The sequence below is a fragment of the Butyricicoccus sp. AM27-36 genome (genome assembly GCF_003480945.1).
In the GTDB taxonomy this organism is placed as follows: Bacteria; Bacillota; Clostridia; order Oscillospirales; family Butyricicoccaceae; genus Agathobaculum; species Agathobaculum butyriciproducens.
This window is the reverse complement of record NZ_QUJR01000002.1, coordinates 1-57,671: the sequence shown is the minus strand read 5'-3', so window position 1 is coordinate 57,671 and position 57,671 is coordinate 1. Positions and strand designations below refer to the sequence as shown.

46 protein-coding genes and 1 pseudogene (1 of these 47 running past the window's edge) are annotated in these 57,671 nt (G+C 55.0%); 23 read left to right on the top strand and 24 right to left on the bottom strand.

Annotated features, from left to right (window positions below):
- Positions 1–156, top strand: the final stretch of a protein-coding gene (locus tag DW724_RS03910) for a heavy metal translocating P-type ATPase (protein WP_118760748.1). The gene continues 2,835 nt to the left of window position 1, outside the view; 156 of the gene's 2,991 nt are visible here — the last part of the coding sequence; its start codon lies off the left edge, out of view; it ends in the stop codon at positions 154–156.
- Between the two features lie 145 nt (positions 157–301).
- Here DW724_RS03910 and DW724_RS03905 read toward each other — a convergent pair whose 3' ends face one another.
- From DW724_RS03905 to DW724_RS15945, 5 genes are all read right to left on the bottom strand, one after another.
- On the bottom strand, positions 302–1,153 hold the full coding sequence (locus tag DW724_RS03905; protein WP_117491843.1) for a helix-turn-helix transcriptional regulator: 852 nt from the start codon (positions 1,151–1,153) through the stop codon (positions 302–304).
- Positions 1,150–1,332 (bottom strand): hypothetical protein, encoded by a 183-nt coding sequence (locus DW724_RS03900; RefSeq protein ID WP_118760747.1) that lies wholly within the window; start codon positions 1,330–1,332, stop codon positions 1,150–1,152. The genes DW724_RS03905 and DW724_RS03900 overlap by 4 nt, the downstream gene beginning before the upstream one ends.
- Before the next feature lie 142 nt (positions 1,333–1,474).
- Positions 1,475–2,494, bottom strand: a complete 1,020-nt coding sequence (locus DW724_RS03895) for a Gfo/Idh/MocA family oxidoreductase (RefSeq protein ID WP_118760746.1) — start codon at positions 2,492–2,494, stop codon at positions 1,475–1,477.
- Between the two features lie 227 nt (positions 2,495–2,721).
- Entirely contained in the window at positions 2,722–2,910 is a 189-nt protein-coding gene (locus tag DW724_RS03890; protein ID WP_118753457.1) for a ferredoxin, read from the bottom strand.
- A 47-nt stretch (positions 2,911–2,957) separates the two neighbouring features.
- Positions 2,958–3,116 carry a hypothetical protein gene (locus tag DW724_RS15945; protein WP_243105687.1) on the bottom strand — a complete coding sequence of 53 codons (159 nt, stop codon included), beginning with the start codon at positions 3,114–3,116 and terminating at the stop codon, positions 2,958–2,960.
- A gap of 172 nt (positions 3,117–3,288) precedes the next feature.
- Between DW724_RS15945 and DW724_RS03880 the strand changes: the two genes are divergently transcribed.
- A complete protein-coding gene (locus tag DW724_RS03880) occupies positions 3,289–5,121 on the top strand; it encodes an NAD(P)-binding protein (protein WP_118760745.1) in 1,833 nt (610 codons plus the stop codon).
- A complete protein-coding gene (locus tag DW724_RS03875; protein WP_118760744.1) occupies positions 5,115–6,878 on the top strand; it encodes a [FeFe] hydrogenase, group A in 1,764 nt (587 codons plus the stop codon). The genes DW724_RS03880 and DW724_RS03875 overlap by 7 nt, the downstream gene beginning before the upstream one ends.
- 137 nt (positions 6,879–7,015) lie before the next feature.
- Here the strand turns inward: DW724_RS03875 and DW724_RS03870 are convergent, their stop codons facing one another.
- The gene (locus DW724_RS03870; RefSeq protein ID WP_118760743.1) at positions 7,016–8,062 is read right to left on the bottom strand and encodes a LacI family DNA-binding transcriptional regulator; all 1,047 of its coding nucleotides are present in this window, start codon (positions 8,060–8,062) and stop codon (positions 7,016–7,018) included.
- Positions 8,063–8,589: 527 nt separating this feature from the next.
- Between DW724_RS03870 and DW724_RS03865 the strand changes: the two genes are divergently transcribed.
- The 5 genes from DW724_RS03865 (at position 8,590) to DW724_RS03845 (ending at position 14,220) form a co-directional block, all read left to right on the top strand.
- Positions 8,590–9,600, top strand: coding sequence for a sugar ABC transporter substrate-binding protein (locus DW724_RS03865; RefSeq protein ID WP_118753454.1), 1,011 nt, complete (start codon positions 8,590–8,592; stop codon positions 9,598–9,600).
- Between the two features lie 268 nt (positions 9,601–9,868).
- A complete protein-coding gene (iolG, locus tag DW724_RS03860) occupies positions 9,869–10,879 on the top strand; it encodes an inositol 2-dehydrogenase (protein ID WP_118360080.1) in 1,011 nt (336 codons plus the stop codon).
- 112 nt (positions 10,880–10,991) lie between these two features.
- Positions 10,992–12,653 (top strand): solute:sodium symporter family transporter, encoded by a 1,662-nt coding sequence (locus DW724_RS03855; RefSeq protein WP_158580208.1) that lies wholly within the window; start codon positions 10,992–10,994, stop codon positions 12,651–12,653.
- Between the two features lie 97 nt (positions 12,654–12,750).
- Entirely contained in the window at positions 12,751–13,539 is a 789-nt protein-coding gene (locus tag DW724_RS03850) for a TIM barrel protein (RefSeq protein ID WP_118760741.1), read from the top strand.
- Positions 13,540–13,803: 264 nt separating this feature from the next.
- On the top strand, positions 13,804–14,220 hold the full coding sequence (locus tag DW724_RS03845) for a YjdF family protein (protein WP_118760740.1): 417 nt from the start codon (positions 13,804–13,806) through the stop codon (positions 14,218–14,220).
- Positions 14,221–14,497: 277 nt separating this feature from the next.
- Here DW724_RS03845 and DW724_RS03840 read toward each other — a convergent pair whose 3' ends face one another.
- Both DW724_RS03840 and DW724_RS03835 read right to left on the bottom strand, forming a co-directional pair.
- On the bottom strand, positions 14,498–15,523 hold the full coding sequence (locus DW724_RS03840) for a YeiH family protein (RefSeq protein ID WP_118645786.1): 1,026 nt from the start codon (positions 15,521–15,523) through the stop codon (positions 14,498–14,500).
- Positions 15,524–15,647: 124 nt separating this feature from the next.
- Complete coding sequence (locus DW724_RS03835) at positions 15,648–16,043, bottom strand: pyridoxamine 5'-phosphate oxidase family protein (RefSeq protein WP_118760739.1); 396 nt, start codon at positions 16,041–16,043, stop codon at positions 15,648–15,650.
- 174 nt (positions 16,044–16,217) lie between these two features.
- On the opposite strand from DW724_RS03835, the gene DW724_RS03830 reads away from it, so the two are divergent.
- Both DW724_RS03830 and DW724_RS03825 read left to right on the top strand, forming a co-directional pair.
- Complete coding sequence (locus DW724_RS03830) at positions 16,218–16,559, top strand: winged helix-turn-helix transcriptional regulator (protein WP_110435506.1); 342 nt, start codon at positions 16,218–16,220, stop codon at positions 16,557–16,559.
- A gap of 42 nt (positions 16,560–16,601) precedes the next feature.
- A complete protein-coding gene (locus DW724_RS03825; RefSeq protein ID WP_118760738.1) occupies positions 16,602–17,510 on the top strand; it encodes an asparaginase in 909 nt (302 codons plus the stop codon).
- Positions 17,511–17,604: 94 nt separating this feature from the next.
- Here DW724_RS03825 and DW724_RS03820 read toward each other — a convergent pair whose 3' ends face one another.
- Genes DW724_RS03820 through DW724_RS03810 form a run of 3 tightly spaced genes read right to left on the bottom strand, consistent with a single transcriptional unit; the run spans position 17,605 to position 22,947 of the window.
- Positions 17,605–20,952, bottom strand: coding sequence for an ATP-binding protein (locus DW724_RS03820; RefSeq protein ID WP_118760737.1), 3,348 nt, complete (start codon positions 20,950–20,952; stop codon positions 17,605–17,607).
- Positions 20,921–21,553, bottom strand: coding sequence for a DUF4194 domain-containing protein (locus tag DW724_RS03815; protein WP_118760736.1), 633 nt, complete (start codon positions 21,551–21,553; stop codon positions 20,921–20,923). The genes DW724_RS03820 and DW724_RS03815 overlap by 32 nt, the downstream gene beginning before the upstream one ends.
- Entirely contained in the window at positions 21,550–22,947 is a 1,398-nt protein-coding gene (locus DW724_RS03810; RefSeq protein WP_118760735.1) for a Wadjet anti-phage system protein JetA family protein, read from the bottom strand. The genes DW724_RS03815 and DW724_RS03810 overlap by 4 nt, the downstream gene beginning before the upstream one ends.
- Positions 22,948–23,133: 186 nt before the next feature.
- Between DW724_RS03810 and DW724_RS03805 the strand changes: the two genes are divergently transcribed.
- A complete protein-coding gene (locus DW724_RS03805) occupies positions 23,134–23,349 on the top strand; it encodes a hypothetical protein (protein WP_147358635.1) in 216 nt (71 codons plus the stop codon).
- A 299-nt stretch (positions 23,350–23,648) separates the two neighbouring features.
- Here the strand turns inward: DW724_RS03805 and DW724_RS03800 are convergent, their stop codons facing one another.
- A complete protein-coding gene (locus DW724_RS03800; RefSeq protein WP_118760733.1) occupies positions 23,649–24,599 on the bottom strand; it encodes a calcium/sodium antiporter in 951 nt (316 codons plus the stop codon).
- 583 nt (positions 24,600–25,182) lie between these two features.
- Between DW724_RS03800 and prfB the strand changes: the two genes are divergently transcribed.
- From prfB to DW724_RS03780, 4 genes and pseudogenes are all read left to right on the top strand, one after another.
- Positions 25,183–26,322 (top strand): peptide chain release factor 2, encoded by a 1,140-nt coding sequence (prfB, locus tag DW724_RS03795; RefSeq protein ID WP_110435513.1) that lies wholly within the window; start codon positions 25,183–25,185, stop codon positions 26,320–26,322.
- Between the two features lie 966 nt (positions 26,323–27,288).
- Positions 27,289–27,699: a hypothetical protein gene (locus DW724_RS03790; protein ID WP_147358634.1), complete on the top strand. Its 411-nt coding sequence runs from the start codon at positions 27,289–27,291 to the stop codon at positions 27,697–27,699.
- A 120-nt stretch (positions 27,700–27,819) separates the two neighbouring features.
- The gene (gene secA, locus DW724_RS03785; RefSeq protein WP_118760732.1) at positions 27,820–30,636 is read left to right on the top strand and encodes a preprotein translocase subunit SecA; all 2,817 of its coding nucleotides are present in this window, start codon (positions 27,820–27,822) and stop codon (positions 30,634–30,636) included.
- A gap of 160 nt (positions 30,637–30,796) precedes the next feature.
- Positions 30,797–31,045, top strand: a pseudogene (locus DW724_RS03780) (IS3 family transposase); the annotation flags it as partial.
- Between the two features lie 200 nt (positions 31,046–31,245).
- Here DW724_RS03780 and DW724_RS03775 read toward each other — a convergent pair.
- The 5 genes from DW724_RS03775 to DW724_RS03755 form a co-directional block, all read right to left on the bottom strand.
- Positions 31,246–32,283 carry a sugar ABC transporter substrate-binding protein gene (locus DW724_RS03775; protein WP_118760731.1) on the bottom strand — a complete coding sequence of 346 codons (1,038 nt, stop codon included), beginning with the start codon at positions 32,281–32,283 and terminating at the stop codon, positions 31,246–31,248.
- Positions 32,284–32,346: 63 nt separating this feature from the next.
- Positions 32,347–33,333 carry an ABC transporter permease gene (locus tag DW724_RS03770; protein ID WP_118760730.1) on the bottom strand — a complete coding sequence of 329 codons (987 nt, stop codon included), beginning with the start codon at positions 33,331–33,333 and terminating at the stop codon, positions 32,347–32,349.
- Positions 33,330–34,805, bottom strand: coding sequence for a sugar ABC transporter ATP-binding protein (locus DW724_RS03765; RefSeq protein WP_116705233.1), 1,476 nt, complete (start codon positions 34,803–34,805; stop codon positions 33,330–33,332). Before DW724_RS03765 ends, DW724_RS03770 begins: the two co-directional genes overlap by 4 nt.
- 52 nt (positions 34,806–34,857) lie before the next feature.
- Positions 34,858–36,603 carry a PHB depolymerase family esterase gene (locus tag DW724_RS03760; RefSeq protein ID WP_158580207.1) on the bottom strand — a complete coding sequence of 582 codons (1,746 nt, stop codon included), beginning with the start codon at positions 36,601–36,603 and terminating at the stop codon, positions 34,858–34,860.
- A 217-nt stretch (positions 36,604–36,820) separates the two neighbouring features.
- Positions 36,821–37,978, bottom strand: coding sequence for an MBL fold metallo-hydrolase (locus DW724_RS03755; protein ID WP_118760728.1), 1,158 nt, complete (start codon positions 37,976–37,978; stop codon positions 36,821–36,823).
- A gap of 223 nt (positions 37,979–38,201) precedes the next feature.
- Between DW724_RS03755 and DW724_RS03750 the strand changes: the two genes are divergently transcribed.
- From DW724_RS03750 to DW724_RS16360, 5 genes are all read left to right on the top strand, one after another.
- Positions 38,202–39,815, top strand: a complete 1,614-nt coding sequence (locus DW724_RS03750; protein WP_158580206.1) for a response regulator — start codon at positions 38,202–38,204, stop codon at positions 39,813–39,815.
- A 13-nt stretch (positions 39,816–39,828) separates the two neighbouring features.
- Positions 39,829–40,833: a sensor histidine kinase gene (locus tag DW724_RS03745; RefSeq protein ID WP_118760726.1), complete on the top strand. Its 1,005-nt coding sequence runs from the start codon at positions 39,829–39,831 to the stop codon at positions 40,831–40,833.
- 3 nt (positions 40,834–40,836) lie between these two features.
- On the top strand, positions 40,837–42,246 hold the full coding sequence (locus DW724_RS03740; protein WP_118760725.1) for an ATP-binding cassette domain-containing protein: 1,410 nt from the start codon (positions 40,837–40,839) through the stop codon (positions 42,244–42,246).
- A gap of 389 nt (positions 42,247–42,635) precedes the next feature.
- Positions 42,636–42,977: a DDE-type integrase/transposase/recombinase gene (locus tag DW724_RS03735; RefSeq protein ID WP_118760724.1), complete on the top strand. Its 342-nt coding sequence runs from the start codon at positions 42,636–42,638 to the stop codon at positions 42,975–42,977.
- A gap of 18 nt (positions 42,978–42,995) precedes the next feature.
- The gene (locus tag DW724_RS16360) at positions 42,996–43,364 is read left to right on the top strand and encodes an IS3 family transposase (RefSeq protein ID WP_118760723.1); all 369 of its coding nucleotides are present in this window, start codon (positions 42,996–42,998) and stop codon (positions 43,362–43,364) included.
- Between the two features lie 749 nt (positions 43,365–44,113).
- Here the strand turns inward: DW724_RS16360 and recG are convergent.
- Together recG and lexA are read right to left on the bottom strand one after the other, a co-directional pair.
- On the bottom strand, positions 44,114–46,171 hold the full coding sequence (gene recG, locus DW724_RS03725) for an ATP-dependent DNA helicase RecG (RefSeq protein ID WP_256372139.1): 2,058 nt from the start codon (positions 46,169–46,171) through the stop codon (positions 44,114–44,116).
- A gap of 1,068 nt (positions 46,172–47,239) precedes the next feature.
- Entirely contained in the window at positions 47,240–47,830 is a 591-nt protein-coding gene (gene lexA, locus DW724_RS03720) for a transcriptional repressor LexA (protein WP_118760721.1), read from the bottom strand.
- 297 nt (positions 47,831–48,127) lie between these two features.
- Here lexA and DW724_RS03715 point away from each other — a divergent pair, with 297 nt between their 5' ends.
- Both DW724_RS03715 and DW724_RS03710 read left to right on the top strand, forming a co-directional pair.
- Positions 48,128–48,478, top strand: coding sequence for an Asp23/Gls24 family envelope stress response protein (locus DW724_RS03715; protein WP_118360094.1), 351 nt, complete (start codon positions 48,128–48,130; stop codon positions 48,476–48,478).
- Positions 48,479–48,788: 310 nt separating this feature from the next.
- Positions 48,789–50,438 (top strand): DAK2 domain-containing protein, encoded by a 1,650-nt coding sequence (locus DW724_RS03710; RefSeq protein WP_118760720.1) that lies wholly within the window; start codon positions 48,789–48,791, stop codon positions 50,436–50,438.
- A 76-nt stretch (positions 50,439–50,514) separates the two neighbouring features.
- Here the strand turns inward: DW724_RS03710 and DW724_RS03705 are convergent, their stop codons facing one another.
- Complete coding sequence (locus DW724_RS03705; RefSeq protein WP_118760719.1) at positions 50,515–51,282, bottom strand: hypothetical protein; 768 nt, start codon at positions 51,280–51,282, stop codon at positions 50,515–50,517.
- Positions 51,275–51,829 carry an RNA polymerase sigma factor gene (locus DW724_RS03700; RefSeq protein ID WP_110435521.1) on the bottom strand — a complete coding sequence of 185 codons (555 nt, stop codon included), beginning with the start codon at positions 51,827–51,829 and terminating at the stop codon, positions 51,275–51,277. Before DW724_RS03700 ends, DW724_RS03705 begins: the two co-directional genes overlap by 8 nt.
- Before the next feature lie 957 nt (positions 51,830–52,786).
- On the opposite strand from DW724_RS03700, the gene glgB reads away from it, so the two are divergent.
- Entirely contained in the window at positions 52,787–54,541 is a 1,755-nt protein-coding gene (gene glgB / locus DW724_RS03695) for a 1,4-alpha-glucan branching protein GlgB (protein ID WP_118760718.1), read from the top strand.
- A gap of 114 nt (positions 54,542–54,655) precedes the next feature.
- On the opposite strand, the gene DW724_RS03690 is transcribed toward glgB, so the two are convergent.
- From DW724_RS03690 to DW724_RS03680, 3 genes are read right to left on the bottom strand one after another with little or no spacing between them, the layout of a single operon-like run.
- Complete coding sequence (locus DW724_RS03690; protein ID WP_118760717.1) at positions 54,656–55,819, bottom strand: bifunctional histidine phosphatase family protein/GNAT family N-acetyltransferase; 1,164 nt, start codon at positions 55,817–55,819, stop codon at positions 54,656–54,658.
- Entirely contained in the window at positions 55,819–56,730 is a 912-nt protein-coding gene (locus tag DW724_RS03685; protein WP_110435524.1) for a dihydroorotate dehydrogenase, read from the bottom strand. Before DW724_RS03685 ends, DW724_RS03690 begins: the two co-directional genes overlap by 1 nt.
- Positions 56,730–57,497: a dihydroorotate dehydrogenase electron transfer subunit gene (locus DW724_RS03680; RefSeq protein WP_118284560.1), complete on the bottom strand. Its 768-nt coding sequence runs from the start codon at positions 57,495–57,497 to the stop codon at positions 56,730–56,732. Before DW724_RS03680 ends, DW724_RS03685 begins: the two co-directional genes overlap by 1 nt.
- Positions 57,498–57,671: the final 174 nt, after the last annotated feature.

Below are 57,671 nucleotides of genomic sequence, written 5' to 3'. Positions count from 1 at the left end.
GAGAACATCGTGTTTGCACTCGCGATCAAGATTCTTATTATGCTCCTCGGCCTGTTCGGCATCGCATCCATGTGGCTGGCCGTATTCGCTGATACCGGCGTGGCTATGCTGTGCGTGCTCAATTCGATCCGCATGCTGTATATGAAGACCGAATAATGCATACTCTTTGCACATTTTATATAGAAAGACTCCCGTCCGATTGGAACGGGAGTCTTTTGTATACCATATCGTCTGTGCTGATACGCAGGGTTTTCGCCTGAGAGGCGAACGGAAAACCACCGTTTACACCCGGCAAGCAAACTCATTTGTGGAAAACATACTCTTTTCTGAAAGTCCTCGGCGCCATACCCACCGCCTTGGAAAACTGCGCATTGAAATGGCTCGGGTTGTCATACCCCACCTGCGATGCAATCCGTGTTACCGGCAAATCAGTTGTGATGAGCAGCGTCTGCGCTTCGCCAATCCTGCGGCGCAGAACATACTGCAGCGGCGAATATCCGGTCACTTCCTTGCAGATATGCGCCAGATAGTACGGACTGACATGCAGCGCATCCGCCATCTGCTGCAGAGAAAATTCGTCCGCAAAATGCTTGTCGATGTAATCCTTGATGCGCTGTGCAAAGGCGTTGCCGCTGTGCGTACTGCCTTCGGCTGCGGTTGCGCGGAACTGCTGCACAAGCGTCAGGATCGCAAGCAGAAGATGATGTGCACCGTCGTCGTTGCCCTCGGTCAGCTCATCGTAAAGCACGTCGTACAGATGCTCCAGCCGCACGGTCTGCGGCTCGGTCAGGCGGCACACCGGACACGAATCCTCCGCGATCAGCGTATTTTCGCGCAGTCCGGGCACAGCCAGTCCGCCAAGCGCCAGACTCGAGGTTGCCACCGGACGATCCGGTCCGGACGGCTCATCGTGCACGACGCGGCTGTTGAAGATGAACAGATCGCCGCGGCGTGCCTCATACGGCGTGCCGCCGACAAAATAGCGGCTCTCGCCGCCTCGCACGAGTACAATTTCCACTAAATCGTCATGCGCGTGCATAACACGCGGATGCGCCGACGCCTTCTCATCTGTGCGGCTGACCGAAAACAGACGCGGCATCTGCGTCAGGCCGAATGGCGCTTCATATTCCTTTTTCACAAAGCATTGAATCATAAAAACGCTCCTTTTCCCTCAATTTCGCGGTAAAAGCGCCTTTCTGCGGCAGAGATAGTATCCGCGAAAAACCAGCCGGTCGGGATAGCAATCCGGATACCGACCTCACCGACCGGCCCCGCCAGCGCAAACCAGATCAAGCCTTTGGCGATACTGCCTTTTGTCAGATCGCGGTACATAGAATCACCTGCATACTAAGATAAATTCATTATAGCGCTCCTGCGATGAAAACTCAATGCAGCGCTTCGCCCGCTGCGGTCCGGCAGGGCTGCATAACAGAAAGCCTGCCACCTATGGTGACAGGCTTTCTCTATGCTGATTTTATCGAATCGGCAGCATCTTGCCGGTCTCGAAGGATTCCTTGCAGCGGTAAGCAGCCTCGGAAACGGCGGTGCCGTCATAAACGGTGAGGTCAGCCGGCTTGGTGTTGTCGCGGACATGGCCGGTGAAGGCAACCATCTCGGCTACGAAAGCCTCGTGCCAACGGCTCATGAAGTCCGGATAATACTCCTCGCGGGAGCCGTGCTCATCCACGATATTCAGCAGGTTCTTTGCGCCGACGTTTGCAATGCGCAGCGTGCCGTGGGTGCCGATGATCTCGGTCTCGACATTGCAGCCTGCGGCATGGGTGCGGTTGGTGAACATAAAGCCCATTGCGCCGTTCTCCATCTGGATGGTAGCAGCTGCGTTGTCCGCATCGTTCAGCTCCTTGTACAGATCGAACTCAAATACGCCGCCGATTGCCCATACATTCTTGACATCCGAGCCGGTGAACCAGCGGATGAGGTCGATATCATGTACGCACATATCGAGGTACTGACCGCCGGAGTGCGGTGCAAACTTGAGGGTAGACTCGATGGTGGAACGCGGGTCCTGCGTGTAGGAACGAACCAGAACTACCTTGCCGATATCGCCGTTGTCGATCTTGCGCTTTGCCTCGGCGTAGGACTTGTCAAAGCGGCGCATGAAACCAAGCTGGAAGATCAGGTCGGGATGTGCTTCGATGACCTTCTCGGCAGCCTTGCACTGTGCAACATCCGTGCCGAGCGGCTTCTCGCAGAACACATGCTTGCCGTGGTTCATGGCAATTTCAATCTGCTGGCAGTGCAGGAAGGACGGGGAAACGATAACGATCGCGTCCAGCTCCGGATTCTTGCACATTTCCTCAAAATCGGTGTAAGTATTCGGCACGCCGAGCTCTGCCGCAACTTCCTCTACGCGGTTTGCATCTACGTCGCAGATGGCAGCCAGTTCGCAGCCCGGAACCTGCGTTGCAAGGTTCTTCGCGTGCTCATAACCCAGACGACCCAGACCTACCGAACCAACCTTAACAGTTTTCATGGTATATTCTCTCCTTTTATATGTAACTCTCACTCTTACGCGGCGGTTTTGCCGCTCTCCATTTGATGATTCTATTGTAGCGTTTCGGGGGCTGAAAAAACAGAGCATTCTTGCGAAAAGAACGCCCCTATTCGCGGGATATGAGCGGGGCTCTCGGGCAAACTTTCAAATTCTTGCGGTCGATGCAAAAAGGCAGACCCGACGGTCTGCCTTTACGCTTACGTTGTTCAGCTGACATGAATGACGGCCACCGGACAGCCGCCTGCAGCCTCCTGCGCGCCCGCCTGCTCCTCTGCGGTTTCCGGCTGATGATGGACTTCGGCAAGGCTGTCCTCCGCAATGCGGAACACGGAAGGACAGGTTCCTTCACACAGGCCGCAGGAAATACAGCCGCCTCGTTCGATTGTAACGTGCATACCGATACACTCCTTTCGGAGATTCAGTTTGCCCCGTTTCCGATGATTTATGCGTTCCTGCGCGCGAGACAGCGATGGCGGATGCCGCCGAAGCCGCCCGCAGCCACGGCATAGTCCTTCGCGGTGATGGTCTGTCCCGGCCGTACAAACTGCTCCACCTGATATACCTTATCTATATTCAGCGAACCGAAATTGATGATGCGCATAGCTTCGCTCTCCTTCTCTTTTTCTGTCAGTATAGCATATCCGTCCTCCAGCCGCCACTACAAGCAGCTTTTTATTGGTATTTTCTCCAAAATCGCTGAGTTGCAATTGACTTATCCGCCCAAAAGTTCTATTATTTTTTATATGTTTTTACAAGAAAGGGAGGGGACTTTTTTGAGTCGTTTATCCATTGAAACGCCGGGCAAGGCTGAGACCGTCATTGCCGGCTTGTACCGCGATATCGAGCGGCGCATCAGCGCCAGTCCTCCGGGTCTGTGCCCGGTGGATATGTCGCTGTCGTTCCTGCGTCTGTGCCATGCACAGACCTGCGGCAAATGTGTTCCGTGCCGCATCGGTCTGGGGCAGCTGACCACTCTGCTCGAGCAGGTGCTGGATTCCACCGCAACACCGGAGACCATTGACCTGATCGAGAAAACCGCCCGTGTTATTCAGGATACGGCGGACTGCGCCATCGGCTATGAGGCTGCCCGCATGGTTCTGCAGGGCGTGCAGGGCTTCCGCGATGACTACCTCTCCCATGTGGAAAGCGGCCGCTGTCTGTTCGGCTGGGATCATCCGGTACCGTGTGTAGCACTGTGCCCTGCCGGTGTGGATATTCCGGGTTATATCGCACTCGTGCGTGCCGGCCGCTACAACGACGCCGTGCGCCTGATCCGCAAGGACAACCCCTTCCCGACCGTATGCGGCTATGTCTGCGAGCACCCGTGCGAGGCACACTGCCGCCGCAGCATGGTGGACGATGCGGTCAACATCTGCGGCATCAAGCGCTTCGCGTGCGACCACGCAGACAACACCACGCCGCCGGATTCCGCACCCTCGACCGGCAAGCGCATCGGCATCATCGGCGGCGGACCGGGTGGTCTGTCGGCGGCGTATTTCCTGTCGCTGATGGGTCATCAGGTCGTAGTCTATGACCAGCGTCCCAAGCTCGGCGGCATGCTGCGCTACGGCATTCCGGATTATCGTCTGCCGCAGGACAAGCTGGATGCGGATATCGACTTCATCCTGTCCACCGGCATTGAGGTGCACACCGGCGTTTCCATCGGCCGCGACATTTCGTTCGCTGAGATTGAGAACCAGTACGACGCGGTTTACATCTCCATCGGTGCGCATAACGACAAGAAGATCGGCATTCCCGGCGAGGACGCAATCGGCGTACACTCCGCGGTGCAGCTGCTCCGCGACATCGGCGAGGGCCGCGTGCCGGACTTCAAGGGAAAGCGCGTCTGCGTCATCGGCGGCGGCAACGTGTCGATGGATGCAACCCGAACCGCAATCCGTCTCGGTGCCTCCGCAGTAACGTGCGTCTACCGCCGACGCGTAACCGATATGACCGCGCTCGCTGAGGAGATCGAGGAAGCACAGAGCGAAGGCTGCCAGATTCTCTCGCTGCAGGCACCCGATCACATTGAGACCGATGAAACGGGCCGCGTTACCGCTCTGTGGACGCGTCCGCAGGTCATCGGTGCCTACGGCAAGGACGGTCGTCCGCGTCCCTACGATGCCGATCAGCCGCTGCTCCGCACACCGTGCGATGTCGTTATCGTAGCCATCGGCCAGTCCATCGACGCAAAGCCGTTCGAGCAGATCGCTCCGGTCGTGCGCGGCAAGATTCAGGCCGAGTCCGACGCCTTCGTGCCGAACACCCCGCATGTATTCGCGGGCGGCGATGCCGTTACCGGTCCGGCGACCGTTATCCGCGCGGTAGCCGCCGGCAAGGTGGCTGCAGCCAACATTGACGCGCACCTCGGCTTCCGTCACGTTATCAAGAGCGATGTTGAGATTCCGGCACCGCATCTGACCAATATGCCGGCCTGCGGCCGCATCGAACTGCGCAGCAGACCCGCCGAGGAGTGCGTCGGCAACTTTGATCTGGTAAAGTGCGGCATGACCGAGCAGGAGGTTCATCAGGAGACCTCCCGCTGTCTGCGCTGCGACCACTTCGGCTACGGTATTTTCAAGGGAGGGCGTTCTTCTAAATGGTAAATCTGACGATCAATTCTATCCCGGTGACTGTACCGGAAGGCACCACCATTCTGGATGCCGCCGCCTCTGTCGATATCGAAATCCCCAGCCTGTGCTACCTAAAAGAGCTGAACGAAATCTCCGCCTGCCGCGTCTGCTGTGTCGAGGTAGAGGGCGAAGGCAAGCTGGTTCCCTCGTGCAACAACGTTGTGCGTGAAGGCATGGTCATCCGCACCAATTCTCCGCGTGCACTCGAGGCGCGCCGTGTCAATATGGAGCTTATCCTCTCGCAGCACGACAACAAGTGCGCGACCTGTATCCGCTCGGGCACCTGCCAGCTGCAGAAGATCGCAAACGATATGGGCATTCTGGGTGTTTCCTACCCCACCGACCTTGCACGCGGCAAAAAGGCCGACTGGACGACCACGTTCCCGCTCTACCGTGATGTAAACAAGTGCATCAAGTGCATGCGCTGCATTCAGGTATGCGACAAGGTGCAGTCGCTGTCCGTCTGGGATATCAGCGGCTCGGGTGCGCGCACCACCATTGATGTTTCGGAAAACCGCGTGATCAAGCAGGCGGACTGCTCGCTGTGCGGTCAGTGCATCACGCACTGCCCGACCGGCGCTCTGCGCGAACGCGATGACACGCAGAAGGCATATGCTGCGCTCGGTGATCCGGACCGCGTGACCATTGTGCAGATTGCTCCGGCCGTGCGTGCTGCATGGGGCGAAGCCTTCGGCATGCCGACCGGCAAGGCAACCGTCGGTCAGCTGGTGTCCGTTCTGCGCAAATTAGGCGCGGATTATGTGTTCGACACCACGTTTTCCGCCGATCTGACCATCATGGAGGAAGGCACCGAGCTGCTCCAGCGCCTGCAGGCGGGTGATCTGGACAACCAGCCGATGTTTACCTCGTGCTGCCCGGGCTGGGTGCGCTTTTTGAAGTCGCAGTTCCCGGAAATGACCGGCCGCCTGTCCACCGCCAAGTCGCCGCAGCAGATGTTCGGCGCGGTCGGCAAAACCTGGTTGGCGCACAATCTCGGCGTGGACGCGGACAAAATTTACAGCATCTCCATCATGCCGTGCATCGCCAAAAAGGCCGAGCGTGAGCTGCCGAGCATGGATTCAGCCGGTCACGGCAGCGATGTCGATCTGGTCATCACCACCCGAGAGCTGGCGCGCATGGCGCGTGCCGAGCACCTCGATGTGGAATACATCGCGGAATCCGCGTTTGATTCTCCGCTGGGCGACGGCACCGGCGCAGGCGTTATTTTCGGCGCGACCGGCGGCGTTATGGAGGCTGCGCTGCGTTCGGCGTACTTCCTCACCACCGGCGAAAATCCGTCTCCGGATGCGTTCCGAGAGGTACGTGACGACGGCACGATCTCTCCGCTGCCGTGGCGCGAAGCGACGTTCGAGCTGGCAGGCCGGACTGTGCGCTGCGCGGTAGCGAGCGGACTGGGCAACGCGCGTCAGCTTCTGCGCTCGCTGCAGCGCCGTGAGGTACACTATGAGTTTGTGGAGATCATGGCATGCCCGGGCGGCTGTGCCGGCGGCGGCGGTCAGCCAGTGGACGGCACCGACCGCGAAAAGGCCGCCGACCGCGGCAAGGTTCTGTTCCGACTCGATCAGAATGCACCGCTGCGTTTTTCGCATGAAAATCCGGCGGTTCAGGCACTGTACCGCGAGTATCTGGATGAGCCGTGCTCGCACAGAGCGGAGGAGCTGCTGCATTGCGACCATTTCGCCTGGCAGATGCCGCAGAATCCGCGATAAAATCCGGTTCTGCAATCCCGTAGGGCGGGCTGCTCTCAGCCCGCCTCATTTGGCGGAGTTCTTATCGCATAACGGCAAAAACACCCCGAACAAGCAAAAAAGACGCTGTATCAGCTTGATACAGCGTCTTTTTTGCGTTATTCGATATTCTGTGCGCAGATAATGGAAATTTCCGACCCCTTATTACTGTTTTCCGGCTGAATATTCTTCTGCAGCAGGTCTGCGAGCAGGCGCAGCGGCTGGCTGCCCTGCCGGAACATATCCTGAGTAATGGTCAGATCAAGCGAGCCGTCGAGCAGCATTTGCTTGCGGCGCAACGACATATCATGTGCGATCACACGCACCTGCTGATCCATGCCTGCAGCTTTAAGCGCGTCCACGCAGCCAGTAACGCTGCGGTTTGCCATATAGATGGCCGCCGGCGGATTGTCCGACTGCAGCGCCGCCGTGACGCGGTTATAGGTCAAACGGTAGTCGTTATAGGTCTCCTCAATCTCGATCTGCGAGGAAGAGAAGCCCTTTTTCTTTAGATGCTCGCAGAAGCCGTCTAAACGGGTTCGGTGGCCGTCGTACTCCAGATTGCCCGCCATCGCTAGCACACGTGCGTTTTTCGACACGCACTTGCTGAGCAGCTCGGCGGCGATACGGCCGCTTTGCGCGTAATTTTGACCCACAAAGCACAAGCGGCGGCTGTTCGGCAGATCCGAGTTGAACGTGATGCACGGAATACCCTGTTCGGCCAATTCTCCGATGCGTGCTTCGATCGAAATATCATTTAATGCACACAGTGCGATGCCCTGCGCGCCCCAGTTTACCAGCTCGTCCAGCAGCTCGATGGTCTCGCGCGGAATATCTGTATCACAAGTGCACACACGCACCTCGACATCGCGCTTTTCCAGCTCAGAACGCGCAGCCTGAATGCCTCTCGGGACGTCCTCGTGGAACGGGCCGCTCCAGTTTGGCAAAAGCACACCCAAACGCACAGGTTTGAGCGGCAGCTTTGCCTCTGCGGCCTGCCGATGCGCCTCCTTCGGAGAAAGATAACCGGTCTCCTGAATGGCGTTCAGCACGCGCGCACGCACATCCGCGCGCACATACGAACGATTATTTAATACACGGTCTACCGTGCCGCGGGAGACGCCCGCAAGCTCGGCAACCGTTTGAATGGTTGGTCTTTTGTTCATAATCCTTCACCTTTTTCGTAATTGCTCTTTATACTATCCTGCATCTCTCTGCAATGTTTCTTTTCTCTGTGCTTATTATACCATATTTCTGTGCTTTGTGAAGACACAATCTGTGCTTTCCTTCTTTCTGTGCATTTGCACACACAGCTTTTGGTGCAGATTTTCCGATATATTCGGTATTTTATGCTCTATTTTTTCATTTTTCCAAAACCATGTGCGATATTCTGTGTTTTTCACAGAATGTGTGCTTTGTGCGACATATACAATTGCACACACCAAACCTTGTGACCATCCTCATTTTTCGCACATTTGTTTTGCATTTCTCAATTTATACGCATTTTTCACGCATTTTATTCACTAATTTTGATGTTATTCCCATTTTAACGATTTTTACACAGGCAAATTGCCTGTTGACATTCCCATACCCGCTCGCTATAATAAGCACATAAACAGCACAGAGCACACAAACGCACAGTGCTGAAAGAGAGACACGAGAAGAAAAACGAGAAAAGAAAGGGAGACTCACTATGAAAAAGAGACTGTTAGCAGCCCTGCTCACCAGCGCCCTCGCACTCAGCCTGACCGCTTGCGGCGGCAGCACCGATTCTTCTGCAGCAAACGACGGCGGCGACACCGCCTCCACCCATGACGGCCCGTACAAGATCAGCATGGTGCTCAAGACCAATGCTGCCGAGTTCTGGAACATCGTTCAGGCAGGCGCAGAGGCTTATGAGGATGAGCATCCGGATCAGGTCAGCCTGGACATCAAGGGTCCTCCGGCTGAGACCTACTACGAGGAGCAGCTCAACACCATCCAGACCGACCTTGCGGTTGAGTCCTACGATGGCTACCTGATCGCTCCGCTGCAGTCCGAGGCTGTTGCAACCGCTATCGCAAACACCGACAAGCCGGTCGTAGCATACGATACCCGCATTGATTCCGACAAGTGCCTCGCATTCGTCGGCACCGGCAACAAGGAAGCAGCCAAGGAAGGCGGCAAGGCCGCTGTTGAAGCTGCAAAGGCAGCCGGCTGGACCGACATCAAGTGCATCGAGATTGCAGGCGTTCAGGGTGACGCAACCAACACCGCCCGCATGGAAGGCTACCGCGAAGGCGTAAACGAAGCCGGCGGCGAGTTCCTTGATGCAGAGACCCAGTACGCTAACGCAACCGCTGACCTCGCTGTAACCGCGATGGAAGGCATCATGAGCAAGTATCCGGAAGGCGTTGCCATCATCTGCTCCAACAACGACGATATGGCGCTGGCAGCTGCCCGTACCGCAAAGGACAATCCGAACTACGCAAAAACCATCTTCCTCGGCTTTGACGGCCAGAAGTCCGCAGTAGAAGCCGTTCTGAACGGCGAGCTGACCATGACCGCTGCACAGAACAACTTCGACATCGGCTACAAGGCAGTTGAGACCATCGTGAAGATCCTGAACGGCGAGGAGTACGGCGACGTAGACACCGGCACCGAGATCATCACCAAGGACAACGCACAGGCTCGTCTGGACAACTTCGCAAACTGGCTGAAATAATTCCTTGAAATGCACGCATTTCAAGGAGATGGGAAACACCGCGGCTTTGCCGCGGATGATTCCCGGGCGAAAATCAGCGCGTCGCACAGCGGCACACCGATTTTCTTACTTGTAAAAAAACGCAGATACATGCTCCGCGTTTTTTTGTGAAGGCAACGCCTTCACGATTTAATACCGCCTGCGGCGGAAACTATGTATGGAAACGCGCTCCAACGCTTCATACAAACCTCTCTTTTTATTCCAAATGTTCATTTAAGGAGGAACACCCATGAAAGTAGGTATTATCGGTGCGGGTCGTATCGGTAAGGTACACGCAAAGAACATTTCCATGTTCGTACCGGAGATGGAGATCAAGACCATCGCTGACCCGTTTATGAATGAGCAGACCGAGGCATTTGCCAAGTCCTGCGGCATTCCGAACACCACCAAGGACGCAAATGACATTCTGAACGATCCCGAGATCGAGGCAGTGCTCATCTGCTCCTCTACCGACACCCATTCCAAGTACATCATCGAGGCTGCTCACGCAGGCAAGAACATCTTCTGCGAGAAGCCGATCGATTATGATCTGGAGAAGGTTCACGCTGCCATCAACGCAGCCAAGGAAGCTGGCGTAAAGCTGCAGATCGGTTTCTGCCGCCGCTTCGACCACAACCACCGCGCAGTTTACGACATGGTTCGTGACGGCAAGGTCGGCAAGGTCAACATCATCAAGATCTCCTCCCGCGACCCGGAGCCGCCTCCGGTATCCTATGTCAAGGTTTCCGGCGGTATCTTCTATGATATGATGATCCATGACTTCGATATGGCCCGCTTCCTCGCAGGCAGCGAAGTTACCGAGGTAAATGCAGTTGGTTCCGTTCTGGTCGATCCGGGCATCGGTGAGGCTGGCGACGTTGACACTGCGCTCGTTACCCTCAAGTTCGCAAACGGCGCGATCGGCGTGATCGACAACAGCCGCAAGGCAGTTTACGGTTACGACCAGCGCGTTGAGGTATTCGGCTCCGAAGGCTGTGCCGAGGACCAGAACGACACCCCGAACACCGCTGTTCTGTCCACCGCAGACGGCGCGGTACACGGCGTAGCCTACAAGGTAATGTGGGACCGCTACACCGGCGCATTCGTTGCAGAAATGCAGGCATTCGCAGATGCCGTTATCAACGACAAGGAGACTCCGGTTACCGGCGAGGATGGTCTGTATCCGGTACTGATGGCAGCAGCTGCTACCAAGTCGCTGCATGAGGGCCGCCCGGTCAAGATCTCCGAGATCGAGGCTTAATCACAGCTTCATTTTCACACCACGCACACAGTCTAAGCAATGTGCTAAAACCGTTGGTGCGCTATGCACCAACGGTTTTTTTCTACAAATTGAGGGAGTTAGAACAGAGAAAATGATATTCACTTGCGTAACCTTTGTATTTTTTACGATTTTAGTTGCGGTCATCTCCTATGTTAAGACCAAGGGCGATGACCAGACCACCGCTGACGGCTACTTTCTGGCAGGCCGCGGTCTGCCGGGTGTCGTTATCGCAGGCTCGCTGCTGCTGACCAACCTTTCTGCAGAGCAGCTTGTCGGCACAAACGGCCAGACCTGGGCGATTGGCATGAGTCCGATGGCGTTCGAAGTAATGGCGGCGACCGCACTCATCGTGCTGGCGTTGTTTGCCGCGCCGCGCTATCTGAAAAGCGGCATCACCACCATTCCGCAGCTGCTCGGCGAGCGCTACGACCGACCCACCAAGCTGTGGTTCTCCATCGCGTACATTATTCTGTACCTGTTCGTGCAGATCCCGGTCATTCTGTACTCCGGTTCGCTGGTATTTGAAAACATTTTCAATCTGTCCGGCACGCTCGGCATTACCAAGTTCCAGTCTATCGTTATTCTCTGCATTCTGATCACCATCATCGGTTCGATCTACGCCATCTTCGGCGGTCTGAAAGCGGTTGCGGTATCGGATACCATCAACGGCATCGGTCTGCTGATCGGCGGACTGATGATCCCGTTCCTCGCGCTCAACGTGCTCGGCCATGCCTCCGGCAGCGACAGCGGCGTTGCCATCATGGACGGCGTGCGCTACCTGATCCACAACCACGCCGATATGCTCAACTCCATCGCACCCGCGCAGAGCGAAGCACCGGCGGTTCCGTGGCCGACCGTATTCCTCGGTCTGGTATTCCTCGGCTTCCAGTCCTGGTGTACGCATCAGTCGTTCATCCAGCGCGTGCTCGCTGCTGAAAACCTCAAGGAAGCACAGAAGGGTGCACTCTACTGCGCGTTCCTGAAAATCCTCGGCTTTATGTTCCTTGCGTTGCCGGGCGTTATCGCTTACGCGATCTTCAACATCGAGGGCACGCAGGTATCCATGATGGATGACGCATATCCGGCACTCATCACCCGCGTTGTACCGCAGCCGGTCATGGGCTTCTTTGCCGCGGTTATGTTCGGCGCGATCCTGTCCTCGTTCAACTCGGTGCTCAACTCGGTAAACACCATGTTCACGATGGACATCTACAAGGAATTCATCAACAAGAACGCCAGCGATAAAAAGCTGGTCTCGGTCGGCAAGAATATCGGCATTGTGTTCGCGATCTTCTCGATGATTGTCGGTCCGATGGTCTACTTCTTCCCTGCCGGACTCAAGACCTTCCTCGATTCGTTCGTTATGCTGGTCGGTCTGCCGGTCCTGTCCGGTGTATTCGGCGGCTTCTTCTTCAACTGCCTGCCCAAGTACAGCGCCCGCTTCATCATGGTGTTCCACATCATCTGCTACGGCGGTTTCATGCTCCTGTCCCCGAGCTACTCGCTGTTCGGCGGCAATGAGGGCAGCATCCACTACCTGTACGCGGTTTCCATCCTGTGGCCGCTCGAAATGCTCATCATGTACCTCATGCACCGCCGCAACAAGAGCAAGGGCGCTGAGGTTTGGGTGCAGCAGGATGTCGGCGCGGTAGACCTGACGCCGTGGAAGTACCGCAATATCGTCAGCGTGATCGTTATCGTATGCGTTGTGCTGGTTTATCTGGCATTCTCGCCGCTCGGCATCGGAGCATAATTTTTGGAAAACAGCGTTGCATATCCGCTGCGCTTGATGTATCATCAATTTAAAAGAGTAAGACAACCGAAACAAGAAAATTTGGAGGTAATTTATTATGGCACTGAGAAAATGCGCTTGCATTGATACCCTTTACACCGAGCTGGACTGGCTCGACCGTTTCCAGGCTGCAAAGAACGACGGCTTTGAGGCCGTAGAGTTCTGGGACTGGCGTATCCGCGATCTGGATGCGACCCGCGAGGCTGCTGAGAAGGCCGGCATTGCCATTTCCGGCTTCAACGGCGATGCGGACTACTCGCTCGTAGACCCGACCCACAAGCAGAAGTATCTGGACTACCTGAAGGAGTCCATCGCGGCGGCTAAGAAGGTTGGCGCAGCCAGCGTTACCATCCACTCCAACGCATTGGGTGACGGCGGCATTGTAGTAAACCACTACGACAACCTGTCCCACACCGTAAAGCTGTGCTCGATGTACGACACGCTGCTCGCCTGCGCTGAACTGGCCGAGAAGGAAGAGATCAACCTCAACCTCGAGGCGCTGAACATCACCACCGACCACGTCGGCAACTTCCTCGCTACCACCCAGATGGGCGCTGAAATCGTTCGTCTGATCGGCTCCCCGCGTCTCAAGCTGCTGTATGATGTATACCACATGCAGATCAACGAAGGCTGCATCTGCGATACCATCTCCAACTACGGCGACACCTTCGGCCACATTCACGTTGCCGATGCTCCGGGCCGTCATGAGCCGGGCACCGGTGAGATCAACTATAAGAAGGTTATCCGTCACCTCGAGGAGTGCGGCTACACCGGCCGTGTCGGCTATGAGCTGTTCCCGCTGACCGATACCGCATCTGCTGTTAAGGCCATCATGGAAAACGCCTAAATCTCTCTTTCTTTCAAGTCCCTGTGCTGTATGGTACAGGGACTTCTGTTATGCTATGAGGCAGGCATTCGAATTCGCAAATCAAAATCTTCAACCGCATCCTGCATTTCCATGCTATAATAAAACTGCAAAGATAAAAACGCAACGTGCACTCCGTGCACCAGAGCCGGTAGGTAGCCCGGCCGTCCTGCTTTTGCAGGGTAAGTAACCTGCCCCTCCGGGTTGTCCATTCTTTGTTCATTTATTTTTCAGGAGGGAAAAACAATGGACAAAGTAATTGGCAGACTGACCGTATTTTTTGAGGACCCGTTCTGGGTCGGTGTATTCGAGCGGATCGAAAACGGAAGGTTATCCGTGGCAAAGGTAACCTTCGGCGCAGAGCCGAAGGAGCCGGAGCTGCTGATTTACCTGCTGTGGCACTACTACCGATTGCCATTCAGTCCGGCTGTTGAGACTGCCGTAAAGCCTGCACACCGCAATCCCAAACGGGCACAGCGGGAAGCCGGACGGCAGACCGCGCCAATCGGCATCGGCACCAAATCGCAGCAGGCACTGCAGCTCCAGCAGGAGCAGAACAAGCAGGCGCGCAAGCGCCGAAGCCGTGCGCGCAAACAAGCCGAGGCCAAACGGCTTTATGCCCTCAAACAGCAGCAAAAACGCGAAAAGCACAAAGGACATTAGTCCTTTGTGCTTCATCCTGTCGAAAAAGCTGCATTTCGACTCTTTTGCTTCGTGCGGCAGCACGCATAAAATAGAATTTGCGGAGCAAATTCATAAATTCCGAGAGCATGTATCTCGGAATTTATACAAGGGAAGAAAAAATGTGCCTGTAAGGCGCGTTTTTTCTTCGGAATTCGATCGAAAGCGTGGTTTCGATCGAGAGGCTGCTCGGAAAACGTTAGTTTTTCGACAGCCTCAAGCACAAAGGACATTAGTCCTTTGTGCTTTTTCATTCCGCTTAGAGAAAACCAAGCAAATGCTGCATTGCAATGCTGACGCACGCAATAGCGACCCAACAGCAAAAGCCCATGAAAATCGGCTTGCCCCCGGTCTTGACCAGCTTTACGATATTGGTATTCATGCCGATAGCCGCCATCGCCATAACGATGAAGAACTTGGACAGCGTCTTGAGCGGCGTAAACACGCCTGCCGGTACGCCGACCGTGGTGCACACCGTGGTGATGATGGACGCGAGCACAAAGTACAAAATAAACATCGGGAACGCGCGCTTGAGCGAGAAGGCTTCGCCGCCCTGGCTCTGCTCGGTCTTGGCCTTGTGGGTGCGCCACAGCGCTAGCACGAGCGTAATCGGGATGATCGCCAGCGTGCGCGTCAGCTTGACGATGGTGGCGATTTCCAGCGTATTGCTGCCGTGGATACCGTCCCACGCGGAAGCGGCTGCCGTTACGGACGAGGTATCGTTGACCGCCGTGCCCGCAAACAGGCCGAAGCCGTGGTCGGTCATGCCAAGCATGCCGCCGAGCGTCGGGAAGGTCAGCGCCGCGATGACGTTGAACAGGAAAATGACCGAGATGGCCTGTGCGATCTCCTCATCGTCCGCACCGATGACCGGAGCGGTTGCCGCGATTGCCGAGCCGCCGCAGATGGACGAGCCGACACCGACCAGCGTCGAGATATTGGACGGCACCTTCATTGCCTTGCACAGCACGAACGACACGATCAGCGAGGTGCCGATGGTTGAAACGATGATGGGCAGCGACTGTGCGCCGACCTTGGCAATCTCGGACAGGTTAAGACCGAAGCCGAGCAGGATAACCGCGTACTGCAGCACCTTTTTCGATGTAAAGCCGATGCCCGGCTGCACCTTGGTCTTGTTCTTCCAGAACAGTGTGAGCACCATGCCGATCAGGATGGAGAATACCGGTCCGCCGACAACCGGCACCGCCTGTCCCAGCAGCCATGCCGGAATCGCAATGCACAGACACAGCAGCAGTCCGGCGCCGTTTTTCTTGATGAAATCCATTGTTTGACCCCCTTATTAAACCGAATATCAGTATACACTATCTCGGCGGCGCAGTTCAATACTTAGTTCGGCAAAGGGCAAAAGAAATCAGCCTGCAGGTGCTTTGCAGGCTGATTGGGACAGTTTAGAACTGATACGGCGGATTCCCGGAGAAATCAGCGATACTGCCGTGTGCATCCTCGAGATAGAACACCTCGAAGATCGGGTTGGTCGCCTCGCCGTACTGGCTCTTGACGATCAGATTTGCGATGCACATCTCCTTGGCAGCCATGTTGTTCTCGAAAACAGCCTTGCCGTGCAGGCGAATCCATGCGTACTCCGGGCTGGAAACCGAGATTTCGATCTCCGGATTTGCCTTCATATCCTTGTAAACGTCCTTAGTGTTGTTCGTGCAGAACCACAGCTTGCCGTCCATCTCGCCCGAGAACATGAACGGGCGGCACTTTGCCTTGCCGTCACGGCCTACGGTTGCCAGATACTGTACCGGATTCGCCTGCAGAAATTCTACGACCTTGCTCATGATAAATACCTCCATGAAGATTTTATTTTCTTTTTCTATATTGGGATTGCTTTTCCCTTTCGGTGATTCTATAATAAAGCCGTAGTGACAATCTGTAAAGTAAGCACAATATTGTGGTGTAGTTACCAAAAAGATACTATTGGCGAAAATCGCGTTAACAAGGAGGTTTTTCTCATGGAACTGACCGAATCGACCGCAAAACAGGAGCTGCCCGCCTGCCCTGTCGAGACCACGCTGACGCTCATCAGCGATAAATGGAAGGTGCTCATCCTGCGTGACCTGATGAACGGCACCCTGCGTTTCGGCGAACTGAAAAAATCCATCGGGCACGTCACGCAGAAGGTTCTGACCGCACAGCTGCGCCAGATGGAGGCCAGCGGTCTGCTGACACGCAAGGTCTATGCCGAGGTGCCGCCGCGTGTGGAATACACGCTGACCGAACTCGGGTACAGCCTGAAACCCGTGATGGACGCCCTGTGGAAATGGGGAGAAAATTATCAGGCACAGTGCCGTTAATCCGGCTTTCTATCCGTAAAAACAACTTTCAGGAGGAAAATCATGCCTCATATTTTAATGATCGCCACCGGCGGTACGATTGCGTGCTGCGAGACCGAACGCGGTCTTTCCCCTGCTCTGGACGGCACCGCGCTGCTCGGCGCACTGCCTGAACTGTCTGCGCTGTGCACAGTTGAAACGCTCGATCTCATGCAGCTGGACTCGACCGACGTGACCGCCGCCGACCGTCAGCGCATGGCACAGGCGGTCTGGCAAAACCGTGAGAAATTCGACGGCTTTGTGCTCACGCACGGCACGGATACGCTTGCGTACACCGCCGCGCTGCTCACCCACCTGCTGCCGCATTTCGACAAGCCGCTCGTGCTGACCGGCTCCATGCTGCCGATGGGCGTGCCGGACTCGGATGCGCCGCGCAATCTGCTGGATGCGTTCCGCACTGCGGCAGACGGACGCGCAGGCGTGTACGCCGTGATGAACGGTCAAATTCTGCACGGCAGCCACGTTTTCAAGCAGCATTCGACTGAGATTGACGCATTTCTCTCGGCAAATGCCGCACCGGCAGGCGAAATCCGTGAGAGTGAAGTACACTGGAACACACCTGCACCTGTCCCCTCCGGTGAACCGAAACTTGTAGAACAAATCGACACCCACATCCTTCCGGTGTGCCTGACCCCCGATCTCGACCCGTCATTCTTCTCCGTGCTGCTCGGCTACCCCAAGGTCGTACTCGAAGCCTTCGGCGCAGGCGGCGTACCCGCCCGTTTGGAATCCGCCGTGCGCGACCTGATCCAAAGCGGTACGCGCGTGTATATCACCACGCAGTGCCCGGAAGGCGGCGTACACCTGCACAAATACGAGGTTGGACGCCGTGCCGAAGCACTCGGTGCGATTTCTCTCGGCAGCCGTACCTTCGAGGACGCGCTCGGCGCACTCATGTGCGGTGAATTGTAAGATGTTCTGCCCGCAGCGTACAATTTAGAATACGCCAGCCTGTCCGAAATAACACAAACTCCCGCCTTCTCACGCGAGAAAGCGGGATTTTTCTTTACTGTGCATTCTCCTTGCTGAACGGCAGAATGTGCATCCGATACTTATGCTTATCAACCAGCAGTGTTCTATCCGCGATCGGCATGATATCCGAAACCTTATCCGGCGGGGTGCAGATAATCGCCTGCAGACCCATTTTGCGCAGCAGACGCACGCTTTCGATGATACGTTCGCTGTCCATCTTGTTGAACGCCTCATCGAACACGACCAGACGCACCGTGTTGCCAAAGCTGGACGTATCGCTCACGCGGTACAGCTGTGCAAACGACGCCAGAACCGCGATATAGAACGGTGTCTGCGTCTCGCCGCCCGACTTGGTGTTGAGCGTCTGCGACAGCAGCTGCTTGGAGCCGTTCTGATCGGTGGTCTCCAGATCGAACTTCAGATAGGTGCGGAAGTCGGTGTACCGCTCGATGTTCTCCTGCAGCTCACTCTGCTTGCGGGCGTTGAGCTGGGTATCGTCTGCCATGGTGATCTGGCTGAACAGCTTGTCGATCAGCGGACCGTATTTCTCCTGAAACTGTGCGGAAAACAGCGTAATATCGCCTTCCATCAGCTCCGGCGCCATAATCATGTCGTAATATTCGGCGTAATCCGGATTGCGGTCCACGCGGAACTGGTAGCTGTCCGTGCCGAACTGCGCCTGCCGCAGTGCCCGATTGAGGTTCTTGACCTGATCCTGCACCTGCTCGATGCTGCTTTTCAGCCTGGACAGGAAGTCGTTCTGGAACTGCTCCATCGCACTCTCGCGTGCGGCACGGATTTTGGTGCGGTACTGCGGCAGCTCGCTTTCCTCGAGCACACGGCGTTCCGCATCGAACTCCGCATTGTCGTCTGCCTCCACGCGGAACGAGCACGGTCCAAACCGCTCGACATATTCTCGGCGCGCCCGCAGGAGTGCCGCGCGTGCGTTCTCCATCTCGTTGACAACCTGTGCATGGTGGCTGCTGAAATTGCGGTACACGATATCCGGCCGGTGCAGACGCTCCAGCTCCTGCCGGTAGCGCGGCAGACCGATATCGTCGCGATAGGTCTCCGAGAAGGTTTCCGCCAGCCTGCGCTCCATTTCGGTGCGGCTGCGGTACTGCTCGGGCAGAATTTCCTCGTCCAGCTGACGAATACGCTCCTCCAGCCTTGCCTTGTGCGCGATCTGCACCTCGCGCTGATGACTCAGCGCCGCAATCTCGTCGCTGATCTCGGCGATCAGCTGCTTCTGCTGATCCAGCCACAGCAGGTCGAGATGGGAGACCTGCTCGTCGATCGCGTTGATCTCCTCCTCCAGTTCCGCGCGGTACAGAAAATCCGCCTGCCGCTGCGGTACGATGTTTCGCACATAATATGGTGTCAGCATGGGCGCTTTCTGCTGAGAAACTGCCTGCCAGATGGGTTTCCGGTGCGAAATCTCGGTCTGCAGACCAGCGGCCTCCTCCTCCAGACGAGCGATACGCAGCGTGACCGCATGACGGCCGATGAACGCATCCTCCATACGGTCTCTGCGAAGCGCACGCGCCACATAGCCCTGATACAGCATGCCCTCATCTGTGATAGCGGTTCGATGCCCGCGCAGCTGCTCAACCGTGTCACAGCACATCACGCGTCCGAGCAGATAATCCATGTAGGTTCGCGCAAGCGCGTTCCCGGTCTCCACCTTTTCCGCAAGACTGCCGCTCTGCGGGTCAATATGCTCACGCTCGCGCAGTGTGCCGATATCGACCAGACCGTAGGCGTTCAGGCTCTTTCCCCACTTAAGTTTGTTGTAAATACGCAAAGCCTGCTCGTAATACGCCGGTTCGACCAGAAAATAAAACTTCTGGTTGTTGAGATAGCCTTCCACGGCTCCGCGCCAGCGCTCATCCTCAATTTCCAGCACATCCGCAAGAATATCTACCGCAACCGGCGCTCCCGCCTGCTGCTCCAGTTCCTCCGCCAGTTTGGCACGGAACGGCAGCAGTCCGCGCGGATAATCCTTGATATTCCTGCGCAGATCGGCAAGCGCAGTCTGCTTTTCGGTCAGCTGCTGCTGCAGCTCTGCAACCTTATCGCCAAGCTGATGCGCCGCCTTCGCCAGCGCGTCCGACAGGGTCGCTGCCGCCTGCCGGGCGTCCTCGAATACGGTCTGCTCCTGCGAGAAGATTGCGCATTCGCCGCTCGACAGCCGTGCGTAGGTGCGCTGCACCTGCTCTGCCGCCTGCCGCACCGGAACGAGCACATCCTCGGCGTCCCACGCAAGCGCGGTCTCGCACAGGTGCGTCAGCCGCAGCGCCTCCCGCTTGATCTCAAGTGCGTCACGCTCCATCTCCTGCACCAGCTTGCTCTGCTCGGTCAGCAGCGACTGCTTCTGATTTTCCAGCCGCTCGCGCTCCTGATAGGTGTCGCTCTGCGCATAATCGCGGTCCATCTGACGGCGGCGTTCCTCCTTCGCCTGCACCTGCCCGGCCAAATCCTCAATCGCGGTGTCCGCCGCGGTCAGCTCGGACAGGCAGTTTCGCTTTTCCTGCTCGCGGCTGTCGATCTGCGCCTGCATGTCCTCCTTCTGCGCCCACTGCACAAGGAAGGACTGCACGCGCCAGCGATCCACCGAGCGCGTCATTTCGCGGTATAGAGTGCTGATCTCCTGCAGCGCGGTCAGCTTTTCCTCCTGCTGCTGCGCCAGCTGCTCGTGCCGCTTGTAGTTGCGGATGTTCTGCTGCATGGCTTCGATATCCGGCTTATCCGGAATATCGCAGATATTTTCGGTGATAAACTGCTGAATATCCACGATTGGGCGGAACGACACCGCCTTTTTCATCATGCGGAGCACCTGCTCGTTGTGCACATTCCACCGCGAGAGCATATTGCGGCGATACTCCCACTGGGTGTCGTACACCTCGGCGCGGGAGAAATTCTGCTTGAGGAATTTGCGCAGGTCGTGAATATCCATCGCCTCGCCGTCCTCGATAAAGCAGTTTTCCGGCAGTTTTCCGACATAGATAAAGAAATGATCGTGCTTGCTGCCGTCACTGCGGCAATCGAACATCACGCCGCACACGAAACTATTGTGCTCCACATCGTCCTCAAATTCACAGACAATATAGGTCGAAAAGTCCTTGCCTCTGCGGGAATACGGGTTATTCTCGTCCATATCGGCACGCAGATAGCCGTCCAGCGTGCGCTGTGAGCGCTCATTCGCCGCCAGATTAAAGTTGCGCGCATTGGTCTCACCCAGGAGAACGATCTGCAGCGCGTCAATCACCGTGGACTTGCCTGCGCCGTTTTTGCCGGTCAGAAAGTTCACGTCGCCGACCTCGATGACCTCCTTGCTGAAATACAGCCAGTTAATTAGCAGAATCTTCTTCAGTTTCTTCATCGGCGGTCTCCTCCTTTCGCAGCACGGCTGCGACCTCATTCAATCGTTCGCTCGAAACAGCGGTCTGAATGGTCGGCAGAATGGCAAATCTGCAGTCAGCCTGATTAAATTTCCCCTCGATGCGCTGCAGGATCGAGTGGTTTTCAAACACGGTCAGCGCCCGCTTGACCTCCTCCATATTCGGCTTAGCCGGCAGGATAGCGTAGTCGGTTACGATCTTTTCGAGCACCTCGCGCACGCTGCAGAGCGCGTCCTGCTCGAGTCCCAGTCGCTCCTGGCTTTCGTCGTACAGCATGCGCAGAGCGAGCAGAATCGCGGTCTCGCGCTTGGACAGGATGCACCGGTTGGCTTCATCTGTGTTCAGCACATAAAAGTAGCCGTTTATGTCGTCGCGCCGCAAATCCCAGTCAAGCAGGTTGAGATACTCGCGCACGGACTCATAATGAATGGATAAAAAAGTGTAGTCCGGGTTGCTCACCCGTCCCCTGCCCGGACGGTACAGCGTGCGCACCACATAGGTGCGGCTGAGCAGCTGATTGCACACCGCTTTGAACTGCTCCAGTTCCTTTGCGGTAGCGGTATTCAGAAATTCCAAATTCATTCGTTGTTCTCCTTCCGGCTGATCTGCAGTTCCGGAATAGCATAGCCGTTTTCCCGGCGTTCGCCGTCCAGCTCCTGCACCGTGAAATCCGCCGAGCGGTCGCCGCCGGTCAGCACCGCCAGCAGGCTCATCACATAGTCCTTATCATTCTTGAGCGGAATATCCTCCGAGCGGCACACATCGCTTTCACCGAGCCATCCCTGCACATACGCCGCGATGGCGCCGCGGCCATACTCCGAGCGCAAAAGTGCAGCCGCCTTTGCGGCTGCTGCCGTATCCGCTTCGGTTTCCTGCACGAGCACAGGCGCGGCCTTTGTCCGCTTGCCCGGACGCTTGCGGTACCACAGGCTGCTCTCGGACAGATAGGTCTGCTCGCACAGCCGGAACACCGGCTGAATCGTGTCCACCAGATCGGCGGCTCGCCGGTTGCGCGACAGCGCGGTCAGCACCGTGTGCAGGTTGCCGCGGATATTCTGATCTCGGTTGGTCAGGTTTTCGATCTTCTGCGTAGCCGCACGCGTGTAGCGGCGCACCTGTGCGTCGATCTCATCCAGATAATCACGCTCGAGATTGTCGTAGCACTCCTGTATCCAGTAAATTTTGCGAAGAAGATCGGCACGGCAGTCCTCCGGCGTGTCCCCTCGGCGGTCAGCCAAAGCGGCATTCGCCATGGCGATGAGCAGTTCATCATTCTCCGCCCAGTCTGTCAGCACATTTTGTATCGGCACACGGTATTTCGGCACGGAATCCTTGATCTTGAGCGGACGGATGTACGCCTCCATCACCTTCTGCCCGAAATCATCAAAGTGCGATGCGAGCACTTCCCCGACATTGTGCATGTCGATCTGCATCTGAAAATAATGCTTGACGTTGTGATATACCATCTGCAGCAGGTTGATGAGCGCGCGCGTGTTGTCATATGCGCCGTAGACAGCAGCCATTTTGTCATACACGCTATCCGACTCATGCGCGACCTTGAGCGTGGAATAGGTGCCGAACACATATGAATAGCCGCGTGCAGGCGTGTCCTCGCGCAGCGCGTGGAACAGCTCGAGCAGACGGCTGCTGTGGCCCGGAACCGTAATATATTCCCGAAAATCTGTGCCGCGCTCCTTTTCAAACCAGCCCTTGCTGCCCAGCTTGCGGATGAGGAAACGGGCACGGCCGGAAATATCGCGCAGCTCGTCCTCGTCGATGTCCTCGCCCTCGAAGGTAGCCTCGGCCAACTGCTGCTCGAGACGGCTCCGCAGCATGGAATACAGCATGTCCTCGGGCAGCTTCAGCTTTTCGCGGTACGCCGTGTACAGCACATCGAGCGCATCCGCGTACAGCACACGGTTCGGTGACGCCAGCGGCGAAAACAGCTCGTCCGGCACGGCTTCAAAAAATTTCATGTCCTCTATCCTCCTCTGCGGCGCAAAACGATAGATTCGGCACGCAAATTGCTTTTCTATACAAAAATATTATACAATTTTCGAGGAAAAATTACAATGATGAAATCCGTTTCCCGCGTATTGCGCCGCTGCCCGCCGCATGATAAGATAATGCCGCAGCTCTCATGCAAAGAGAATCATCGTTTCATGGCACAGACCAAACACAAGGGCGGTCTGGCGGACAAGCTGATTTTATTCGCGCTGCAGCTTGGTGTGGCCGGTGTGCCGATTGCGACCGCTATCTCCAATGTGCTGAGCGCAGGCATGGTTCTCACTCACCTTGCCCGCCGGAATGACGATTTTGCGTTACAATTAAGGCAACACCCGACAGGAATATCCTATCGGGTGTTTTTCTATGTCTAAGAGAGATTTTATCGCAGGTTCGGTGTTGAACACGCGGATATCCATCCGTTCACCTTTTGGGTCAACGCGCCAAGTCTGAGACGCACCCTTCTTCTCAACGGCAGCACTGCGAATCGGCCTGTCTACGTTCTTTTCTCCGAAAGTCATGGTAAATTTTCCTCTGCCGTTCCCTATATGGAAGCGGTCGCCGGTCTCTGACCTGCGCCAGACTAAGAAATAACGGAACCGGGATTCACAAGGGCGGAAACCTTGTTGTCCACCCTTGTGCCCCTGCCGGACAGGCAAGAGACCGCGATACCTTATCGCATAATAAGATACACCGTATAGACAGCATACATTGCCACCATGGCGATACCCGGCACACGTCCGAGCTTGCCCTTGCGCGCCGGCAGATAAAATACCGCGCTGATGGCAATCAGGAACAGGCAGTCAACGATAGAGGTCGCCTGCACCGGAATCGGCGTGATAACCGACGAAACGCCGAGAATCAGGAAAATATTAAACAGGTTCGAGCCGATAACATTGCCCATTGCAATGTCGTTCTGTCCCTTGCGTGCAGCCACGATGGAAGTGACAAGCTCAGGCAGACTGGTGCCCATGGCCACAATGGTCAGACCGATGAGCGTTTCACTCAGGCCGAACATACGCGCAATACCGGTCGCGCCGTTTACGGCCAGCTGACCGCCGATCACGATGCACGCCAGACCGAGCAGGATATTCACCCAGATCATCGCAGTGGACATGGGTGCTTCCGCTGCCTCGGCCTCAGCTTCTGCTGCTGCGGCAGCAAGCTGCTCGCGGTTCTGCAGTGCGGTGCGGATCTGGTGCGTCAGAATGAATGCGAATATAATCAGCAGTACAACGCCTTCCCAACGGGCGATGGTCAGGTCGGGTGCGATGGCGCCCAACAGCAGTACAGACGCGAGAATGGACAGCGGCCAGTCACGGCGGAGCAGCGTTTTATCCATCACAAGCGGACAGACAGCGGCGGACAGACCGGCCACCACCAGCAGATTAAAAATGTTCGAGCCGACAACATTGCCGACCGCAATCTCGTTTGCACCGCGCAGGGCCGCGGTGACACTGACCGCCAGCTCCGGCATGGATGTGCCGAACGCAACGATGGTCAGACCGATCAGCAGCGGTGATACGCCCAGCTTGCGCGCCAGTGCGGATGCACCCGCAACAAACTTATCCGCACCCCAGATCATAAGTGCAAAGCCAATCACCAGAAATACAAATGACAGCATACAGTTTCCTCCTTCGTTTCCGGAAAATCTCGGGCAGCACCGCTCCATCACGGCAATGCCCTTGTCCCCAACAGTGTACATGCTTACGCGGGAGTTTTCGCTCGATTTCCGGCTGCAGAGCACAAAAAAAGACTTTTACCGCATACTGCGGTAAAAGTCTTGCTGCTTACGGCTCGGTACGGATTGACTTTTCGTCAATCGGGCTTGTCGGCACCGACCACGCGCTCTTGCGTGAGCTACTCCCTTTTACAGTAACTATCATATGGGAAAAAAAGCGATTAGTCAAGCCGAACTTGTGGAACTGTACACAATCTTTACGGGACAACCCCTTATAGCAGTTCAGACAAATACTGCAACAAGTGCGCGCATACAGCACGCAAATAGCATCGTCAATTTCATTCGCCATGCGCCCAGCATGGCTTCATAAAATTTCCTTGCTCTTTGCGCGCTTTATACGCTACTTTTGCCGCATTATTTATCTAAACTGCTATAATTCACGAAAAAATCTTTACAAGTCCCTCGTGAACCTATATACTATAAGGTACTGAAATTTTGAACAATCTGAAAGTGAAGGAGCATTTTCATGCTGGAATTTGAGGAATACAAGGTCAAGCTGAACAACCTCAAGCCCGAGCTTGAGGAGCTGTACACCTCGCTCGGTCTGGAGCAGGCGAAGCGTGAGGTAGAGGAGCTGGAGATCAAGTCCTCTCAGCCGGGTTTCTGGGATAATCCGGAGGAGAGCCAGAAGATCGTCTCCCGCATGGGCTCGCTCAAGGGCAAGGTTGAAGCGTACAATAAGATGACCGAGCTGTGCGATGACCTGCTCACCATCTGCGAAATGGCGATTGAAGAAAACGACGAATCCATGCTTGAGGAGCTGGAAAGCGGCTACAAGGAGCTGGAAGACGGCATTGCCGAGCAGAAGCTGCGCACACTGCTGACCGGCGAGTACGACAGCCACAACGCGCTCGTATCCTTCCACGCCGGTGCCGGCGGCACCGAGGCGCAGGACTGGTGCGCGATGCTGTACCGCATGTACACCCGCTGGGCAGAGCGTCACGGCTTTACCTATAAGATCATGGACTACCAGGATGGCGATACCGCGGGTATCAAGTCCGCCGATATTCTCATTGAGGGTGAAAACGCCTATGGCTTCCTCAAGGGTGAAAACGGCGTACACCGTCTGGTCCGTATCTCTCCGTTTGATGCATCCGGCCGCCGTCAGACCTCGTTCTCGGCGGTAGAGGTCGTTCCGGATATTCCGGATACCTCCACGGACTTTGAGATCAAGCCGGATGATTACGAAATGCAGGTTTACCGTTCGTCCGGTGCAGGCGGTCAGCACATCAATAAGACCTCGTCTGCGGTTCGACTGATTCACAAGGCAACCGGCATTGTTGTAGCCTGCCAGACCGAGCGAAGCCAGCTTCAGAACAAGGAAAACTGCCTGCGCATGCTGCGTTCCAAGCTGGTTGAGATCAAGGAGCGTGAGCATCTTGAGAAAATCTCGGACATCAAGGGCGTTCAGCAGAAGATTGAATGGGGCAGCCAGATTCGCTCCTACGTTTTCATGCCGTATACGCTCGCCAAGGATACGCGTACCGGCTTTGAAAATGCCAATATCAACGCTGTAATGGATGGCGATATTGACGGTTTTATCAACGCATACCTGTCTGCACTCGCTACCGGCGTGTGGGAAGGCAGTAAGGGCGGTAATATGTAATTTACCGCACTTCGCGTTACCGCCGTACCCACGGCGGTGAGCACAAGGATGGACACCAAGGTTTCCACCCTTGTGAATCCCGTTTCCTTTATTTCTTAGTCTGGCGCAGACCAGAGACCGGCGACCGCTTCGAAAAAGAGGAACGACAGAGGATTTTTCCTCTCATAAGGACGGACCTACTTCGGGTCCGTCCTTTTCTTTTACCTATTCGCAGTTCGGTTACCCTACTGCTACACATACGGTTCAGTCTACGCTGAGTGCGGCATAACAGTGCCGCACGATTCGTTAGCGCGTTATAACAGACAGCACCTGCGAAGATAAATTGTGCCAAACAGACAGATTCGCAGGTGCCTTCCGGTATAACGTGCCCAAAAATTGCGCGACACGGTTATGTCGCGCCTGCGTAGATGAAACCGTATGCGTAGCAGTACGCTATCTGACACTGCGAATAGGTCGAGACATGGGAGCACACTGTGCTCCCCTACGGTAGAAAAAATCCTCTGCCGTTCCCCCATAGTCTCAGCTCTCTGGCAGGCAGACGCTAAGAGGAAACGGGGAGATTCACAAGAGGGGTGGAAACCTTGGTGTCCATCCCTCTTGTGCGCCCGCGCGGCGTCAGCGCACGTTCCCGCGCTCCGCAGAGCGCAACTCCCCCGCTTGATACAAGCGAAAAACTCCCCGCCCGTTAGGAACGAACACGCTCACGCAGTTCGTGCTCCCCGCACAGTCGGTGCTGAAAAGGTTCCACCCAGAAAATCCCGCTTGCTGAAATTACCATTTTGACAAATCCCGCGCATTCCGCGTGATACAATAACACTCCGCGGCACCGGCATGGAGTCATCTAATTATCCACAAGTCTGTGGATAAATCCGTGCAAAATCACGCCGCAACGGAGGAGTTTTTACGCAGACAGCAGTTTTCACCGCAGCGGCTAAAATAAACGCGCTTCCGCTGCGATTTTACCCGTTGCGCAACAATATCGCGCTGTGCACGCTTGGTGCGGACGAACGGCCGCTGACCGGTCACGACGAAGTCACCTCGGTGGACCGCAGTCTGGTGCTGAGCAGCACCGCCGTCCATCTCGGTGAGCACGGCAGCATCCACGACCTCGCCGAAAGCGAAATCTACCGCTGGGCCAACGTGCGCGGCTACGTTGCACTGCACCGCACCCAGCCCATCTATCTTAGCGAAAACCGCTGCATGATGCACCTGCGGCTGACCGGTGTGCGGCTCGGCATGGAGCAGGTGGTAGTCTACACCCGGCTTTCCGGCGGCATGGCGCGTGTTGACCGCCTGTGGCATCCCCTGTCCGAACAGGAAAACGACCCGTCCGCCGCCGTGTTTGCCGCCACAGCCGCCGCTTTAACAGCCTTATAATATCAGCAATTTGCTTATTCACAAAAAATTTATTTATATCCTGTCCACTTTATGCTATAATATTATTGTATATGTAACAAATGGGGCTATTGCGCCCTTTTGAAAGGCTGAAGAAAAGTAATGGCTAATTTTTTGACCAAGATTTTCGGCACGCACTCGTCGCACGAGCTGAAAAAGATCTACCCCATTGCGGATAAAGTGGACGCACTCGAAGAGCAGTTCAAAAAGCTGACCGACGACGAGCTGCGCGCCAAGACAGACGAATTCAAGCAGCGCTACCAGAACGGCGAAACGCTCGACCAGCTTTTGCCGGAGGCATTTGCCACCTGCCGTGAAGCCGCATGGCGCGTACTCGGTATGCGTCATTACCGTGTACAGGTCATCGGCGGTATCGTGCTGCATCAGGGCCGTATCGCAGAGATGAAGACCGGTGAAGGCAAGACCCTTGTGGCTACCCTTCCCGCTTATCTGAACGCACTGACCGGCAAGGGTGTACACATTGTCACCGTCAACGACTACCTCGCCAAGCGAGACAGTGAGTGGATGGGCAAGGTATACCGCTTCCTCGGCCTCAAGGTTGGCCTTGTCATTCACGAGGTCCCGCCGCAGGCCCGCAAGGCGATGTACGCCGCTGATATCACCTACGGCACGAACAATGAGTTCGGTTTCGACTACCTGCGCGACAACATGGCGATCTACAAAAATGCAATGGTTCAGCGTGACCATGCGTTCGCCATCGTCGATGAGGTTGACTCCATCCTGATTGATGAGGCGCGTACGCCGCTGATCATTTCCGGTCAGGGCGAGAAGTCCTCTCAGCTGTACGAGATTGCTGACCGCTTTGCCGCTCAGCTTTCCTGCCTGCGCGTCAAGGAAGTGGATGCCAAGGAGGAGCAGGACGACATCGATGCCGATTACATCGTCGATGAAAAGGCCAAGACCGCGACGCTGACCCCGCACGGTCAGAAGCGCGCCGAGGCTTACTTTAAGGTAGAAAACCTGTCCGACCCCGCGAATACCACGCTGCAGCACCACATCAATCAGGCCATCAAGGCACGCGGCGTTATGCAGCGCGATGTAGATTACGTTGTCCGTGACGGTCAGGTCATCATTGTTGATGAGTTTACCGGCCGTCTGATGTTCGGCCGCCGCTACAACGAGGGTCTGCATCAGGCGATCGAGGCCAAGGAAGGCGTAAAGGTCGAGCACGAGAGCAAGACGCTGGCAACCATCACCTTCCAGAACTACTTCCGTCTGTACGGCAAGCTGTCCGGCATGACCGGTACCGCGCTGACCGAGGAGGAGGAGTTCCGCCACACCTATCAGTTGGACGTTATCGAAATCCCGACCAACAAGCCGATCGCCCGTAAGGACAATCCGGATGCGGTTTACAAGAACGAACGCGGCAAGATCATGGCGACCATTGCCCGCATTGAGCAGTGCCACGCAAAGGGTCAGCCAATTCTGGTCGGCACGGTTTCCATCGAAAAATCCGAGGAACTGAGCAAGATCCTGAAGGCCAAGGGCATCAAGCACACCGTCCTGAACGCAAAGTATCACGAGCGCGAGGCAGAGATCGTTGCACAGGCCGGCAAGCCGGGCGCAGTTACCATTGCAACCAACATGGCAGGCCGCGGTACCGATATCATGCTCGGCGGCAACGCCGAGACCATGGCGCTGGATGAAATTAAGAAGTATCTCCGTCACGAGGTCGAGGACCGTGTGCAGAAGGGCGAGATGGACGAGCGCGTTGCGCACGACTACATCGACCACATGATCTACGAGGCAAACGGCCATGCCGACACCGACAACCAGGAGGTTCTCGCTATCCGTGCCAAGTTTGAGGAGCTGTACAGAAAGTTCAAGACCGAGACCGACGCGGCAGCCGAAAAGGTTCGTGCGGCAGGCGGTCTGTATATCCTCGGCACCGAGCGTCATGAATCCCGCCGAATCGACAACCAGCTGCGCGGCCGTGCCGGCCGTCAGGGCGACCCCGGCGAATCCAGCTTCTACATTTCGCTGGAGGATGACCTCATGCGTCTGTTCGGCTCCGAGCGTATCCAGAATATGATGGACACCCTCGGCATTGCCGATGACGAGCCGATCGACCAGAAGATTCTGTCCGGCGCGATCGAAAATGCTCAGAAGAAGATCGAATCCCGCAACTTCGGCGTTCGTAAGCACGTCCTTGAGTATGACGATGTGCTGAACACCCAGCGTCAGACCATCTACGCACAGCGTCTGCAGGTGCTCGAGGGCAAGGACGTTAAGGACAACATTGTCAAAATGATCGACGATACCATCGCCCATGCGGTGCATGCTGCCATCGGCGAACACAGCCTGATTTCGACCGAAATGGTTGAACAGGCGCGCCGTCCGTTCATCGGCGTATTCCTCCGTCCGGAGGACTGCACCTTCACGCCCGAGGAGTGCGATGACCTGACCGCTGACCAGCTGACCAACATTCTGTCCGATCAGGCGCACAAGGTCTACGAGGCCAAGGAGCAGGCCCTCGGCTCGCCTATCATGCGTGAGCTGGAGCGCGTTGTACTGCTCAAGAACGTAGACAGCAAGTGGATGGACCACATCGACGCAATGACCGAACTGCGAAACGGCATCGGTCTGCGTGCATACGGTCAGTACGATCCGGTTGTCGAGTACAAGCGCGAGGGCTTTGATATGTTCGACGCGATGATCGATTCCATCCGTGAGGATACCGTCCGCATGATTTTCCTTGCACAGGTTCGCACCCGTGAGGAACCCAAGCGTGAGCAGGTAGCCAAGGAGACCGGCGCAGCAGGCGCAACCGACGGCTCTGTCAAGGCAGAGCCCAAGCGTGCCGGCAAGAAGCCGGGCCCGAATGATCCGTGCCCGTGCGGCAGCGGCAAGAAGTATAAGAAATGCTGCTACCTCAAGCCGGACGACCCGTATAAATAAAACAAAAAGGACGCAATTTTGAACAGCACCCCATTTGTTAGACAGTGTGATATACTATCTAATAGATGGGGTGATTTTAATGTCAAAAGGAGTACCGAACAAACGATACACACCAGAATTCAAGAAACTGGTGGTCGAAACGATGCTCAATGAGAAACGGATGCTCCGAGAGAAAAGCATCCGGCAGAGCATGAGCCGAAAGGGCAACTGTTTAGACAACGCTGTGATTGAGAATTTTTTCGGGCTGCTCAAGAGCAAACTGCTGTATTTGCAAAAATTTCAGTCCATGGAGCACTTCAAGCAGGAACTCATTGACTATCCGGACTACTACAACAACCGCAGAATCAAGGCAAAATCGAAGGGCTTGCTGCCTGCGGTTCACAGACAACAAGCCCTTTCGGCAGCTTGAATAATTTTTACTTTGAAAGATTGTCTAACTTTTTTGGGGCAGTTCATTTTCGTCTCTTGCTTTTTCATTTTTCTATTCTGAATACGTTAGAAACCCGGTTGCAGCTTAATGTGCACCCGGGTTTCTCGACAAACTGAGACGCGGCGCATATTGCGCCGCGTCTTTAGTAGGGGGTCGTTTTTTAATAAGAAGAAGAGAGGTTATTTTGCTGCCAGTGCGGACGAGGTGTATTCATCCATATTATCAGCGTTCAGAGTGGTCATAGAAACGTTTACAAAATTCTTGGTCGGTGCATTATCCATGAATTCCAGCTCATCGGTGGTACCATCTACCATATGGCGCATCATATCAAGTGCAGTGGTTGCTTCCAGATCCGGGTCCTGATACAGATCGCAGTATTCGGTGCCTTCCTTGATCCAGTCGCTGCTGGAGGCAGAGATACCGCCAAGGATAAAGTTGGTGTTGTTCAGGCCGAGAGCCTTCATGCTTTCTACGATGCCCTGCGTCTGCATGGAGCTCTGGGTTGCTACGCCGTCAAAGCCATCAACACCGTACTTCTGAATCCAGTCCTCGAAAATGCTCTGTGCAAGGGTTGCTTCGTTGCGCTCTACATAGTTTACTTCCAGAATCTCAACATCCGGGCGATTGGCTGCGAACCAATCCTGCAAGCCTTTCAGACGGCCTGCGGCGTTATCCTGACCATACGGCAGACAGATAACACAGATTTTCGCGTCATCCTTCAAGCCGGGAGACATGGATTCTGCCAGCTGAGCACCGATTGCTTCCTCCGAGCTGCCTGCGTAGCAGAAATCAAGATCCTTACTGGAGTCTGAAAGCTGCGGTACGATGTTGACAAAGCCAACCTTAACATCCTTCTGCTGGAACTGCATCAGCATATCCGGCACGGAAAACAGCGGCTGACAGAGAATCGCATCGATATTCTTCTGCGCCAGTGCTTCAGTGGCTTCAATATAACCGGTAACATCCATCATACCATTCGGGCTGGCATTCAGTGCTTCAACCTCAAAGCCATATTCCGGACCGTGCTCAACGATTGCGTCATTCAAGCGTTTGCAGTAATCGTCACTCCATGCAGCGGAGATATAACCCAGCTTGTTGAGCTTCTCGCCGCCGTCCGCGCTGTCACCGCCGCCGGAGGAGGAGCCGCCTCGCCCGCATGCTGCCATGGTCACTGCTACACTTGCTGCCAGTAAAGTCGCCAGTAATCTCTTTTTCATTCGTTTTTCCTCCAGTCTCTTTCTCCTTTGTTCTTTTCCTATCACAAAATCCAGCGTTGCGGCTTAGCGCTTCTTCGTGGATTTCATAATCGCATTGCGGGTAAATACGTCAAGCAGTACCGCAACCAGAATAACAATACCCTTTACAACCTGCTGCCAGAATGCGTTAACGCTGCACAGGTTCATTACATTGTTGATGATACCTACAACATAGATACCGACGATGGACATTGCCACATTGCCGATACCGCCTGCCATGCTGGTGCCGCCGAGTACGCTGCCGATGATGGCTTCAAACTCGAAGTTCACGCCGCCTGCCGGCAGACCACTGTTGGTACGGCCTGCATACAGAATACCGGCAAAGGCACACATCAGACCCATGATAATGTAGTTAACAAACACTTGACGCTTTACGTTGATACCGGATGCACTTGCCGCTTCCGGGTTACCGCCGATGGCGTACAGATAGCGGCCGTGCGAAGTGCGGGTCATAACGAACAGCATGATTGCGGTTGCAACCAGTACAACGATCAGCAGCATGGGGAAGCCGCCGACATTGCCCTGACCGAGAAATACGACCGAATCGCTGACACCGTAGACCGGTGCGCCGCCTGCCACCAGATAAGCCAGACCGCGGACGGTCATCTGCGTCGCGAGCGTTACGATGAAGGGCATAAGACCGATGTAGCTTGCGAAGTAGCCATTGATTGCGCCGATGATCATGCCGCAAAGGATAGCGGAAACAACGGCCATCAGTGTACTGTTGGTCTGTGCGTAAATAACCGCAACGATAACGCTGCAGAATGCTACGTTGGAACCGGCGGAAAGGTCAACGCCGCCGCCGATCAGCAGACGGGTCATGCCCAGTGCGATGATCGCGTATACGCCGACATTTCGCGCCACACTCATCAGGTTGGAGCCGGTGAGGAACTCCGGCGAAAGAATGGTGCCTACGATCAAGCTGAGGATCAGAATCAGCACAACACCGAATTTACTGTATAGTTCCGCAATAGATGCGCCTTTGAAGATACTCTCTTTTCCTTTTTTCATTTTTGAACCTCCGATGCCAGAGTCATGATCTTTTCCTGCGTAATGCCGTCTTCTTTATGCAGGCAGCCGTTGATCTGTCCCTCACACATGACCATCACGCGGTCGGACAGGTTGATGACTTCCTCCATTTCGGACGAAACAAGAATTACGCCTACCCCTTGCTTTGCCAGATCAATAATGATGTTGTAAATCTCCCATTTTGCACCGATATCGATACCTCGGGTCGGTTCATCGAGGATGAGAACTTTGGGATCCATCAGCAGCCACTTGCACAGGATCAGCTTCTGCTGATTGCCGCCGGACAGGAAGTTAGCCATCGTGGACAGCGAACTGGTCTTAACCGACAGACGCTTGGAAGCAGAATCTGCGATTTCGTGCTCTTTCTTTACATCCAGGATACCGCCCTTGGAACGACGGTACAGCGACGGCAGCATGATGTTCTCCTCTACCGAGCGGCAGAGCACCAGACCGTCGTCCTTACGGCTTTCGGTCGCCATTACAATATCGTGCTTAATGGCATCGCGTACACAGCGGATTTTGATTTGCTGACCTTCTAAGTATATCTCGCCGGACTCACATGGATCAAGTCCGAAAATCGAACGCATGGTCTCGGTACGGCCGGCGCCAACGATACCAGCGAAGCCGAGGATTTCGCCCTTGTGCAGCTGGAAGGAGATGTCCTTTACCTTGGCACCGTTATTGAGGTTTTTGACCTCCAGCAGAACATCGCCGTAGCCGATGTCCTTGGGCGGGAACAGGTTGGTCATTTCGCGGCCTACCATCATCTTGATCAGTTCGGGACGGCTGAGTTCACCAATCGGCTTGGCGCCGATATACTGACCATCACGGAGGACGGTAACTTCATCTGCGATGGTGTATACCTCATCCAGCTTGTGCGTGATGATAATAATGGTGATGTTTTCACGCTTGAGAGCACGGATGAAGTCGTACAGCATCTCAATCTCGTTCTGCGAGATTGAGGAAGTAGGTTCGTCCATGATAACAAGCTGTGCGTTAAACGAGATAGCCTTGATGATTTCGATCATCTGAATATCTGCAGTTTTGAGCATCTTGATCTTGGTGCGAGGATTGTAATTGAGTCCCCAGCGGTCAAAGATCTTCTGGCAAGAGTCGTACATGGTTTTCCAGTCGATCGCACCCGCTCTGGTTTTCGGATAGCGGCCGACGAATACGTTTTCCGCAATGGAAAGTTCCTTGATCGGGCTGAGTTCCTGATAGATCATCGAGATGCCCGCGTTTACCGCTTCCTTTACTGATTTGAAGTGGACTTCCTGTCCGTTAAACAGGATCGTACCGCTGTCAGGAGGCTGTTGACCGAACAGGATTTTCATCAGTGTAGATTTGCCTGCGCCGTTTTCTCCCATTAGTGCGTGGACAGTACCCTTTTCCACTTTCAGGTTCACGCCGTCGAGGGCTTTCACACCCGGGAACGATTTCGTGATGTCCCGCATTTCCAGTATCGTGCTAATAGGAATCCCTCCAATCTTTTTCCTCTAAAAGCGCTTAGTCTGTATAAATGATCGTTCCGTCGGATTTTCGGCGGAAGTGGCAGAAAAACGTATCCCAGTAAAGCTGGGCAAATTCCGGAGTATAGGTATGCGGCGTGTCTGTGATGCCGGTGAACTTTACCAGCGGAACGCGTTCTGCGTTCACAAAGGTGCGGGTATGATACTTGCCGTTTTCACGGTCAATGCCACCTGTGCGATCGAGATCGTTCAGCTCACACATCATATCGAGAAAACGGTCGTTGATCGAGCCGCAGTCCAACTTGTCCTGATCGCCGATATCCTCGGCACCCATCATCAGCCATACCGGACGGATGATGCCATCCTTGTGGATAGTACGATCAACAGCAGTACCGTCCAATCCCATATGATAGGGTGCGCCCTGTGGTCCGAAGGCTGCAAATGCAAGCGGTCGTTCCTCCATCAGTCGCTGCGTCAGCAGAGAGCCATTGGAGTGACCGGAAACGTAAACACGTTCAGAGTCAACCGGATAGGAGTTTTTAACACTGCTCAGTACATAGTCAATATATTTCACATCATCGGTTTGCGCGTGGATATTCAGCGCATTCCACGAAGGAAGCGGCACGGTGTGTCCACCACTGATGCCGTTATCGGGAAAAGCGGAAACATAAACCAGAAGAAACCCACGCCGTTCGGCTAACTCGTGCCAACTGCTGTTTTCTGCAAACAGTTCGCCGGTGCAGCTGTATCCATGAATGGCCAGTACCAACGGCAGCAGCTTGCCGGCACGGAGTGCCGTAGGCTCGTATACGAACCATTCGCGCTGTCTGTTGTCTATCTCGGCGGTGAAGCGGTGAAGTCTCATGTCCTGCCATGTCCGAGCGGGTCGGAAATCGCCGTTGCCGGTGCTCAACCACCGTTTAAATCGAAGCACAAATTCTGCCATGCGACGGTATTTTTCATCTGCTTCGGGATTCCATCGACCAAGTTCGGTGTGCCAGATTTCCACCATCGGCAGACCGTTCGGCTGGTCGAAATACTGCTTGAGATTTTGACGATAGATGTATGCAGCATCATTGTAAAGCTGTTCGTCGCTGACATCGGCTGCACGTTTCAGGCTGTCCAACAGAGGAGTAGCTTTTCCAATCAGCCAGGCCGGCATCGCCACATCCAGTTTGGACTTGTTTGCGTCTCGGTCAGAGCGAATGCTGCGGAGCTGTGCCATTAAATCTGGATGCAGGTCGTAGTCTCCATCCAGAGCGACAGCTGCAATCAATGCCGAGTTGAGCATGGCGTATGCTGCTGCAACGTAAGCGCCGTTTCCGAAACCCATGCAGTAGTAAGTGGCTTCGTTCATGCTGAAATACACGCGGGCAATGGATTTTTTGAAAACCGCTTCGCTATAACTGATTTCGCTTTGAACATCTTTTTTATCCCAGCCACCTGAACGGGATTCAAGTACGATCAATGCGGCATTGGTCTGCTCGGCAACCGGCTTCCAGCCGCTGTTTTCCAGATAGTCTTCGGCAGATACGTCGTCATCCGGATACAGGAAGATGCCTGCGCCCGAAATTGGATAATGCTGAGGAATATACAGAAGGAACGAACGTGCTATGCCATCTATCTCGACTTCTTGCCGGATGCTTCCGGTAAAGAAGGGCTTAGTCGGATTCTGTGAGTCAACTGCCGGATAGGAAATTGGCTCCTTATTGTCAAGAAACATATTCAGATCACCAAGGGTATATACGTTGCCGTCGATATCCAGACAATATTCACGTTTCATCGTCTTCCCTCCCGTATTTCTTTTTGATGATATAAGCATACCGGTTTCTTACCAATTTTCCAATGCGGGTATTTTTTGATTTATGGGGGTGTTTTTTCGGAGTTGGCGGAGAGACGTAAAAATCACCCCATATTTGTTCGCACAAAGAAGAACCGCCGACCGGAGGACCGATCGGCGGCAGAGAAGAGAGATGAGTCGAAAGATGCGGAGAATGATTTCAAAGTATGGTTTTGATCTTTGGATCAAAACCGGGTGCATAACGCGGCGGATCCTGTTGTGTGTCGACATCGTACAGGAATTGCAGATTAGCTGCGGCCCAAATCGGGTCATGCCGCCAGTCACCCTCTACGGCAATAGAGCCGGAGCCGAATGACTCGGCTGCGCTGCGCAGAGAGGGAGAAAGACAGGCTGCACCGTTATCCACAGCGTTATGCATAGCCTTGCGCAAGGTGGACAAATATTGTTGGGCGTCCATCATTTCTGCGTTGTGGCCAGTGAAAATGCGTTTGCATTTATTGCCTGCGGCATCAAGAAAAGCCTCCAGAGAGCGCAGACAGCTTTCCAGTGAGTATCCGCTCAGTTGGAGCCATGCACTATCCGGAATTTCACGGCGGTTGCTGCCAAACGAATCGGATGCAAACAGATCACCTGTGTTTTCATCTAAAACAACAACGCTGCCGGGGGTATGTCCGGGCGTAGCATAGATTTGCAGTACGGTGCCGCCGAGATCAAAGCGCATGCCGCCTTTCAAATCCTCAATATGGGTAAAGTCCAATCCGCAGTCCAATTGCTTCATAGATTTGTCAGCATAGGGAGCATAGACCTTACATCCATATTCAATAAATTTTCCAGCTTGAGCAACATGGTCGGGATGACCATGTGCGATGAGCAGATCGACAGGAAGACCGCCGGTAAGTGCGTGACATAGCGCCGGAAGATCACCGTCATAGTCCCAGCCGGCGTCAATCAGTGCAGCGCGTTTTTGACCTATGATGAGATACATGCGGTCGAGATCGAAATCCTCAATACGGATGAGACCGGCAACCGTATCCGACGGTTCGCGCAGCAGAGAATGGCGGAATACGCCTTTGGGGCGGCAGGCAAAACGGTAGGTGAACGCAACAGTATCGCTCGGCTGCAGACCATCTGCCTGCGCAAAAGCGCGGATGGTGACGGATTCCACTCCGTCGGTATGTTTGACCGGAATCAGACCTGCTTCTCGGTGATAGACCAGACTGTTCGATGTCGGCTCGGTGCCGTCTGTTGTGTAGCGAATTACGGCATGCGGTGCCGCGCAGGAAAGATTAACATGAAGTGTGGACAGTTCGTAAGTACCTTCCGCCGGAAAAACGGACGGGATAGCGGTTTTTCCCATAACGCAAAACTCCTTTGCCGTGTTGTAGGAGAGAAAATATCGGTGCCGATTCTCTCACTGTAACCAGTATAGCAGACTGGCAGGCAGACAGAACAGGTCGTTTTTTAGATTCACAGGGGGTATCTTTTGAACCTGCCGTAAAAATTTGAATCATAAGAAGTTTTATGGTACTTTATTATTAGAAGAAGAGAACACCCGAGCAAAGAGAGGATGGGGAATAGCCGTGTTGAGAATTATCATTGCGGATGATGAATTTGATATTGTTGAGTTATGCCGTGCGCTGATCACCTATCCCGGTGCAAAGATAGTCGGTGAAGCGTGCAATGGCATAGACCTGTTGAAAAAGATAAGAGAACTCAATCCGGATGTTGTCATTACGGATATTTGTATGCCGGGCATGACCGGACTGGAACTGATCGAACGCGCCAAACAGGAATTTCCGGCCGTAAACTTCATTGTGATGAGCGGCTATACCGAGTTCCAGTACGCGCAGACAGCACTGCGTTTCGGCGTATGGGATTACCTGCTCAAGCCGCTCAAAAAAGCCGAACTGAACCGAGCGCTCGAAAAGCTGGATCATGAACTGGGCGATCGGGCCGAGCAGCGGCAGGAGGCAGCCCGTGTACAGAATGAACTGCAGGAGAGTATGGACATCCTGCGGGAGCAATACGTGCGTACTGTATGGGAGACCGGACATACGCCGACACGTTCCCAACGGCATGGCGGTGAGTTGTTTGTGCTGGATAACGCAAAACTGCAGTGTGTGACCTTCTGCATTGACAGCAATTTTACTGCATCGTCCGATGAGGCCGGTTCACTGGTCAATCAGGTGAGCGATACGCTCGAGCACATTCGAGCGCTTGCACAGGAGCACAGCACTCTGCTATCGGCGTTTTCTGATCATCTTGATGCCGTATGCCTGCTGTCCTATTCCGCAGAGCAGGCTGAATCCGAAAGCGAGACGCTGCTCCGTGCTATTAGACAGGAGATTCGCAGCCTGAACAGCGTCAATCATCTGATCCATTTGACCGGTGCAGCAAGTAAGCTGTTGGACGGCGATACTGAAAATATTCCGACTGCGGTAGAGCAGGCGAAAACAGCGCTCAAGTGGCGTCTAGAAAAGCGGCAAAGCTCGGTACTGGTGTTCAATGAACAGACCGATGCTGCATTGCGGGAAATCGTCATGTTTTATACCGGCGAGTGGGAAAACTTGCTGAGTGATGCGGTGGAGCACATGAATACGGACAGCGCCGCTGCCCTCATTCGTCGGGTATGGAGCAAGTGGGAAAGCGAGAATATCGTACCAGGCAGCCGCTATTTTCTGCTGGAGCAGATGCTGTCCTGCCTCAATAATGCGGCAGAACAGCTGCCTCGTGATGAGCAGGCCCGGGCACCTCGGCTGCTGGAGCCGTTTGACGTACTGTGCAGCGGTTATTCCTGCGAAGAACTTGCAACACGTTTTGTGGAGCTGACAGCGCAGATGCTTGAGAACTGCCGTCAGTTTGTGCAAAATCGGGAGAATAATGTGATTCGACAGGCAAAAAACTTTGTGACACAGCATTATGCAGAGAGCATCTCTCTGGCGCAGGTAGCAAAGCATGTGTGCCTGAGCACATCGTATTTCAGCACGCTGTTCAAGACCGAGACCGGTGTTGGATTTGTCGAGTATTTGCAGCATATCCGCATTGAACAGGCGAAGAAGCTACTGAAGACCTCAAAAATGCGCATTGCAGATATTGCTGAGAAAGTAGGCTACCGCGATATCAAGTTTTTCAACAAGATTTTTGTAAAGGAAACTACGGTTACTCCGTCTGAGTACCGTAAATTCTATTCGTGAGGCTGGAAGCACCATGAAACATTGGAAAGAGATTCGCAATCAACGAAGTGTATGGCTATTTGCGGGCGGTTTTGTGCTGTTGCTGGGTGTCATGACAGGAATGCTGTGCACGCTCGGCAGACGTGGCATTATACCAATATGCGGTATCACGACAGCTCTGCTGGCGATGACCATCAGCTATACAGCGGAACTGCGGTGTAATATTGGCAGACGACGTGCGTTGGAAAATATGCTGACAGACGGCGATCCGGATTATTTTGAACCGGAGGAAAAAGACCGTCTGCTACACATGGATGATCAGGAAATGCTTGAGCAGGTGTTTGACAAACTGCATGAGGTATCTATTTCACGAGCGCTGAAGACCGAAGCCGAGTTGCACGCGCTGCAAAACCAAATCAATCCGCATTTCCTGTATAACACACTGGAAATCATCCGCAGCCGCGCTATGCGGCGAGGCAGCGAGGATGTAGCGGAGATGGCCGAAGCACTTGGCATGCTGTTCCGCTACTGCATTAACAGCCCGGGCGAACTGGCTACGCTGGCACAGGAATTGGACAATGTACATCACTATTTGCTCATTCAGCGGTATCGCTATGGCGATCGCTTCACCTATGAGGAGCATATCGAGAATGAAGACGTAATGGACAGCAGTCTGCCCGTTATGACACTGCAGCCGCTGGTGGAAAATGCGCTGTCACATGGTATTAACCGCCGGGTAGATGGCGGTAAGATCACCATGCGTGTGGAAAGTGTAGGAAGTCGTCTGCAAATTTCAGTAGAGGATAACGGTGTCGGTATTGCGGAAGATGAGCTACGTCGTGTGCGCAAAAGTTTGCGGGAACGCAGCGGCCCGATTGAACGCAGAGCAGACAGTTCTCGGTCAACAGGTATTGCGCTGCGAAATGTCAACCGCCGTATCCAGTTTTATTTTGGCATGCAGTACGGTGTGGATGTGGCCAGCACGCAGGATATCGGTACAACAGTTATCGTAACACTGCCGCAGATGAGGGGAAATTAAACCATGAAACAGGAGATTCTTTATCTGGAGCAGATTGTTACCGCACAGCCGTCTGGACAGAATCTGGAGTATGTTTCCCTGTCCCTTCGAGCGGGTGAAATACTGGGTGTTACGGGTATCAGCGAAAGCGGCGCCTCTGTGCTGGCGGATGTACTGTGCGGCAAGTTATGCCCGGCTTCGGGCACAATCTATCTGGATGGCGTTCCGGTCAGCTACCGTTCGGAGAACGAAGCCCGCAAGCTGGGAATTTACGAGATTACCCATCAAGCTTCCGTAGTGAATGGTATGACAGCGGCGGAAAATCTGGTAGTATTGCGCGGATTTTCGTGGAAAAATCTATTTTTGCACCGAAAGAATATAGATGAACTGTCCAAACAAGTGTTTGAACACTATGGCATCGGCTGTGAGCCGCACGCCCGCGGCAGCAGTCTGACAAACGAGCAGCGGCTGGAAATCTCGATCTGCCGTGCACTGTTGTGCGGCGCAAAGGTGTTGATCTGCCGAGAGGCCGGTGAGGGTCTTGACAGGGACGAACTGATACGTTTTGCCGCCTTCCTACATCAGCTGAGGGATGAAGGCGTATCGGTCATTGTATTTAATTCCAGTGTATCTAAGGTGCTGCAATATGCGAATCGTATCGCGGTGATGCGCGGCGGCATGATATGTTGGGAACGTCTGCGGAAGGATATGACGGCTTATGGTATTCATCAGCGCCTGCGTATTTCATCAACGGGGGTGTCTCCGAAGGAAAGGACCGTGCCGCGGCTGTATCTCTCGCTGCAGGAAATCTGTCTGATAGATAATGATATAGCGCCGTTTTCTGTGGATTTATACACCGGACGAGCCGCAGGAGTGCTGTGTGGCGGTTTAAATGGCAGGGGTATCATATACCGTATGTTTTCCGGGCAGGGGCAGACGGAAGGTATTGCAATGCAGGACGGCCGGATGTACCATTTAGCTGATTGGCGGCAGCGGCATGCAAATGAGATTTGCTGTATAGGACCGCGCTTTTGGGAGAAGGGCGTATTTGAGAATCTGACAGCGGCAGAGAATATCGTATTCCGGTCGATGAATCGTTTTCGTGAACGCGGTGATGTGATCAATCGTCGAATGCTGCGGTTGGCGCTACGTGATTTTGCAGCGGAGATGGGCTTTGATCCGGAAGGGTTGGACGTATATCCGCGTCACCTGTCCAGTCGTATGCGGGATCAGCTTGTGCTGCTGCGTGTCATGTTTGCACCGGTTGGTCTGCTGGTATTGGACTATCCCTTTTATACCATTGATGAGCAGATTAAAGCGGAATTGCTGCACTGTATTGCGGTACTTCGCGCACGAGGAACCGCCGTGCTGTGGAGCTCCAATGACCGCTCAGTGCTGCAGGATAACTGTGAAAGTGTTACGGTTTGTGAATAAAGCATGCTTGATAAAAAAACTGACCGTTTTTCAGCAATGTAACTAAGTTAATGTGAAAATGCCAGCACATTGAAAGAATTCAGTGTGCTGGCATCTTTGGGGTAAATATTTGAAGAAAACGCTTTACAAATAAGCTCGGGGCAGCTCTCCGGAACCAGGAGAAGAAAAATAAATATTCGCTGCCGGAACTTCTATCCGCATTAAACTGCCCGTGCAGCAGCTATTATTACAAGCAAAAGCGCGCAAAGAAGCAGGATAAATACTGCCATGTCAAAGAGAAAATCAAGGATATTTTTGAATCGAATCATTGCTGTTATGGATACCGGTGCATTCATGCTGCGCTGAAAAAAGAGGACTGACGGCTATCCGAAAAGGTAATTCGCCGCCTTATGAAGCAAGTAGGGGTGCAGGGAGCGAACAGAAAGAAGACACGCTACAGTTCCTATCGGGGAGAAATTACGCCAGCTGTCCCCAATCTTCTAAAGCGGGATTTTCACGTAAATCGTCCCAATGAAAAGTGGCTGACTGATATTACTGAATTTGCAATCCCTGCCGGTAAGGTTTATCTTTCTCCAATCATCGATTGCCTTGATGGTATGTCTGTTTGCTGGCGCATTGGCACCAGTCCGAGCGCAGAGTTGACAAATGGAATGCTAGACAAAGCGATTTATCTTCTAAAGGTCGGAGAGCATCCGATTGTCCATACGGATCGTGGATGTCACTATCGCTGACCGGGCTGGAGCAGCCGTATGGATGCAGCGTATTTGCATCGATCCATGTTCAAGAAAGGGGGCTCGCCTGATAATTCAGCCTGTGAAGGTTTCTTTGGGCGAATGAAGAACGAGATGTTTTATGGGATTTCATGGCTAAACATTTCAATAGAGGAGTTTATTCATATAGTCGAAGAATATATGGTTTGGTATCAAAAAAACAAATCAAGATTTCTCCGGGCGGGCTTAGCCCTCTGGAGTATAGACAAAAACTCGGCCTATCGGCATAGTCCAAGATTTTGTCCGCAGCCCTCAGAAAGATTACACCAGAAACCGAAAGCTATCACTCAAAAAGACCATTTCGGCTGTCTTGACATTTCGAAGCGGAACGCTGACACACGATATTAAGGATTTTTCGAACTGAGTCCGTCTGTTCCAACGTCTCCTGCATCCATTCAGCAGCGAGCTAAAATTATCCCAGAAGCGTTCGAATATCTCTTTCACAGATTTACAGCAAGCACTGACAAACATACAACCTATCGAGGACTTCGACCTCTGGCGGTCGATAGATCTGATTTGCGATGCGCAACGAATCCTGATGACCCAGATTCTTTCCCGGAGCAAGTGGGAAACTTCTTTCCGCAAATTAAAGTACATGCTGTCCTTACTTTACTTACACGCAAAAAAAGATGGACTTCATCTTTCAATAAATCTTTGCAAAACTGATGATATACAATTTCTATCAACCAATTACCCGTTCTACCGTCATTGAATCGGCAAAAAGAAATACACCTATAAGGTCAATTTCTCTGATGCTGCACATATTTGTCTGCAACTTTCCCTCGGCAGAGTCCGTCCACCAGAGCTTGAATCTTTGCTTATGAGATTCACTTCGCCTATTCGCCCGGGTCGAAAAGATACTCGTAAGACACGACAGAAATCTGCTGTCAACCTCATCTACAGAGCAGCATAATTCTTTTCTTTTGAATAGTCTTTTAAGCGGATTTTTTATACGCTTTGTTCTCATACCTTCGTGCTCGTAAAGTAGCGCACAGTTCGCTTTCGCTTTGCCGTGCGCTGTTCTCGCTTATTCGATTGTTTGCATCTTTAGGGCTTATCTAAGTGACATTGAACCGAGGTTCTCTCCTGTTTTTTATTTAGTTGAACGCTTCATCATTTTGTTCGGCGAACATGCGCTGCACACGGTCGAGCAGGATGGGATAGCCGGCGAGTGTTGGGTCGGCGGCCAGCAGCGCTTCCGCTTCCTCGCGGGCGTTTTGCATGAGCGCAAGGTCAGCCGCCAAATCCGCAACATGCAGTGCGGGCAGGCCGTGCTGCCGCTGACCGAAAAAGTCACCCGGACCGCGCTGCGCGAGGTCTGCGCGTGCGACCTCGAAGCCGTCGCCGGTCCTGCACAGGATGCGCAGGCGCTCCCGCGCGACCTGTCCCTTGTCCGCGCCGAAGAACACGCAGTACGACTGCCGTGTACCGCGGCCGACACGTCCGCGCAGCTGATGCAGCTGCGACAGACCGAACCGGTCTGCGTCCTCGACCACCATCAGATTGGCGTTCGGCACGTCCACACCGACCTCGATAACCGTCGTTGCGACCAGAATATCGTATTTCTGCGCTGCAAAATCGCGCATAATCTGATCTTTTTCCGCGTTTTTCATCCGTCCGTGCAGTACAGCCACGCGCCGGTGCGGAAGCAGCTTCTGCAGGTCTTTTGCGTGCTGTTCCGCACTTTTCAGCTTGGTTTCTGCATTTTCGCTGTCCTCGATGAGCGGACACACGACGTAAGCCTGCCCACCGAGACCGACCTGCTTGTCGATGAAGGCAGTAATACGCTTGCGCATATTTTCGCCCACGGCGTAGGTCTCGACCGGACTTCTTCCGGGCGGGATCTCATCCAGCACGGACACATCCAGATCGCCGTACATGATGAGTGCGAGCGTGCGCGGAATCGGCGTAGCCGACATGACGAGCACATGCGGCGAGCCGCCTTTCGCAGAGAGCGCGGCACGCTGCGCCACACCGAACCGATGCTGCTCATCCGCGATAACGGCACCCAGCCGGTGGAACTGCACACCCTGCTGAATGAGCGCGTGCGTGCCCACGACCACCTGCGCCGCACCGGTCTCGATGGCGGCCAGTGCCGCACGTTTCTGCGCGGCAGTCATCGAGCCGGTGAGCAGCGTGCACGAGATGCCCAGCTTATCCAGCATGGGTGCAAGCGTCTCCGCGTGCTGCGCGGCGAGGATTTCGGTCGGCGCCATGAAAGCCGCCTGCCAGCCGTTCTGCGCGGCCAGCGCACACAATCCGGCCGCTACCACTGTCTTGCCCGAGCCGACATCGCCCTGCACCAGCCGGTTCATCGGCCGTCCGGAGGCGCAGTCTGCCGCAATCTCCATAATCGCACGCCGCTGTGCGCCGGTCGGTGTAAACGGCAGGGCTTCAAAGAACGAATCCAATCCATTCGAGGTAAAAACAATGCCGGAATCCGCCTTTCGACGCTCCTTCAGCTGCTGCAGGCCGCAGCAGAGCAAAAACAGCTCCTCGAATACCATGCGTCGGCGCGCCTGCGCCACATCGTCCTTGGTTTTCGGTCGGTGAATTGCAGAAAGTGCGTCTACTGCGTCCGGCAGGCGGTATTTCGCCCGCAAAAGTTCGGGCAGCGGATCGGGCCATTCACCGGTCAGCGTGTCGAGCGCGGCAGCGGTTACACGCTCAAGATCGCGCTGGGTCAGCCCCGCCGTCAGCGGATAGACCGGCACGATGCGTCCCGGGTGGTCAGCGTCCGGTGCGACCTTCTCCGACTGCGGGGAAACCATCGTGCGGCCGCGCCCGAATCCTTGCACCTTGCCGTAGAACACATACTCCTGTCCCACGCGGAGCTGCGCCGCAGCATACGGATTGTTGAAATAGGTGACGTTCAGCGTGCCGGTTTCATCGTAAATCGTACACTTAACCAACGTCAGGCCCTTGCGGATACGGTTGACCCTGGGTTCGGTGCCGACCACAGCGCGCACAGCATACTTGTCCTCCATGTCGATTTCCGCAATCGGCGTGATGTGAGTGCGATCCTCGTAGTCGCGCGGGTAGGTCTCGAGCGCGTCACGAAGCGTGCGGATATGCAGTTTTTCGAGCAGCTTCGCCTTTTTCGGGCCGATGCCCTTGACGAACTGGATGCTGTCATCAACCGATGGCATGGGGATTCTCCTTTGGGAATTTTGATTTGCAAGGCGCCCGCTTTACGGGGTGCACGAACCGCTCATGCGGTTCGCCCTTGACGGGCGGCACCCTTTTTCTGCACCGATTGACCGGGGCGCACGAACTGCGCAGGCGGTTCGCCCTTGACAGGCGGCAGCTTTTTCCTGCACCGGAAAGCCGGGGCGCACGAACTGCGTAAGCATGTTCGCCCTGACGGGGCGGAGAGTTTTCGCTGAACCTCAGCAAGGGATGCGCCGCCTGCGGGTGGCGGGAACGTCGCGGCGCCCGCCGCGGGGACGACGCCGTACCCACGGCGGTGGGCAAAAAGGAAGGGACACCTGCGGTTTGCCCGTAGGCTGCTAAACATTGTTCCCGCGCCGTGCGCGGATTAAATGAGTGCCCTTCCTCTTTGAACTCCTACCTTTCCCTTGCTTCCTAATCTGGCGCAGATTGCCGACATGTGACCGCTTCGAAACAGGGGTACGGCAGAGGATTTTTTCTTCCGTGTCTTTCGAAACCTGTTCGCAGGGTCAGATACCGTTCTGCTACACATGTGGGTTAGTTTCCGCAGGCGCAACATGACCGTGTTGCGCAACTCTTTGGCGCGTTGTAACGCACGGCACCTACGAATTAAGCGTTTGGTACAATTTATCTTCACAGACCCTATCTATCATAACGCGCTCACGAATTGCGCGGCACTGTCATGCCGCGCCCTGCGCAGAGTAGCCCGTATGTGTAGCAGAACGGTATCTGGCACTGCGTATAGGTTTCGACATGGGAGCACACTGTGCTCCCCTACGGTAGAAAAAATCCTCTGCCGTTCCCCTTTTCGCAGCGGTCACATGTCGGCAATCTTCGCCAGACTAAGAAACAAAGGGAAACGGGAGTTAAGAGGGTAGAAACCGCAGGTGTCTACCCTCTTGCCCACGCCGCGGGGCGCGGCGACGTTCCCGCCGTCCACAGACGGCGAAATCCCCCGCTTGATTTCAAGCGAAAAACCTCCCGCCCGTTAGGGGCGAACACGCCTGCGGCAGTTCACGTCCCCCGCTCAGCCGGACTGAAAAAAGCTACTCTCAATACTCGCGGTAAACCGCCTTGACCACACCTAAAATCTGGCATCCGGTGCCGTTGATCGGCGGATACGCCGGATTCTCCGGCATGAGCCATACACCGTCCGGCGTGATGTTGAGCGTCTTACAGGTAGCCTCATCCTCGAGCAGCGCGATCACGATGTCGCCGTTGCGCGCCTGTATATCCTGCCGGATAATGACCAGATCATCATCCATAATTCCCACGCCGATCATCGAATCGCCGCGAATACGCAGCGCGTAATACTCGCCGCCGCCCGCTGCCGGCTCGAACGGCACATAGCCGATATGCTCCTCTACCGCGAGGATCGGCATACCGGCGGTGACGCGGCCCAGAATCGGCACGCGCGGCACCATGGAAGGGCCGCTGACCGGCGTCAGCGCACGCGATTTATGCTCATTCGGCTCCAGATAACCGGCCTCCTGCAGCTTTTTCAGGTGCGCATGCACGGTGGACGGCGACCGCAGTCCCATCTCTGCACCAATCTCGCGCACCGAAGGCGGATAGCCGTGTTCGAGGGAATAACTGCTTATATACTCCAGTATCTGCTGTTGTTTGGCGGAAATCTTCTTCATTTTCGGCACTCCTCGCTGTTTCCGTCGGAACATACGTTCGTAATTTTATCCTTATTATACCGCAATCCGCTGCAATAAGCAAACATTTGTTTGCATTAATCTGCACGAATTTTCCGCGTTATTCAACACTATCCTTCAATTTATCCATTTTCTGCCGCCGTGTTGAAAAATAACGCAGTTTCATCACCGCATTGCTTGTATTTTACATGATTTTGTTATATCATATAAGCAGCAAAAGTATTGATTATTGCAAGGGGACCCGCATTCTGCACCCCTAACTCGCAGGGAGGTTTTTATATGACCATCAAGACCGATCTCGGATATATCGACATTACCAACGAGGTGCTGGCCGGCATTGCCGGTTACGCAGCATCCTCCTGCTTCGGTGTCAAAGGCATGACCATCCGCTCCATGTCGGACGGACTGGCGCACCTGCTCGGACTGGAAAACCAGTCGCGCGGCGTAAAGGTCACCGAGGCTGTGGACGGCGGTGTCAACATCGACCTGCACATTGCAGTCGAGCACGGTGTGAATATTGCCACCGTCTGCCGCTCTATCATCGGCGAGGTACGCTACAACGTTGAGCGTCTGACCGGTGTGGACGTGAAGAACGTCGATATCTATGTAGAGAGTATTAAGGCGGACTGACCTATAGGGGACTTCGCAAGTCCCCTATATACGGAAGTCAGTTCCGGAGAAACTGACTTCCGATACCCGAACGTCGCCGTCCAGGACGGCTGAGTCGGGGTAACAAAACCCACGCACATGTCGCGGGTTTTGTTGCGGCGAAATACGCCGCTGATTGCATGCCGCGGCGTAACCGCGGACGTCTGCGGACGGGGCCAATGGCTCGGATTGCCCGAAGGAAATCCTGCCATGCGGTTACGGTTTGCAAGCAAACCGAAATCTTATTACGCGCAACTGCGCGGTTACTTTTTTTAGGGAGAGATTAAATTAAATGGCAGATCAGAAAATCAACGGTGCGCTGTACCGGTCCATGGTGATCGAGGGCGCACTCGCCATTGCCGAAAAGAAGGAACAGGCAAACGAACTGAACGTATTCCCAGTGCCGGACGGCGATACCGGCACGAATATGTCCATGACGATGGGTTCCGCGATGGCTGAGATGGAAAAGCTCGCTGAGCCGACCCTCGCCAAAGCGGCGGATGCGACCGCTTCCGCGCTGCTGCGCGGCGCGCGCGGCAACTCGGGCGTTATCCTGTCGCTGCTGTTCCGCGGCATGGCGAAAAAGCTGCGCGAGACCGAGGAGGCTGACGGCCGCACACTCGCGCTTGCGCTGCGCGAGGGCGTAGACACCGCCTACAAGGCGGTTATGAAGCCCGCTGAGGGCACCATCCTGACCGTATCGCGCGTTGCGGCACAGCACGCGGTCGAGCTGTGTCAGGCCGAGCCGACGCTCACTGCAGAGCAGGTTCTGGCAGCGATCATCGAGCAGGGCCACACCGCACTCGAGGAGACCGTTCACCAGAATCCGGTGCTTGAAAAGGCAGGCGTGGTTGACGCCGGCGGCTTCGGCTTTATCACCATCTTCGAGGGCATGCTGGACGCGCTGCGCGGCATCCACAAGGAACGTGCTGTTGCGGCAGAGCCGACCAAGTCCACCGCAGACTTCGCTGCGATCAACGACGAGGACATCACCTTCACCTACTGCACCGAGTTCATCGCATCCCGCAAGGACAAGGCGCGCAATGTTGCTCGTCTGCGCTCTATCCTGAACGAGATCGGCGATTCGCTGGTTGTTGTCGAGGATGATGATATCGTCAAGGTACACGTTCACACCGACCAGCCGAACAAGGCGCTCGAGGAGGGTCTGAAATTCGGTCCGCTGCTGACCGTTAAGATCGAAAACATGCGCGAGCAGCACACCGCCAAGGTAATCGAGGGCACGGCAGACGCGCCCAAGGAGCGCGTGATCGTTCCGGCAGAGAAGAAGTTTGGCTTTGTAGCCGTTGCTGCCGGTGAGGGTCTCCAAACCCTGTTTACCGACCTCGGCGCGGACGTTGTCGTACAGGGCGGACAGACCATGAACCCGTCCACCGACGATATTCTGCATGCTGTCGATGCCGTTCCGGCAGAGATCGTTTTCGTGCTGCCGAACAACAAGAACATCATTATGGCTGCCGAGCAGGCGGTTCATCTCTCCGAGGAGAAAAAGGTGATCGTCGTGCCGACCAAAACCATCCCGCAGGGCATTTCGGCCATGCTGGCAGTCGATCCGGAAGCTGAGCAGGACAGCGAGCTGGCGCTTGCCATGCTGGACGCGGCAAAGCACGTCCGCAGCGGTCAGGTGACGTATGCGGCCCGCGACAGCGAGTTTGACGGCAAGAAGATCAAGCAGGGCGAGTATCTGTCGCTGTGCGAGGGAAAGCTGTGCGCTAACGGCAAGGAAACCTCGGTCCTCAAAAAGCTGGCTCGCGAGATGGTCTCCGACGACAGCGCGTTTGCAACCGTTATCTTCGGCGAGGGCGTTACCGAAGAACAGGCCGCCGAGGTCGAGAACCTGCTGCACAAAGAAAACAAGGAGATGGAGATCAACGTCATCAACGGCGGTCAGCCGGTTTACTACTACATCATTTCGGTGGAGTAAACCATCCCCTAAGCATAAAAAAGCATCGGAAACTGCGTTTCCGATGCTTTTTTCGTGTAATTTCGTCTGCTGCGATTTACTTTACAAGCTCAGCTGCCATATCGAACATGGTCTGTGCGTCCAGACCGGTATCATAGCCGCTGATGAGGTACGTTGCGCCGTCCTGCTCCCAGAGCACGGACTGGAACATCTTATCCTCCACCTCGTCCGAGCCATAATAGCTGATAACGAGTTCGCCGTTCTTCTCCTGCTGCTTTTCCTCGTCAGACTTCTCGTAGTCGTCCGGTACGAAGCGGTAGTGTGCATCGCGATAGGTCAGCGTAACGCCGTTTACCTCGGCAGTCGTTGCCGGAACCGGATTCTCCATCTCGTCCTCGGTGAACACGGTGTAGCTCTTATGTGCGGACAGATTCAGCTCCGCGCCATCCTTCGTGTAGGTCGCGTCCACCTCGGCGATTTTCTCCGTTTCACCCACACCATTCCGTGCGATGGTATCCACATCAGAGCCGTAGCTGAACGTATACTCGCCAATCTTGTCCGGCAGCGTGAGCACTACACCGGCATCAGTCAGATGCGCCTGCGTGCTCGACAGATCCAGCCGCTGGTCAGACCAGCCCTTACTGAAAATGCCGCCCATGCCGCCGGCGGCGAATGCGCCGGTCACTGCGATAGCAGCGACTGCGGCAACCGCCACAAAGCGTTTGCTCCACAGATGACGCTTGCGTGCCGGTGCATTGTTCAGCGCGAATTTGACGCGCGTCTGCATCGAATCCGGTGCATGCAGCTCATCTGCACACTGATGCAGCATTTCCTTGATTTCGCGTTCCATTTTGATTTCATCCATGATTTGCAGCCTCCTTCGGCTTCCGTTCTTCGGTCAGCGCCTGCCGCAGATGGCGGCGAGCGGAAAAAAGGCGGGATTTCACCGTTCCCTCGGTCACGCCGGTCGCCTGCGCGATCTCGCGCACCGAGCGATCATCGAAGTAATACAGCACCACGGTCACGCGGCGTTTTTCGTCCAGCGTATCGAGAGCGGCGTACAGACGACGCTGCTCATCCGTCCGCAGCACGGCGGACAGTGCGCTTTCGCTCTCACCTGCATCGAAAAATTCGGATACCGGCGTTTCCCGTTTGGCTTTGCGGCAATACTTCCACGCCGCGCGGGACAGCGTTTTGAGCAGCCACGGCCGGAATTTGCTGCCGTCCCGCAGCGATTTGATGGACTGCGCACAGGTGACAAAGGCCTCCTGCGCCAGATCCTCGCCGTCCGTCCTGCTGCCGGTGATCAGGCACGCAAGGCGGTATGCATCGTCCTTGTAGCGCTCGTACAGCTCATCGAACGCCTGCATATCGCCGTGCTGCATGCGGCTGACAAGCTCTTTATCGTTCATAACTTTCTATCCTTTCCCTGGGTGCGTCTGTATATAAGAGCAGCCAGTTTGGACTCGGTTCATTTTATTTTCAGTGAAATCCGCGTCCTTCGACGCACCCGAGTATAAGAGCCGCGAAGCGGCAGGCCGGTTCATTTTTATTTAACGGACACTTTGTACAGTTTTGACGGTTGCGTTTAACGTGTATGTATTCTATACTTAATTTATAAAATCTGGATTGTGCCGCTGTATCGTGTGGTCGCTTGCGAAGCGAACCTAACTCGCCTGCCCGGCGAGGGCACAAGAAGGAGACAACCTGCGGTTTTCTCCTTCTTGTGAATCTTCCTCTTTCCCTTAGAGGGCACGGCGAAAATCGGAGAGACGAGACCGCTCCGAAAAGGGGAACGGCAGAGGATTTTTTCTTCCGTAGGGAGCACAGTGTGCTCCCCTTCCCCTGCCTATACGCAGTGCCAGATACTCTGCTGCTACACAGGCGGTTCCGTCTCCGCAGGCGCGACATACCCGTGTCGCGCAACCCTTTGGCACGTTGTAACGGAAGGCACCTGCGGATTTAGGTATTCGCTACAATTTATCTTCGTAGGCCCTGTCTATCATAACACGCTAACGAATTGTGCGGCACTGTTATCCCCCAGGGGACCTTCTCTTGCCCTACGGACAATTCACCTTGTGCCGCACCCAGCGTAGATTTAACCGCATGTGTAGCAGTAATCTATCCGACACTGTGAATATGCGGATACATGGACGCGCAAAGCACGTCCTGCGGTAGAAAAAATCCTCTGCCGTTCCTCTATAGTCTCAGTTCTGAACAACCACCGTGCCCTCTCAGGAAAGGGGTGATTCACAAGAGGGTGGAAACCTTGGTGTCTACCCTCTTGTGCGCCTGCCGCGTAGGCAAGATTCCGCTCGCTTCACAAGCGACCATCCCCCCGTTAAGGGAAAAAGAAAGGAAGTGCTTCCATGAATCAGCACCAATTCTTCACAGGAGAAATTTTCGACGCCTACCGCTGGTTTGGCGCTCACATAGAGCAAAACGCTGTCGTTTTCCGTACCTTTGCACCCAATGCCAGCCGCATTACGCTGACCGGCGCGTGCAACGGTTGGACCGAAACCGATCTGGTACAGGACGGCCGCAGCGGCTTCTGGTCGGTCTCTGTGCCGGACGCCCGCGCAGGCCAGTTTTACAAATACCGCATCTACGGCCCGGACGGCTCTGTCACCGAGCACTGCGATCCCTACGGCTTTGCCATGGAGCTGCGGCCTGCCTGCTGCTCGATTATCACCGACCTTGACGAGTACCGCTTCACAGACGAGGCGTGGATGGCTGACCGCACGGCTTCGCCGGACGCACCGCTGAGCATCTACGAGATGCACCTCGGCTCGTGGATGCGCAATCCGGATGACGCAAACGGCTGGTACACCTACGATGAAATCGCCCGCCGACTGATTCCCTATCTGCAGGAAAACGGCTACACGCATGTGGAGTTTCTGCCGCTGTCCGAGCACCCGTTTGACGGCTCCTGGGGCTACCAGAACACCGGATTTTTTGCTCCGACCTCGCGCTACGGCACGCCGGCACAGCTGAAACTGCTGATTGACAAGCTGCATCATGCCGGTATCGGTGCGATCATGGATTTTGTACCGGTACACTTTGCCGTAGACTCCTACGGTCTGGCGAAATACGACGGCACGCACCTGTACGAGTACCCGCACAGCGCGGTCGGCGAAAGTGAATGGGGCAGCTACAATTTCATTCATTCCAGACGGGAAGTACGCTGTTTTCTGCAGTCTGCAGCCGATTACTGGCTCACTGAGTTTCATTTTGACGGTCTGCGCATGGATGCGGTCTCGCGCCTGATCTACTGGCAGGGCGATCCCGCGCGCGGCATCAACGGCGACACGCTCGACTTCCTTAAAAATATGAACCGCGGTCTGAAAGCCCGCCATCCCTCGGCCCTGCTCATCGCTGAGGACTCAACTGCCTATCCCGGTGTCACCCGTCCGGTGGACGAGGGCGGCTTGGGCTTCGACTACAAGTGGGATCTCGGCTGGATGCACGACACGCTCGAGTTCTGTCAGACCCAGCCGGATCTGCGTCCGCGCGATCATGGCAAACTGCTCTGGTCGATGCATTATTTTTCCAACGAACACTATCTGCTGCCGCTCTCGCACGACGAGGTTGTGCACGGCAAGGCGGCAATCGTGCAGAAAATGTGGGGCGCGGACGAATGCGACAAGTATGCGCAGGCGCGTGTGATGTATCTGTATATGTTCACACATCCGGGTAAAAAGCTGAATTTCATGGGTAACGAGCTGGGTCAGCTGTACGAATGGAGCGAAGCCGGTACGCTGGACTGGGCACTGGCCGAGCGTCCGTTCCACCGTTTTTTCCACAGTCTGTGCAAAACTTATGTGGAGAATCCCGCGCTGCACGCAGATTATGCGCCGGATAATTTCCGGTGGGCGGAAAATCATGCGGATGCGCCCTGCGTATTCGGCATGGAGCGCCGTGCAAATGGAGAAACGCTGCTCGCCCTGTGCAATTTTGCGGACAGCGAACAGGAATTCACCGCTTCCCTGCCGAAGTTTACGATTCTGCTTGACAGCAATGCCGCGGAGTTCGGCGGCACCGGAGAGACGCTTGCCGTCTCCCGCAAGGATAGTCTGTGTACGGTTGCGCTGCCGCGATACAGTGCGGTTCTGCTCAAGCTGTAAAATCGAAAAGCAGCCGAAAAGGATTTCTTTTCCGCTGCCGTATACAATTACCAACTGCTAATTTCTCATTGCGAATCAAAAAGCGCTCTGCCAAAAACAGAGCGCTTTTCCTATTTATTCGACCGAAATCGGCTTTACCATCTGATAATGCAGTCCGTTCTCATCGCGGTACTCGCCGCGCTGCAGAAAACCGAATTTATGATAAAAACCTTGTGCACGCATGTTTTTCTCGGCAACACGAGCACACAGCTCGCGCTTGCCGAGCGCACGGTACACGCTGATGGCCTGACCGAGAATCTGTCCACTCAGACCGCAGCCGCGGTAGTCACCGGCAATGCAGAAGCCGCCGACCAGACCAATCTCCGGCTGCTCCTCCCACCAGGTTTTCAGGTAAACGAGTGCGGCTTCTTCCCCGCTTTCCAAACAGCCGAAGGTGCACGCCCGCGGCGAAACCTTCTGTGCCCGCTCTACATCGCGGATGAGCGCATCCGGATCGAGGTTTGCATCCGTACCGTAGGCATTCTTGTGCAGTTCGCGCATGAATCCCACGATTTTATCCACATCCTGTGGATTCTTTGGGTCAACGCGGCGGAACCAGATCTGCGGAGACGCCGGAATACCCTTGGTATTCGTCCATCCAATGGACGCAAACGTGGAGTATTCCTGCGGCAAATGCGAGGCATCATTCTCGTAAACCACGTCGATATTGCCGTTTTCGTCAAATTCCAGCTTGGCAACACAGGTGTTGTCACCCCAGCCGATTTCTCCCATCTGTTCGGGTGCAAAGCCGTGTGCAATCGTCAGCATGCCGCGAATCGCACTGCCGTGCGTCACTACTGCGACCTCTTTGCCCTCATTTTCGCGCACAATCGCGCGCACGCCGTCCAGCATGCGCTGACCGGCCTGCATGACCGTCTCGCCGTGCGGCGGCGCTGCTTCCCACGGACGGGCACACCACAGCGCGTACTGCTCAGGCCATGTGTGCGGCAGCTCGGCCCACGGAATGTCCTCCCAGTCTCCCATATCAATCTCGCGCAGCACCGGTCGGGTCTCCACCGAGAGATGATGCGGCTCTGCCACAGCCTGTGCCGTTACGCGTGCGCGGAACAGGTCGGACGAGTAAACCGCCGCAAGCGGCACGTTCTCAAACCGCTTTGCCAGATACGGCAGCTGCTTGTACGCCCGCGTGGTCAGCAGCGCGTTGTACTGGCCATGACACCGGCGGTATACATTGCCCTCTGCCTCAGCGTGACGGATGATGTAGACCGTGGTTCTCATCAGCCTACCTCAACCGCACCGGACAGCTCGGTGACAGACTTCACGCCGTGTGCATCCAGCCACTCGTTCAGCTCGGCAAGCGCCTTGACCGGAGCGGTCGGGTCGTTGAACATCACCGTACCCATGGCAACCGCGTCTGCGCCCGCAAGCATCATTTCGACAATATCACGTCCGGTTCGGATGCCGCCCATGCCGAGAATCGGCACGGAAACCGCCTTACGCACCTGATATACCATGCGAACCGCAACCGGGAACACCGCCGGACCGGACAAACCGCCCATTACGTTGGACAGGATCGGCTTGCGCTTTTCGATGTCAATGCGCATACCGAGCAGTGTATTGATGAGCGAAAGCGCGTCCGCACCTGCGGACTCCGCCGCGCGTGCAATCTCCGCAATATCGGTGACATTCGGGGACAGCTTGACGATCAACGGCTTCTTCGCCTTGGCCTTGGCTGCCGAAACGACCTCCTCGACCATCTTCGGCTGGGTGCCGAAGGCCATGCCGCCGCATTTTACGTTCGGACAGGAGATGTTCATCTCGATGAGGTCAACATCCGCATCCGAAATCTTCTCGACCATGCCCTCGTACTCCTCGACCGTGTTGCCGGAGACGTTGGCGATAATTTTGGTGTCGTACCGGCGCAGGAACGGAATCTGCTCCTCGATGAAACGATCAATGCCCGGGTTCTGCAGACCGACACAGTTGAGAATACCCTGCGGGGTCTCCGCGATGCGCGGCGCCGGATTGCCGAGACGCTCGGTCGGTGTCAGACCCTTAACGCCGATTCCACCAAGCTGGGACAGGTCAAAAAATTCGCCGTACTCATGCCCGAAGCCAAAGGTGCCGGATGCGGTCGTGATCGGGTTTTTCAGCTCAACGCCGCAAAAGTTCACTCTTAAATCTGCCATTACCACTCGACCTCCTCAGCATTGAACACCGGACCGTCCTTGCAGACATGACCGTAACGGGTTTCGCCATTTTCCGACTTGAGCGCGCACGCACACACCAGACAGGCACCGATGCCGCAGCCCATGCGCTCCTCCATCGAAACCTGACAGGGCACGCCGGCTTCCTTTGCAATCGCCGCAATCGCCTTCAGCATAGGCTTCGGACCGCAGGCGGCAACGCCGGTCGCACCTGCCACCTGCTCCTTCAGCACATCGGTGACAAAGCCGTGACGCGCGTAGGTGCCATCGTCGGTGGTGACAAAGGTCTCACATTCATCGCGGAAGTCGCCCTCAAGGATCACCGCACCCTTGTTGCGGAAACCGAGGATTGCGGCAGGCTGTGCACCCTTTTCTGCTGCCGTGCGAACACAGCCAAGCATCGGCGGTACGCCAATGCCGCCGCCGATAAAGATCGGACGATCCCCCAGCGCCTGCACGTCAAAGCCGTGTCCAAGCGGTCCAAGCACGTCGAGCACATCGCCAACCTTGCGTTCGCTCAGCCACTTCGTGCCATCGCCCTTCACCTGAAAAACAATGCGCAGATGGCTGCCCTGCCAGGTGCAAATCGAGATCGGGCGGCGCAGCAGATGGCCCTCGCCGCATGCAATGTGGACGAACTGACCGCACTGCGTCAGTTTAACAATTTCCGGTGCGTCCAGCACCATCAGATACAGACCCTCGCCCAGCCGTGTATTTTCTACAACACGGCAGTTTTCCTGAATCGACATAACATTTCTCCCTCCGTTGATCGGTCTGCCGACGAAACAGTGGATTTTTCGACAGCAGGCGAAAAATTTTTCGATAGTTCTATTGTACAGGAAAATCGGGAAAAAGAAAAGATTCTCCTGCATTTTATGCAAAAGAAAAAGCAGCAACTTTCGTTGCTGCTTAGATGTAGGCGT

Bases quoted from the DNA above. Each gene is read 5' to 3' on its own strand.
- DW724_RS03905 (WP_117491843.1), bottom strand. From the start codon at position 1,153: ATGATTCAATGCTTTGTGAAAAAGGAATATGAAGCGCCATTCGGCCTG.
- DW724_RS03900 (WP_118760747.1), bottom strand. From the start codon at position 1,332: ATGTACCGCGATCTGACAAAAGGCAGTATCGCCAAAGGCTTGATCTGG.
- DW724_RS03895 (WP_118760746.1), bottom strand. From the start codon at position 2,494: ATGAAAACTGTTAAGGTTGGTTCGGTAGGTCTGGGTCGTCTGGGTTAT.
- DW724_RS03890 (WP_118753457.1), bottom strand. From the start codon at position 2,910: ATGCACGTTACAATCGAACGAGGCGGCTGTATTTCCTGCGGCCTGTGT.
- DW724_RS15945 (WP_243105687.1), bottom strand. From the start codon at position 3,116: ATGCGCATCATCAATTTCGGTTCGCTGAATATAGATAAGGTATATCAG.
- DW724_RS03875 (WP_118760744.1), top strand. From the start codon at position 5,115: ATGGTAAATCTGACGATCAATTCTATCCCGGTGACTGTACCGGAAGGC.
- DW724_RS03870 (WP_118760743.1), bottom strand. From the start codon at position 8,062: ATGAACAAAAGACCAACCATTCAAACGGTTGCCGAGCTTGCGGGCGTC.
- DW724_RS03865 (WP_118753454.1), top strand. From the start codon at position 8,590: ATGAAAAAGAGACTGTTAGCAGCCCTGCTCACCAGCGCCCTCGCACTC.
- iolG (WP_118360080.1), top strand. From the start codon at position 9,869: ATGAAAGTAGGTATTATCGGTGCGGGTCGTATCGGTAAGGTACACGCA.
- DW724_RS03855 (WP_158580208.1), top strand. From the start codon at position 10,992: ATGATATTCACTTGCGTAACCTTTGTATTTTTTACGATTTTAGTTGCG.
- DW724_RS03850 (WP_118760741.1), top strand. From the start codon at position 12,751: ATGGCACTGAGAAAATGCGCTTGCATTGATACCCTTTACACCGAGCTG.
- DW724_RS03845 (WP_118760740.1), top strand. From the start codon at position 13,804: ATGGACAAAGTAATTGGCAGACTGACCGTATTTTTTGAGGACCCGTTC.
- DW724_RS03840 (WP_118645786.1), bottom strand. From the start codon at position 15,523: ATGGATTTCATCAAGAAAAACGGCGCCGGACTGCTGCTGTGTCTGTGC.
- DW724_RS03835 (WP_118760739.1), bottom strand. From the start codon at position 16,043: ATGAGCAAGGTCGTAGAATTTCTGCAGGCGAATCCGGTACAGTATCTG.
- DW724_RS03830 (WP_110435506.1), top strand. From the start codon at position 16,218: ATGGAACTGACCGAATCGACCGCAAAACAGGAGCTGCCCGCCTGCCCT.
- DW724_RS03825 (WP_118760738.1), top strand. From the start codon at position 16,602: ATGCCTCATATTTTAATGATCGCCACCGGCGGTACGATTGCGTGCTGC.
- DW724_RS03820 (WP_118760737.1), bottom strand. From the start codon at position 20,952: ATGAAGAAACTGAAGAAGATTCTGCTAATTAACTGGCTGTATTTCAGC.
- DW724_RS03815 (WP_118760736.1), bottom strand. From the start codon at position 21,553: ATGAATTTGGAATTTCTGAATACCGCTACCGCAAAGGAACTGGAGCAG.
- DW724_RS03810 (WP_118760735.1), bottom strand. From the start codon at position 22,947: ATGAAATTTTTTGAAGCCGTGCCGGACGAGCTGTTTTCGCCGCTGGCG.
- DW724_RS03805 (WP_147358635.1), top strand. From the start codon at position 23,134: ATGGCACAGACCAAACACAAGGGCGGTCTGGCGGACAAGCTGATTTTA.
- DW724_RS03800 (WP_118760733.1), bottom strand. From the start codon at position 24,599: ATGCTGTCATTTGTATTTCTGGTGATTGGCTTTGCACTTATGATCTGG.
- prfB (WP_110435513.1), top strand. From the start codon at position 25,183: ATGCTGGAATTTGAGGAATACAAGGTCAAGCTGAACAACCTCAAGCCC.
- secA (WP_118760732.1), top strand. From the start codon at position 27,820: ATGGCTAATTTTTTGACCAAGATTTTCGGCACGCACTCGTCGCACGAG.
- DW724_RS03775 (WP_118760731.1), bottom strand. From the start codon at position 32,283: ATGAAAAAGAGATTACTGGCGACTTTACTGGCAGCAAGTGTAGCAGTG.
- DW724_RS03770 (WP_118760730.1), bottom strand. From the start codon at position 33,333: ATGAAAAAAGGAAAAGAGAGTATCTTCAAAGGCGCATCTATTGCGGAA.
- DW724_RS03765 (WP_116705233.1), bottom strand. From the start codon at position 34,805: ATGCGGGACATCACGAAATCGTTCCCGGGTGTGAAAGCCCTCGACGGC.
- DW724_RS03760 (WP_158580207.1), bottom strand. From the start codon at position 36,603: ATGAAACGTGAATATTGTCTGGATATCGACGGCAACGTATATACCCTT.
- DW724_RS03755 (WP_118760728.1), bottom strand. From the start codon at position 37,978: ATGGGAAAAACCGCTATCCCGTCCGTTTTTCCGGCGGAAGGTACTTAC.
- DW724_RS03745 (WP_118760726.1), top strand. From the start codon at position 39,829: ATGAAACATTGGAAAGAGATTCGCAATCAACGAAGTGTATGGCTATTT.
- DW724_RS03740 (WP_118760725.1), top strand. From the start codon at position 40,837: ATGAAACAGGAGATTCTTTATCTGGAGCAGATTGTTACCGCACAGCCG.
- DW724_RS03735 (WP_118760724.1), top strand. From the start codon at position 42,636: ATGAAGCAAGTAGGGGTGCAGGGAGCGAACAGAAAGAAGACACGCTAC.
- DW724_RS16360 (WP_118760723.1), top strand. From the start codon at position 42,996: ATGGATGCAGCGTATTTGCATCGATCCATGTTCAAGAAAGGGGGCTCG.
- lexA (WP_118760721.1), bottom strand. From the start codon at position 47,830: ATGAAGAAGATTTCCGCCAAACAACAGCAGATACTGGAGTATATAAGC.
- DW724_RS03715 (WP_118360094.1), top strand. From the start codon at position 48,128: ATGACCATCAAGACCGATCTCGGATATATCGACATTACCAACGAGGTG.
- DW724_RS03710 (WP_118760720.1), top strand. From the start codon at position 48,789: ATGGCAGATCAGAAAATCAACGGTGCGCTGTACCGGTCCATGGTGATC.
- DW724_RS03705 (WP_118760719.1), bottom strand. From the start codon at position 51,282: ATGGATGAAATCAAAATGGAACGCGAAATCAAGGAAATGCTGCATCAG.
- DW724_RS03700 (WP_110435521.1), bottom strand. From the start codon at position 51,829: ATGAACGATAAAGAGCTTGTCAGCCGCATGCAGCACGGCGATATGCAG.
- glgB (WP_118760718.1), top strand. From the start codon at position 52,787: ATGAATCAGCACCAATTCTTCACAGGAGAAATTTTCGACGCCTACCGC.
- DW724_RS03690 (WP_118760717.1), bottom strand. From the start codon at position 55,819: ATGAGAACCACGGTCTACATCATCCGTCACGCTGAGGCAGAGGGCAAT.
- DW724_RS03685 (WP_110435524.1), bottom strand. From the start codon at position 56,730: ATGGCAGATTTAAGAGTGAACTTTTGCGGCGTTGAGCTGAAAAACCCG.
- DW724_RS03680 (WP_118284560.1), bottom strand. From the start codon at position 57,497: ATGTCGATTCAGGAAAACTGCCGTGTTGTAGAAAATACACGGCTGGGC.